The sequence below is a fragment of the Mesorhizobium sp. Cs1299R1N3 genome, assembly GCF_037179625.1.
Taxonomy (GTDB): Bacteria; Pseudomonadota; Alphaproteobacteria; order Rhizobiales; family Rhizobiaceae; genus Mesorhizobium; species Mesorhizobium salmacidum.
Genome location: NZ_JAPYKQ010000009.1, coordinates 108,620 through 163,588 on the forward strand (window position 1 = coordinate 108,620; position 54,969 = coordinate 163,588).

Below are 54,969 nucleotides of genomic sequence, written 5' to 3' on the forward strand. Positions count from 1 at the left end.
AGGCCGTCATTGAAATGACGGCGAGGCGGCGCTAGAGCAGGGGCAAAGGATTTTTCGCCCATGAGCAAACCCCAAAACCCCGTCCAGATGGCCGTGATCGGCGCCGCGCACGGCATCAAGGGCGAGCTCAGGGTGAAAACCTTCACCGGCGATCCAATGGCGCTGGCCGACTACGGGCCGCTCTACGCCAGGGACGGCCGTGCCTTCCAGATCACCGACATAAGGCCTGCCAACACCGTTGTCGTGGTGCGGTTCAAGGGCATCAACGACCGCAACGCGGCCGAGGCGCTTGCCGGTACGGAGCTGTTCGTCGACCGCTCGATGTTGCCCGACGATGGCGAGGAAGACGAATTCTACCATGCCGACCTGATCGGGCTGGAAATCCGGGATGATACTGGTGCTGCCATCGGCAAGGTCGTCGCGGTGCACAATTTCGGTGGCGGCGACATTCTCGATGTGACGCTCGCCGGGCGCAAGGGTGTGCTTATCCCGTTCACGCAGGCCGCCGTGCCTGCCGTGTCGATCGCCGAGGGTTTTGTCCGCGTCGACCCGGTGGCGGCCGGTCTGGTCGAGGACGAGGATGGCGAGGCGCCGCGCGAGGACGATTTCGACCCCAAGGGCAGGCCGCGCGGACCGCGCGACGCCGGGGGCAACCGGTGAGTTTTGCCGCGTCGGTGCTGACGCTCTATCCCGAGATGTTTCCGGGCGCGCTCGGCGTGTCGCTGGCCGGACGGGCGCTGGAGGCCGGCACATGGTCGCTTGATGCGATCCAGATACGCGATTTCGCCATCGACAAGCATCGCACCGTCGACGACACGCCGGCCGGCGGCGGCGCCGGCATGGTGATGCGCGCCGATGTGCTGGCCAGGGCGGTCGATCATGCTTCGCCTCCCGGTGATTTGCGGCCACGGCTGTTGATGAGCCCGCGCGGCAAACCACTGACGCAGGCGCGCGTGCGCGGGCTCGCCGCCGGGCCGGGCGCCGTCATCCTGTGTGGCCGCTTCGAAGGTATCGACCAGCGGGTGATCGAAGCGCGCGCCCTGGAGGAAGTCTCGATCGGCGATTTCATCCTGTCGGGTGGCGAGCCGGCGGCCCTCGTGCTGCTCGACGCCGTGGTGCGGCTGTTGCCCGGTGTCATGGGCAATGCCGTGTCCGGCGAGGAAGAGAGTTTCGAGAACGGCCTGCTCGAACATCCGCATTATACCAGGCCGCAGGAATTCGAGGGCCGGGAGATTCCCGAAGTGCTGATCTCGGGTAATCACAAGAAGATCGCCGCCTGGCGGCGTGAGCAGTCAGAGCGGCTGACGAAGGAGAGGCGGCCCGATCTTCTGGGCGCTCAGCCTTTGGTGAAATAGTAGAAGGCGAGAAACAGGCCGACGGCGACGACGAAGCCGCGCACCACGTTCTGCGGCACGCGCTTGGCGATCCAGACGCCGGCATAGCCGCCCAGCGCGCCGGCCGGGATCATGATGATCGCCTGCGGCCAGGCGACGACGCCGCCAGAGACGAAGACGACGATGGCGACAGCGGCGATGACCACCGCGAGCATGTTCTTCAATGCGTTCAGCCGGTGGTAGTCGCCGGCCTGGGTCAGGCCGAGGGTGGCCAGCATCATCACGCCCATGCCGGCGCCGAAGAAGCCGCCATAGATGGCGGTGACGAATTGCGCCAGCGAACCGGCGAGAGAACCCACGGCCGCTTCATGTCCAGGTTTCGGCGCCGGCTTCAGCCAGGGTCCGGCGGCAAACAGCGCCGTCGCGCCCAAAAGCAGCCACGGCACCAGGGCGCGAAAGGATGGATTGTCGAGCGCCAGCAGGATCAGCGCGCCGGCCAGCGCGCCGCCGGCCGAGATCAGGCAGAGCAGCAGCGCGCCGCGCCAGAAGTGCCTGATGTCGTCCCAATAAGCGAGCGTCGAGGTGATGTAGCCGGGAAATTGCGTCACCGAGGAGGTGGCGTTGGCGAGGATCGGCGGCACGCCGACCAATGTCATGGCGCCGAAGGTGATGAAGGTGCCGCCGCCGGCGACCGCGTTGGCGGCGCCTGACAGAAAGCCCGCCAGGAAGAGCAGGATGGCGTCGAAGACAGACATGGAGGGCCGCCGTAAGGGTGTGTGCTATTTCTGCCTTAGGGAGCTTGCCGGACCCGCGCAACCCGGCACGGCAGGATTAAGATGGTGCCATGCCTGGAGCCATGCCGGTAAAAAATGCGTGGCCAAGGCGTGACAAAGCGCCGAAATAGCTGTATGTGCCCGCCCGTACCGGCAAGAACGATCTGCCGGACCCGTCAACAATGACGGTGTAGTCGCCCCTGCCCGATGTTTTGAAGACAAATGTCTTGGAGGCAAAGGACATAGCCGAGCGGTCGAATGGAACTGCAAGGCGAGCGTAGGGCGCTCTGACTGTCGGAAGAACAAGAAGTGGATTTTTAGATGGATCTCATCCGTCAGCTCGAGGCCGAACAGGCCGCCAAGATCGAAGCCAAGCGCAAGCTTCCCGAATTCCAGCCCGGCGACACCGTGCGCGTCCAGGTCCGCGTGACCGAAGGCACCCGCACCCGCGTCCAGGCCTATGAGGGCGTCGTCATCGCCCGCGCCGGTTCCGGCTTCCAGGAAAATTTCACCGTCCGCAAGATCTCCTACGGCGAAGGCGTCGAGCGCGTGTTCCCAGTCTACTCGCCGATGGTCGAAGGCGTTGAGATCGTGCGCCGCGGCAAGGTGCGCCGCGCCAAGCTCTATTACCTGCGCGATCGTCGCGGCAAGTCGGCTCGTATCTCGGAAAACACCGGCGTGCGCGCCCGCAAGCTCAACGATGAGGAGCGCGACGCGCTGAACGCCGAGAAGGCCCGCATCGAGGCCGAGAAGGTCGCCGCCGCCCAGGCGCTGGCCGCCGAGACGGCAGCCAAGGAAGCCGCCGAGAAGAAGGCGGCCGCCGAGGCCGAAGCAGCCAAGGCCGCTGAAGCGACCCCCGCCGAATAAGGTTCGACGAAGGATTTTGAAAAGGCGGCTTCGGCCGCCTTTTTTCGTTTCACCAGACTGTGAGCGCTTTCAGTTCCGGGAATACGGAACGGTAGTTGACGTCCAATTATATAGTGTACTAAATAATCGTGCACAATATGATTGGAGACTACGATATGGCACTCTACACCACACAGGCTCACGTGACCGGCGGTCGGGCCGGTCATGGCGAGACCAGCGACGGCCTGCTCAAGGTCGACCTGGCGATGCCCAAGGAGCTCGGCGGACCGGGCGGCGCCACCAATCCCGAACAGCTTTTCGCCATCGGCTATGCCGCCTGCTTCGAAAGCGCCGTCCGCTTCGTCGCGCGCAAGCAGAAGCTGCCGCTCGAGGATGCCGTGATAACCTCGACCGTCAGCCTGCTTCCCAACGGCGAGGGCTTCAGGCTCGGCGTCGCGTTGGCAGTGGAGACAAAAGGCCTTGATCAGGCGGCGGCGGAAGCGCTTGTATCGGCGGCGCATCAGGTTTGCCCCTATTCGAACGCCATCAAGGGCAATGTCGAGGTGGCGCTTTCGGTAAAGGCGGCATGACGACAAAGGTCGAAACGAAAGACAGCGAGGCCCCGGCGGAGGCCGCCGGGGCGATCCCGGTGCCACGGCTCGATCAGCAGCTCTGCTTCGCGCTCTATTCGGCGAGCGGACTGATGACCAAGCTTTACCGGCCGTTGCTCGATCCGCTCGGCCTGACCTATCCGCAATATCTGGCGATGCTGGCGCTGTGGGAACGCGCGCCGAGCACGGTGGGCGACCTTGGCGAAGCGCTGGGCCTGGATTCGGCGACGCTGACGCCGCTGCTCAAGCGAATGGAGGCGGGCGGCCTTGTCACTCGCCGGCGCGATGCCGCGGACGAGCGCCGGGTGCTGGTCGAGCCGACAGCCAAGGGCCAGGCCCTGCGCGCCCGCATGAAGGACGTCTCGGCCGCACTTGCCTGCAGCGTCCCGCTCGGACCAGGCGAAGCGAAGGCCCTGCACGGCACACTCACCCATCTTGTCGCGGGCCTGCGTAGCGCTGTGGCCGACGACCGGTCGACGGACGCGGAAGCGTCGGTCCCCGACACGGGAAAATCCTAGCCGTCAACGCAGCCGTCCATTGCCGTGGCACGGATCGTTCCGGAATCTCCGGATTGAAGGCATCCAAATCCGTTTTGGGCTATCCCGACGCAGCGGACCGTCTTGCATGGCGCTTGCGGAAAGCTAAAGTCGGCGCCGGATTTTCCTGCAAGCCCGGTCGATATCCGGGTGCTTTCAATTTCCGGGGAGTGTTGTCATGACCAAATCAAAATTGCTGCTGGCCGGCCTGCTGGCTCTAGTCCTGGCGCCCATTGCCGCCTTCGCGCAGGCGCTGCCCGATCTCGGCGGCAAAAAGGTGGTGGTGGTGACGGAGAATGCCTATCCGCCGCTGCAATTCATCGATGCCAAGACCGGCAAACAGATCGGCTGGGAATATGACGCGATGAACGAGATCGCCAAGCGGCTCAATTTCAAGGTCGAGTACCAGAACACCTCCTGGGACGCGATGATCCAGGCGGTTTCGGATAACCAGTACAACATCGGCATGACCGGGATCACCATCAAGGACGACCGCAAGCAGAAGGTGGATTTCTCCGACCCCTATATGCGCTCGGAACAGTTCATGCTGGTGCGCGGCGATGAAAGCCGCTTCACCGACGCCAAGACCTTCGGCGCCTTCAAGGACGGACTGATCGGCGCGCAGGCGGGCACCACGCCGTTCTATACCGCCGTCTACAGCGTGCTGGACGGCAATGAGCAGAACCCACGCATCAAACTGTTCGAAACATTTGGCGCCACGGTGCAGGCGCTGAAATCCGGCGATGTCGATGTCGTGCTGACCGACGGCACCGCGGGCAAGGGCTATGTCGATGCTTCGGAGGGCAAGCTGAAGCTGATCGGCGGCCCGCTCGGCACCGAGGATTTCGGCTTCATCTTCCCCAAGGGCTCGGACCTGGTGAAGCCGGTCAACGCGGCGATCGCGGCGCTCAAGGCGGATGGAACGCTCGATGCGCTCAACAAGAAATGGTTCCTTGATTACAAGATGGGGCAGTGATTTCCATTGCCGCGCACATTTGATGAGGCGCAAGAACTCGCGCGGCGTCTGCGCTTGAACACCCCCCTCTGCCCTGCCGGGCATCTCCCCCGCAAGGGGGGAGATTGGCTGGTTTATCCGCCTTCGCTAATCGTTGAGAATGGAGAAAGAGCGCCGCCGAAAAGGCTGCCGATCTCCCCCCTAGAGGGGGAGATGTCCGGCAGGACAGAGGGGGGCGCCTGGGTGCGTCCCCCTCGCAGTTCTTGCGTCGCCGACCTGTCCTAATGGCAGCCCCCTCCATCTCCAAACCCGACTTTCCCTGGTGGCTCGCCGTTGCCGCGGTGCTGGCGTTGGTGGCCGCACTCGCCATCGCGGCCAGCGATCTCTACGCGCAGGTCTTCGCTACTGTCGCAAAGGGCATCGGCATCACCGTCTTCGTCACCGTGGTTGCTTTCGCCATGGCGTCGATCATCGGCCTCGGCATTGCGCTCATGGGCCTGTCGGGCTCGACCTGGCTGCGGCAGATCGCGCGCTTCTATGTCGAGATCATTCGCGGCGTGCCGATCCTGGTGCTGCTGTTCTGGATCGCGTTTGCCGGCGCGCCGGCGTTCGTCGCGGCCTGGAACGCGCTGACCGCACCGCTGCAGAGCGCCGGCATTCTCGGCGAGCTGCTGGTGCGCGACGTGTCGTTGCTGTGGCGCGCCATCATGGCGCTGACCATCGGCTATTCGGCCTTCATCTCGGAGGTTTTCCGGGCCGGCATCCAGTCGGTCGAGAAAGGCCAGATCGAGGCGGCGAAGGCCTTGGGGCTGAGCCGCGCGCAGCGCTTCCGGCTGGTCGTGTTCCCGCAAGCGATCCGCACCATCCTGCCGCCGCTCGGCAATGATTTCGTCGCCCTGGTCAAGGATTCCTCGCTGGTCTCGGTGCTTGGCGTCGCCGACATCACGCAGATGGGCAAGGTCTACGCCGCCGGCTCATTCCGCTTCTTCGAGACCTATTCGATAACAGCCTATATCTATCTCATCCTCACCGTCGGCCTGTCGCTGTCGCTCAGGGCGCTGGAACGGCGTTTGCGCCGCCAGCACGAGGAATAGTTTTTCGGCCAGGACAGCGTTAGGCTCGGGTGCTCACCGGAGGAGCGTGCCCATGAACATCGACAAGGCCAATGCGGCGCTGGATTCGGTCTACACGGCCGATACGCCCGAAACGCTGGCGCAAGCCTATGCCGCATGGGCCGCGACCTATGACAGCGAAACCGCCTCGCTCGGTTACCTCCTGCCGTTCCTGATCACCGCCTGGGTGGCGCGCCACGTGCCGGCGGGCGAGGGGCCGCTGCTCGACGCCGGCTGCGGCACCGGCCTGTCGGGACCTTCCTTGAAAGCGCTCGGTTACACCGACATTGCCGGGCTGGATCTCTCGGACGACATGCTCAAGATAGCCGGCAGCCGCAATGCCTACAGCGAGCTGAGGCAGGCGATGCTTGGCGGCCCGCTGCCGTGGCCGGACGGCCATTTCCGCGCCTTCTTCTCCACCGGTGTGTTCACCATCAGCCACGCGCCGGCGTCTGGCCTGCACGAGCTGGTGCGCATCACGAAGAAGGGCGGCCACGCCATCTTCACCGTGCGCGACCAGGTTTTCGAGAGCGGCGGGTTCCAGGCGGTGTTCGATGAATTGGAGCAGGGAGGAAAGTGGCGGACGGTTGAGGCGAGCCCGTGGTTTCGCTGCTATGCGATTGCCGAGCCGGACGCGCTGGTGAGGACCTTTGTGTTCGAGGTGATCTGAGCGCTGGCGACACGCCGCAATTGCCGAAAACCCAAAACATTGCTATCTACCCGGCCATGGAAGAGCTTTTTGGCGATCCGGCCTACAAGGGATTCGTGCTGCAGGACAGAAAACGCCTGCCGTCGCGCTTCTCCGCGCGCGTGTCCGGCGCCCTGACCAGCCGACTTCGCTGATCCCTGACGGCCGGCCGCAAGCTTGCGGCATCAGTTCTTTCCCATTCTCATATCGACGGATTTACGCACATGAGCGCACCGCGCACCCTCTACGACAAGATTTTTGACGACCATGTCGTCGACCGCCAGGACGACGGCACCTGCCTGCTCTATATCGACCGCCACCTCGTCCATGAAGTGACCAGCCCTCAGGCCTTCGAAGGGCTGCGCATGAGCGGCAGAAAAGTCCGTCACCCGGAAAAGACGCTGGCCGTTGTCGATCACAATGTCTCCACCTCGCCCGAGCGCAAGTTCGGCATCAAGAACGAGGAAAGCCGCATCCAGGTTGAGGCGCTGGCCAAGAACGCCAGGGATTTCGGCGTCGAGTATTATTCCGAGAACGATATCCGCCAGGGCATCGTCCACATCATCGGACCTGAGCAGGGCTTTACGCTGCCGGGCATGACCATCGTCTGCGGCGACAGCCACACCTCCACCCATGGTGCTTTCGGCGCGCTGGCGCATGGCATCGGCACGTCCGAGGTCGAGCATGTGCTGGCGACGCAGACGCTGATCCAGCGCAAGGCCAAGAACATGCTGGTCCGCGTCGATGGCGTGCTGCCGGAAGGCGTCACGGCCAAGGACATCATCCTCGCCATCATCGGCGAGATCGGCACCGCCGGCGGCACCGGCTATGTTATCGAATATGCCGGCGAGGCGATCCGTGCGCTGTCGATGGAAGGCCGCATGACGATCTGCAACATGTCGATCGAAGGCGGCGCGCGCGCCGGCCTGATCGCGGCGGACGAGACCACCTTCGCCTATGTCAAGGACAAGCCGCGCGCGCCCAAGGGCGCTGCCTGGGACGCGGCGCTCGAATACTGGAAGACACTGCGGACCGACGAAGGCGCGCATTTCGACAAGGTGATCGTGCTCGACGCGGCCAAGCTGCCGCCGATCGTCTCCTGGGGCTCCTCGCCCGAGGACGTCGTCTCCGTGCAGGGCATCGTTCCCAACCCGGAAGACATCACCGATGAGAACAAGCGCACCTCCAAGCTGCGCGCGCTCGACTATATGGGCCTGACGCCGGGGACGAAGATCACCGACATCACGCTCGACCGCGTCTTCATCGGCTCCTGCACCAATGGCCGCATCGAGGATCTGCGCGCCGTCGCCAAGGTGGTCGAAGGCAAGACGGTCAGCCCGCATGTCGATGCCATGATCGTGCCGGGCTCCGGCCTGGTGAAGGAGCAAGCGGAAGCCGAGGGGCTGGACAAGATCTTCCTCGCCGCCGGTTTTGACTGGCGCGAGCCGGGCTGCTCCATGTGCCTGGCCATGAACGACGACCGGCTGAAGCCGCATGAACGCTGCGCCTCGACCTCGAACCGCAATTTCGAGGGCCGGCAGGGCTTCAAGGGCCGCACCCATCTGGTGTCGCCGGCGATGGCGGCGGCGGCGGCGATCGCCGGCCACTTCGTCGACATTCGCGACTGGAAATAAGCAGGTTAGGCTTTGACCCGAGCCTTGCGCGGCCCGGGTCAGGCCTTGCCGTCACGCCGGATGAGCTCGTGGAATTCCTCGCGGCGACCAGGTTCGTCCGCCGCGACCACGAGCGCCAGCTGCTGCTCTTCGAAGAGCTTGAACCATTCGTCCCATTCGACAAGCTCATAGCCGCCGGCATTGACGGGCCGTTCCGGCTGGTCCTGGTCCTGATAGGCGTTCTGGCCGAAGACCAGCCTCAGCATGGGCTGCGTCCCTGCCTCGGGCGATATGTCGACGATTGCCGGAAAGCCGGCACGCCCGGCAGCCCATGAACGGATTGCATCGTGGTCGGTCAATGTGATCGTGTCGGCCATGGCCTGCTCCTGGATTGTGAATTCAGGAACGCTGCCGACCGCACCGGGTTCCCCGCCGACATATCGCGCCAACACCCTGGCTTAACGGCTTGTTTGGGCTTGCCCCCTAAGGTCTTCCGTGACGTCAAGCGAAGGGAAGTCACGGTCCTTTGGACACTGGCCTGTTCATAGCGTTGCTCAATCCGACGATCGCGCTGGCGCTCGGCGCGGCGTTTCTCGTGCTGTGGTTCTATCAGCGCCATCGCCCCTATCTGGCCGTGCTGGCGCTCAGCTACTGCGTCTCGGCGCCCGGCTTCCTGTTCCAGTATTTCACCTTGCCGATCGGCATGGTGCTGACCAAGCTGGTGTCGAACATCTGCTTCACCATCGCCGCCTGCTGCCTGTCCGGCGCCATCATCGCCCGCTACGGCAGGAAGGTGCCCGGTGTGGCGATCGCCGTGCTGGCGGGCGGCGGCCTTGCGGCGTTCGCGTGGTTTCTCTTCGTCACCCCGGATCTCACCTGGCGCATCCTGGCGATGAATTTTGGTTTCGGCGGCGTCAGCCTGCTCGTCGCCGCCGAATTGCGCCCGGTGCGCAACAATGGCCCGACAGAAAAGATCCTGTTCGTGCTGTCGCTGCTGTCCAGCGTCAATTTCTTCGTGCGCACCCTGGCGGTAGTCATCGCGCACGGGCCCTTCGCCAGCTATGACGGCTTCTACGGCTCGTCCTATTGGACGACGGCGCTGTTGTCGCACGCACTGCTGTCGCTGCTGATCGCGCTATGCCTCTTCACCGCGGCCGCGCTCGACGTGATGAAGGCGCTGAAGACGGAAACCCATACCGACCCGCTTTCGGGGCTGCTCAACCGCCGAGGTTTCGAGGAGCGCGCCGCCATGCTGCTGCAGCATTGCGCCATGGCCAAATTCCCGGTGGCGCTGGTGCTGGCCGACCTCGACCATTTCAAGGCCCTCAACGATACGCACGGGCATGCCGCCGGTGACCGCGTGATTGCTGATTTCGCCGCCAAGCTGCGCTCGGCCACGGGAGCACGAGGTGCCGCGGGGCGCATAGGCGGCGAGGAATTCGCCGTGCTCCTGCCACTGACCGACCTCGCCGCCGCCCGGCTGTTCGCCGAGGCGGTGCGCACACTCTATTCGGCCGGCGGCGTCGACGGGCTTCCCGCCGGCACGAAGGTCACCGCCAGCTTCGGCGTGGCGGCCCGCAGCGGCGACGAGACGCTGGAACCCTTGTTGCGCCGGGCCGACGAGGCGCTTTACAAGGCCAAGAAAAACGGCCGCGACAGCGTGCGCCTCTCCTACGAGCGGCCGGAGACAGTGTTCGTGCCGGAGCCGCTCAGGGCCAGCTGACCGCCGCATCCGCGCTCGGCGTTAACGTCTTTTTCGCCCGTCGATGTTTAGCTGTCGGCAGGGGTTTGAGGATCCATGAGCGGCGCCAACTTCATCCTGTTGATCAACCTGGCGGTTGCCGGCCTGCTGGCGGCATCCTTCATGGCTGTCTCGTTCCACGATACCGGCCGCGTGCCGGCGCGCTGGCTGGCGTCAGGTTATGTCCTGGGCATGGCCTATTCGGCGATCGAATTCTGCATTCCCGTCTTCAGCGATGCGCGGCTTCCCGTGGTTATCGCCTTTGCCGTTTTCCTTGGCGCCACCATTGCCTTCAATGGCGGACTTGCCCGCAAATATGGCGTGGCGCCGCCATGGACGCCGATGCTGTTCTTTCTGGCCGTCACCACCATCGCGGTCTATTTCGTGCAGGATCTGCCGCGCCAGTCGCTCACCCGCATGATGGCCTACCAGCTTCCCTACGCAGCCATGCAGTTCGCCGGCCTCGGCATCGTCTGGTCGTCGAGGCAAAGCCGCGGTCGGCTCGACCTGATCCTGATGGCGTTGCTTGCCGCCAGCGGCCTGCAGTTTGCCTCAAAACCGTTCATCGCGCATGCGCTCGGCGGCTGGGGCGCCAATCCGCAGACCTATCTGCAAAGCAGTTACGCACTGGTGTCGCAGTCGCTGGGCACTGTCTTTGCCTTGGCGCTGGCGCTGCTGATGCTGGCCATTCTCGTTCGCGATGTGCTTGCCGAAGTGACGTCGAAGTCGGAGGTCGACACGCTGTCGGGCCTGCTCAACCGTGGCGGTTTCACGCGTCACGCGGAGCTGGCCGTGCACGACGCCACGCGCCTGGGCGCGCCGGTGGCAATGGTCATTGCCGATCTCGATCATTTCAAAAGCGTCAACGACAGTTTCGGCCATGCCTCCGGCGATCGGGTGATCGAGACCTTCGCCGGCCTGCTGCGAGAGGCGGCCGAGGGTCATCACGTGGTTGGCCGCATCGGTGGCGAGGAGTTCGCCATTATCCTGACAGGAGCCAACCTTGCAGCCGCCCGGCTGTTGGCGGAAGGCATCCGCCACGCATTCGGCGCGTTGCCCGTCAACGGGTTGCCGCCCGACACCCGCTGCACGTCGAGCTTCGGCATTGCCGAGCTTCACATGGGCGAGGGTTTCTCCGACCTGATGCGGCGTGCGGATGAAGCGCTCTACCTGGCAAAGAATGCCGGGCGCGACTGCGTGCGTGTCTCCACCGGGCCAGCCGATGGGCTGGCCGTGGTAAAAATCGCCCAGGCCCGTATCAGCGGCAGGGGCTGAGCTCCGGCATCTCGCCGTCGGAAAGGCCGTACATATAGGAGCGGCCCTTGACGAACACCGGCGGGCGATAGCAGTCGCCGTCGCCCGATATGTCGTCGGATTCATTCTGGTAGATCACCTTGGGCTGGCCGGCGCTGGTGTAGTCGGACAGTTGTTTGGCCAGCTTGCCTTCGCCTACGATGATGCGCTTGTAGCCGGCGGCGCTGTCGATGACGAGATTGCCGAACGAATCGGCGTAGACGCGGTCGTGATGACGCAAGCCGGCCTCGGCCGGCGCGGCCACCGCAACGGCAAGTGCCGCCAGCGCGACCGCGAGGCCTGTTCGGACTAGTTTGGCCCGGACCAGTTTGGCCCGCACTGAGTTGGCCCGCACTGAGTTGGAATGCATGTCGCTCTCCCTTTGTCGGCGCGAGAGAGATCGCGCCCCGATCTGATCCGAATCGGAAATTAACTCTTTCTTAACCTTTGTTAAGGGGAGGAGCGGCTCGATGGCCGTTTCTTAATGAACATGGTTAATTTTTGCGGTTCGCCGCCGATGTCCCCAACCGGTCGACATGGCCGGTCGGGCGAACTTGATCTTGCCGCGCCGCGTGGCTAGCGTGCCCCGGGGCATGAGGGGGCAGCACATGATGTTTGGCCGAACGGTTCGGGTGTCGTTCATTATTCCGCTGCTTCTCGCGGCCGGTGCCTGTGTGCCGGAAGACGGCGCGCCCAAGGCCGCGGGCACGGTTACACCCGTGGTGCCGCCTGCCGCCCAGCAACTGCCCGCGCCACCGGCAACCAAGATCACCACGGACCTCACCGCGCCACGCCTCACCACGGGCATGGCCACCTATAGGTGCGGCAATGGCGGCATGATCACCATCCAAAATCTCGGCACGTCGCTGCGCGTGGTCGGGCAGGAAGGCGCCAGCGAGGAGTTCGCGGCATCGCCGGCAAACCAGAGCAGCCGCTACCAAGCGGTGACGCATGACGCAATCGTGATCGACGGGCGCGAGGCGCTGGTGATGAAGAGGGGGTCGACGCCGCAGACCTGCACCCGCTGATGCAAATCCCGGCACGGCAGCGCCTCGGGCCAGACATGCTGCACTGCAACGATATCGAGCCGGCTTCGGGTGTTCAGCCGCTAATCGATTGAAGCCGCATCCGGCCTTTTAGTCAGACTAAATTACGTTTTCGAAACGGTTTTCTGGCTTTGACGCGGTGCAAAAAGAGCATTAGAAACCGGCTGTCCGAAGTCGCAACCGGAAGCGGCAATGCCGCATTTCCACCTGAGGCGGGAGACGCCGAACTGGGGCAGCCATGAGCAAATCACCAGCCACCCAAGCCAGACGCGAAAGGCCGCTTTCGCCGCACCTGACGGTCTACCGGCCGCCGATCACAATGACGATGTCGATCATCCATCGCATCACCGGGGGCGCGCTCTATTTCGGCACGCTGCTGGTCGTGGTCTGGCTGATGGCGGCGGCAAGTTCGCAGGGTGCTTTCGACTGGGTGAACTGGGCGTTCGGCACATGGCTCGGCCGGCTCATCCTGTTCGGCTACACCTGGGCGCTCATGCATCACATGCTGGGCGGTGTCCGCCATCTGATTTGGGATACCGGCGCCGGACTTGAAAAACACACGGCCTCGAAGATTGCCTGGGCGACGCTTGCCGGCTCGGTCCTGCTCACACTCTTGATCTGGATCGCCGGCTATATGGCGCGGGGAGCTTTGTGATGAGTGCGAAAAACACCGACATGCGCACCCCGCTCGCCAAGGTGCGCGGCCTGGGCTCGGCCCGCGAAGGCACGGGACATTTCTGGCGCCAGCGGCTGACGGCGATCGCCAACATTCCGCTGATCCTGTTTTTCACCGGGTTCCTGATCGCGCTCAACGGCGCCGGCTATGCGCAGGTGCGGGCAGCGCTCGCCAACCCGTTCGTGGCGTTGGTGATGGCCCTGGTGCTTATCTCGCCGCTCTATCATATGCGGATCGGCATGCAGGTGATCATCGAGGACTATGTGCATGGCGAAGGCATGAGGCTGGCGCTGATCGCCCTCAACACATTCTTCACCATAGCGGTCGGCGTTGCTTCGCTCTTCGCCCTGCTGAAACTGGCATTCGGAGGCTGAAGTCTTGGCCCAGGACACGAAATCAGCCAACGCGGCAGGCTACACCTTTGTCGACCACAAGTTCGACGTGGTCATCGTCGGCGCCGGGGGCGCGGGCCTGCGCGCCACGCTCGGCATGGCCGAGCAGGGCCTGCGCACCGCCTGCATCACCAAAGTGTTCCCGACGCGCTCGCATACGGTCGCCGCGCAAGGCGGCATCGCCGCCTCGCTCTCCAATATGGGTCCGGATTCCTGGCAGTGGCACATGTACGACACCGTCAAGGGGTCGGACTGGCTGGGCGATGTCGATGCCATGGAATACATGGTGCGCGAGGCGCCGGCCGCGGTCTACGAGCTCGAACATTACGGCGTGCCTTTCTCGCGCACCGAAGAGGGCAAGATCTACCAGCGGCCGTTCGGCGGCCACATGATGAACTATGGCGACGGCCCGCCCGTGCAGCGCACCTGCGCCGCGGCCGACCGCACCGGCCACGCCATCCTGCATACGCTCTACGGCCAGTCGCTGAAGAACAACGCGCAGTTCTTCATCGAGTATTTCGCGCTCGACCTGATCATGGAGCCGGACGGCACCTGCACCGGCGTCGTGGCGTGGAATCTCGATGACGGCACCATCCACCGCTTCTCGGCCAAGATGGTGGTGCTGGCGACCGGCGGTTATGGGCGCGCTTATTTCTCCGCCACCTCGGCGCATACCTGCACCGGCGACGGCGGCGGCATGGCCGCACGGGCCGGGCTTCCCCTGCAGGACATGGAGTTCGTCCAGTTCCATCCGACCGGCATTTACGGCGCCGGATGCCTGATCACCGAGGGCGCGCGCGGCGAGGGCGGCTACCTCGTCAACTCCGAGGGCGAGCGCTTCATGGAGCGCTACGCACCATCGGCCAAGGACCTCGCCTCGCGCGACGTCGTCTCGCGCTGCATGACGCTGGAAATCCGCGAAGGCCGCGGCGTCGGCAAGAACAAGGACCACATCTTCCTGCACCTCGATCATCTCGATCCGGCGGTTTTGCACGAACGGCTTCCAGGCATTTCGGAGTCGGCAAAAATCTTCGCTGGCGTCGACCTGACCAAGGAGCCGATCCCGGTGCTGCCGACGGTGCACTACAATATGGGCGGCGTGCCGACCAATTACTGGGGCGAGGTGCTCAACCCGACCGCCGAAAACCCCGACCGGATCTCGCCCGGTCTGATGGCGGTCGGCGAGGCGGGCTGCGCTTCCGTGCACGGCGCCAATCGGCTGGGCTCGAACTCGCTGATCGATCTGGTGGTGTTCGGCCGCGCCGCGGCGATCCGCGCCGGCCAGGTCATCGACCGCAAGGCGGCGATCCCGTCGCCCAACCAGGGTTCGGTCGACAAGATCATGGATCGCTTCGACCGGCTGCGCCACGCCAACGGCTCGACGCCAACGGCGGTTCTGCGCGAAAAGATGCAGAAGGCGATGCAGGAGGACGCGGCCGTGTTCCGCACGCAGGAATCGCTCGAAAACGGCTGCAAGCGCATTTCGCAAATCTGGACCGAGCTCAAGGACATAAAGGTGTTCGACCGCTCGATGATCTGGAATTCGGACCTGGTCGAGACGCTGGAGCTGGAAAACCTGATGGCCAACGCCATCACCACCGTCCATGGCGCCGAGGCGCGCAAGGAGAGCCGTGGCGCGCACGCGCGGGAAGATTTTTCCGCCCGCGACGACGCCAACTGGCGCAAGCACACGCTCGCCCATCTCGGCGAGAACGGTGCGGTGACGCTGACCTACCGGCCGGTGCACACCGAGCCGCTGGTGGCGGAGAAAGACGGCGGCATCAGTCTCGCCAAGATCGCGCCGAAGGCCAGGGTGTACTGACCATGGCGACGGCGGCGGGATATTCCGGCACGCCCCTTCCGGCCAAGCTCGGCCTGAAGGATGGCATGATTGCCGCCTTCATCGCGCTGCCAAGCGAACTCGAGGGCCTCACTGAGGCCGTCGATTTTGCCGAGGTCGACCGACTGGCCGAATGGTCCGACGTTTCGGGCGCAACCCTGAAATACGACGCTGTCCACGCCTTCACCCGGCAGCGCGCCGAGATCGAGGATCGCCTCGGCGATGTCGAAGCGGCGATCAAGCGCGACGGCATGATCTGGGTCTCCTGGCCAAAGAAGGCTTCCAAAATGGACACCGATGTCACCGAAGGCGTTGTCCGCGCTGAAGCGCTCAAGCTCGACCTTGTCGACGTCAAGGTCGCCGCCGTGAATGAAATCTGGTCCGGGCTGAAGCTCGTCATCCGAAAGGACCTGAGGTAATGGTCGAACTCACCCTCCCGAAGAACTCGAAGATCCAACAGGGCAAGACCTGGCCGAAGCCGGAGGGTGCCACCAATCTGCGCGAATATCGCATCTATCGCTGGTCGCCGGACGATGACGAGAACCCGCGCATAGACACCTATTTCGTCGATATGGACGATTGCGGGCCGATGGTGCTCGACGCGCTGCTGTGGATCAAGAACAAGATCGACCCGACGCTGACCTTGCGCCGTTCCTGCCGTGAGGGCATTTGCGGCTCCTGCGCCATGAACATCGACGGTTCGAACACGCTTGCCTGCACCAAGGGCTGCGACGACGTTTCAGGCGCGATCAAGGTCTATCCGCTGCCGCATATGCCCGTGATCAAGGACCTGGTGCCCGACCTTACCAATTTCTACGCCCAGCACGCCTCGATCGAGCCATGGCTGAAAACGGTGTCGCCAACGCCGGCCAAGGAATGGCTGCAGAGCCATGAGGACCGCGAGAAGCTCGACGGGCTTTACGAGTGCATCCTGTGCGCCTGCTGCTCCACCTCGTGCCCGAGCTACTGGTGGAACGGCGACCGCTATCTCGGCCCGGCGACGCTGCTGCAGGCCTATCGCTGGCTGATCGACAGTCGTGACGAGGCCAAGGGCGAACGGCTCGACAATCTCGAAGACCCGTTCCGGCTCTATCGCTGCCACACCATCATGAATTGCGCGCAGACCTGCCCCAAAGGGCTGAATCCCGCGAAGGCGATCGCCGAGATCAAGAAGATGATGGTGGAGCGGCGCGTCTGACGGCGATCGTTTTTCTCTTTTGTGCGCCTTCGGCGACACGACTGCCGAGATCAAGAAGATGATGGTGGAGAGAACGGTCTGAAGCCGACGTTACCCGCTGATTTCTCCCTGGACGCCGTCGCAGCAATTCGGGCACGACTCGATCTGGTGCGAACGCAAGGTGTAAGAATCCTGTTCGCCATCGAAAGTGGCAGTCGCGCCTGGGGGTTTCCGTCGCCCGACAGCGACTATGATTGCCGCTTTGTCTATATCAGGGCGGTCCCGGATCACCTGGTCCTGCAGCAGCCGCGCGACGTGATCGAATTCCCGATTGAAGGCGAGATTGACGCCGGTGGCTGGGATCTGCGTAAAGCCTTGCTCCTGGCGCTAGGCGGCAATGCGGTCATCGTCGAATGGGCGAAGTCGCCTATCGTCTATGAAGAGGTCGCGGGATTTCGCGCGCGTCTTCTCGACCTGCTGGCCGAGATCGTCGATCCGGGAAAGGTATCGCACCACTATCTCGGCCTGGCGCGCTCGCACGTCGCCAAGATCGGCAGTTTTTCCGGTGAGGTGAAGCTGAAGAAGCTGTTTTACCTGATCCGCCCCCTTGTGGCTCTCGACTGGATGGAACAGCGCCGCTTTGCCAGCCTGCCGCCGATGAACCTTGGCGAATGCCTCGACGAGACGGACGTGCCGGCTCCTGCAAGCGAGGAAATCCGTCGCCTGATCGAGCGGAAAAGCCAGACACGGGAAATGGGATCCGGTCTGATCCCAGCCGCAATCGCACGCTATCTCGAAGCGCGCTATGGTCACCACCAGATGAACCTTGCCGCCACGGTCAGGGACGAGGCCCGCCAGGCGCGCAAACAGGCACTTGCAATCGATTTTTACCGCCGGGAGGCTGGACTTCAATGAGCGATGACCTTCCCATTCTCTCTCCCGTCGAAACGCGTGTGCTTGGCTGCCTGATCGAGAAGAAGGAGCTGACGCCGGACGTCTATCCGCTGACGCTCAACGCGGCACTTGCCGCCGCTAACCAGAAGACGGCGCGCGAACCTGTCATGGCGCTGGAGCAGACAGAGGTGCACCGGGCCCTGAAGCTGCTCGAGCAGAAGGGTCTCGTGCGGCAGATGTTCGGCTCGCGCGTGGAGCGTTATGAGCATCAGATGGCGCAGCGCTTCTCGCTGACCACGCCGCAGACCGCGTTGCTCGGCCTGCTCCTGCTGCGCGGACCGCAGACGGCGCATGAGCTGCTGGCGCGCGCTGAGCGCATGGCGCGGTTTGCGTCGATCGAAGACCTGCGCGGTGAACTCGACATGCTGATCGGCCGCCGGCCACCGCTGGTCCAGGAAATCCCGCGCGGGCCGGGCCAGCGCGAGGACCGCTACGTGCATCTCCTCGCTGGCCCGGTGGACGTTGCCGCTCTATCGGCTCAGCGTAGTGCGCCGACTATCCCCGCCTCCGACCTGGAAGCGAGGGTGGAGGCGCTGGAGCAGGAAGTCGCAGCGCTTCGTGCCCGGCTTGATGCGCTGGGCGGTTGAGGCCGCCAATACCAAATGTTGGCGGGCAGCGCCCCCTCTGTCCTGCCGGACATCTCCCCCAAGAGGGGGGATATTGGATGCCGCGACCGTTTTCGCCAATCTCCGCTGCAGAAACGCCGGCCCTGGGGCCGGCGTTTGTCATTTCAGACCAGGCTCATCAGCCAAGCCTGGCGTCGAGCGAAACCTTGATCGCGCCGAGCGCCTGGGAAACCGGGCATTCGGCCTTGGCCTTCTCGGCCAATTCCTTGAATTTCGCGGCATCGATGCCGGGTACCTTGCCGACCAGCGTGATCGCGCTGCCGGTGATGCCTGTGCCTGGAACCAGCGTCACCACGGCCTTGGCGTCGAGTTCGGCCGCCGGCGTGCCGTTCTCGGCCAGGAAATGCGAGAGCTGCATGGCGTAGCAGCCGGCGTGCGCGGCGGCGATCAGTTCTTCCGGATTGGTGCCGGACTTGCCGCTTTCGTCCTCGAAGCGCGCCTTGAACGAATAGGGCGTGCCCTTCAGGGTTCCGCTCTGGGTGTCGAGCGTGCCCTTGCCCTCTTTAAGATTGCCTTTCCAGACGGCGTTTGCGGTGCGGTCCATGGAGTCCTCCTGGGTTGATTTCGGTAAGCCTGTCGATCAGCGTCCGGTCAACTATAGCGCGGGCAGACGTGAAGGCCACTGCGCTCTTTCGACAAGGTGCCGGCTGCGGTGTTTGCATTTTATTTCCGAAAAAATGTGCGTGCAAAAATGTCGAATTGCATCTGCCTCGGCCGTCCTGCGGGCGGCCACGGATTTCGTGGCGGATGGAGGTTCACATGAACAATCTATTTTCTGCTCACTGGACAAGCACCGGCCGCCAGGCAGGTGAACAAGAAATCGACTGGTTGCGGCAGCCGGCGTCCGGCTTTGGCCGGCTGCTTGTGGCGGTCGCCATCATCGGGGTCGGGGTGTGCTTCCTCGATCATGCGGCGGACAAAGGCCCGGCTGACAAGTTGATCGCCTCATCCTATGGTTCGTCACGATAAGGGAGATGGACATGCAGTACGTTTGCCTGGTCTACGGCGAAGAGAAAGATCTCCATGCCATGACGACAGAGCGGTTGGCCAAGCTCGACGCCGATTCGATGGCCCATGACCGGTCATTGGACCAGCGCGGTATGCTGATTATCGCGCAGGCGCTGCAATCGGTGAAAACCTCGAAAACCGTCCGCAGACGCAAGGGCAAGAGACTTGTCACCGACGGCCCGTTCGCGGAAACCAAGGAGCAGTTGCTTGGTTTCGTCATGATCGAAGCGAAGGATCTCGACGAGGCGCTGGACATCGCCGGCGAGATTCCGCTGGCCGAAATCGGCACCGTCGAGGTGCGCGCGATCTACAACGTGCCGGGGTCATAATCCCTGTCATGCGTTGCGGTCACCTGGAACCCGAGGGCGTTCGATTGAGCGAACGTCCTGTTTTGCCGGGCTCAGCTCTTGCGTGTTGAAGCGAGCCACGAGTTCTCCTATCGTCGCCCAGGACTTTGGGGGATCTGGACATGCCTTTCCTGATTGCTGTCCTTGGTGTGCTCGGAGCGGCGGCGCTTTGGTGGTACCGGATGAAGGCCATGAACGACGCCGCGCGCGAGGTCGCCGACGTCGTCGGGCGCGTGCAAGGCAACATCCGGCGCAAGAAGCTGCGCAAGCAGGCCGCACTCTCGCCGCTGACGGCGATCGATGATCCGGTGGTGGCCGCCGCGACGCTCATTGCATCCATTGTCTCCGAGAATGGCCCTATCCTGCCGCAGCGCGAGGCTGTCATCCGGTCGGTGATTTCCGAGATCGCCGACAAGAAGAAGACGGATGAGGCGGTGATCTATGCCAAGTGGGCGGCCTCGCAGATCGACGATGCCACTGTCGTCATCGACAAGCTGGCGCCGTTCCTGCGCGAGCGTCTCGACGTCGCGGAACGAAACGATCTGCTGCAGATGGTGAACCGGGTCGCCCAGGGCGGCGAGCAGCGCCTGCAGATATCCGACCAGAGGATATTGCGTCTGCGCCAGAAGCTCGGCTTCGAGGTCAACTAGCCCGCGACAGGCGATCAGATCGCCTCGCCTTTCAATAGCCGCGGCGTGCCGGCCGAAAGCCCCGACGCCTGGCGGATGAAGAACTCCTTCAGCCGTGGCATGCGTTCGACGAGGCCGAGGCCGATGTCGCGAACGGTGCGCAGCGGGGTGATGTCGTTGGAAAACAACCTGTTCAGCACATCGGTCGTGATGCCCATCTGCACCGTGTCGAAGCGGCGCCATTGCTGGTAGCGTTCCAGCACGTCGAGCGCGCCGATGTCCTGGCCGAGCCGGTCGGCTTCGACGATCACCTCGGCAAGTGCTGCCACATCCTTGAAGCCGAGATTGAGGCCCTGGCCGGCGATCGGATGGATGCCATGGGCGGCATCGCCGGCAAGCGCGATGCGCGGCGCGACGAAGGCGCGCGCGATGGTCAGCCCAAGCGGCCAGGCGCGCGGCTTGTCGGCGACGCGGATATCACCGAGCTTGAGGCCGAAGCGCTGTTCGAGTTCATGTTCGAAGACGAGATCGTCGCCTTCCACGAGTGCTTTCGCGTCTTCCGCCCGTTCGACCCAGACGATCGACGAACGGTTGGTGCCATCCTCGTCGGGTTTCAGCGGCAGCGTGGCGAAGGGGCCGGCGGGAAGGAAATGTTCTTCGGCGCGGCCGTTGTGCGGCCGCTCGTGAGCGACGGTGCAGACGATGCCAGACTGGCCATATTCCCACTTGACCGTCTTGATGCCAGCCATGTCGCGCAGTTTCGAATTGACACCGTCGGCGGCAACCAGCAGCCGCGCCGTCAACGTGGCGCCGTCGGCCAGATGCACCGTGATGCCGGCGCCATTGGCCTCAAACCCTTGCACCGCGACGCCTTCGATGATGTCGATACCGAGCCTTTCGGCCTTGGCCCGCAAGGCGCCGTTCAACGCCCTGTTGGCGACCATGTGCGCGAAGGGTTCGCCCGGCGCCACCTCGCCGCCGAAGGTCAAGAAGACCGGGCGCACCGGATCGGCGCTGCGTGAATCGGTGATGATCATCTCGGTGATCGCCTGCGCCCGCGGTGCGATCTCGGCCCAGACGCCGAGCTGGTCGAGCATGCGGCAGGCGGCCGCGGCGATGGCCGAGGCGCGGCCATCCCTTCGCCAGGAACCGGCGGGCGCCGCATCGACCAGCGCCACGGCAAGGTGCGGGCGGGCCTGCTTCAGCGAGACCGCGGCGGCCAGGCCGACATAGCCGGCGCCGGCGACGAGGACATCGAGCCCGGATCTGGTCTTTGCGTCCGCCTTGCGTTCCATTGTCCTGGCTCCTTGCCCGCCGACCGGGGCCCGCGCCCTTGACGGCTCGTTCTTCCTGTCGGAAACCGCCATAGCAATTTTGCGGCGAGGTCACAAAACATGACGGCGGCGATCGACGAGCTTCTGCGCATTCTCGACCTCGAGAGGCTGGAACACAATCTGTATCGTGGTCGCAGCCCCCAGGTGGAGTGGCAGCGCGTGTTCGGCGGCCAGACCATCGCACAGGCGCTGGTGGCGGCGCAGCGGACGGTCGAGCCGGACCGTTTCGTGCATTCGCTGCACGGCTATTTCATGCGGCCGGGCGACATCAAGGTGCCGATCATCTACGAGGTCGACCGCATCCGCGACGGCGGCTCCTTCACCACGCGGCGCGTGCTGGCGATCCAGCACGGACAGGCGATCTTTTCGCTGGAAGCTTCGTTCCAGGTCGACGAGAAGGGGCTCGAGCACCAGTTCGCGCTGCCCGACGACGTGCCGCCGCCGGAAGGTCTGAAGACGCAGCGCCAGCTACTCGAAACCGCCGACCGGGTGCCGGAGGCGGTGCGACGCTTCTGGGCGCGCGAGCGGCCGCTGGAACTGCGACCCGTCAATCTCCAGCACTATGAAAGCCGCGACAAGCTGCCGCCCCGGCAGAATGTCTGGATCCGTCTTGCCGGCCCGGTTCCCGACGATCGCGCACTGCAGTCGGTGCTGCTCGCCTATCTCTCCGACATGACGCTGCTCGACACCTCGACCTTCGCGCATGGGCGCGGCCTGTTCGATCCAGACATCCAGGCCGCCAGCCTCGACCATTCGATGTGGTTCCACCGGCCGCATTCGCTCGACGGCTGGCTGCTCTATGCGCAGGACAGTCCCTCGAGCTCGGGATCGCGCGGTTTCAGCCGCGGCACGCTCTATGCCCGTGACGGCACGCTGATCGCCTCGATGGCCCAGGAAGGCCTGATCCGGCTCAAGCGTTGAGCATCGCGAGTCTTGTTTGAGCAAGATTCTTTCCGAAAGCCGGTTCCATAGTTTGTAGTCATGCCCAAAGCCGGCAAAGTAGGCAATTTCGCAAAAATGCCTATTTTTTAATCAGATGGTACGCCGCACACGCAGGCACCTGCCGGCCCCGGCCGCTCCAATCCCTTTGCTTACAATGGGTTAACACCCTGCTTCGGCAGTTGGCACGGAGCTTGAATCCTTGAGGGCACTCTCCGGCTCTTTGGGATCGGTGAAGGTGTGCAAACGCGGGGGACCGCAACAGCAAAGGGTGAAACCTTATGAAAATCGTGATGGCAATCATCAAGCCGTTCAAGCTGGACGAGGTACGCGAAGCGCTTACCGCCGTCGGCATCCAGGGCCTGACCGTCACCGAAGTCAAAGGCTACGGGCGTCAGAAGGGACATACTGAAATCTATCGCGGGGCGGAATACGCGGTCTCCTTCCTGCCGAAGATCAAGATCGAAGTCGCGGTCGCGGCAGACATGGTCGACAAGGCCGTCGAAGCCATCACCGCCGCGGCCAAGACCGGCCAGATCGGCGACGGCAAGATCTTCGTCTTCGGCATCGACCAGGCGGTGCGCATCCGTACCGGCGAAACAGACACCGACGCGCTCTGAGCGGCGAACACGTATTCCAATGGAGAGTTCAATGAATATTCCTTCCACCTTGAAGACGACGGGAAGGGCAGCCCTGCTGGGCTCGCTCGCTCTTGCAGCGTTGGGCAGCGTCGCCGCCTTCGCGCAGGAAGCCGCACCCGCTGCCGCGGCTGCCGCGCCGGCGGCCACTCCAGCCCCGGTGCTCGATACCGGCAACACCGCCTGGATGCTGACCTCGACGGCGCTGGTGCTGATGATGACCATCCCGGGCCTGGCGCTGTTTTACGGCGGCATGGTGCGCAAGAAGAACGTGCTCGCCACCATCATGCAAAGCTTCGCCATCACCTGCCTGGTGACGGTGCTGTGGTTCATGTTCGGCTATTCGCTGGCCTTTTCCGACGGCGGCGGCATGAATGCCTATCTCGGCGGCACTTCAAAATTCTTCCACCACGGCATCACCACGGCCAGCCTGTGGCTGCCGGGTGTGGCCAACATCCCTGAATTCGTCTTCTCGATGTTCCAGATGACCTTCGCGATCATCACGCCGGCGCTGATTGCCGGCGCCTTCGCCGAGCGCTTCAAGTTCTCGGCACTGCTGATCTTCATGGCGCTGTGGCTGCTGATCGTCTACGTGCCGATCGCGCATTGGGTCTGGGGCGGCGGCTTCCTCGGTACGGCTGGCGTTCTCGACTTCGCCGGCGGCACGGTCGTCCACATCAATGCCGGTGTCGCGGGCCTCGTCTGCGCGCTGGTGCTCGGCAAGCGCGAAGGCTATGGCACCACCAACATGGCGCCGCATAACCTGGTCTATTCGGTCATCGGCGCATCTCTGCTGTGGGTCGGCTGGTTCGGCTTCAACGCCGGTTCGGAACTGGCGGCCGACGGCCTTGCCGGTGCCGCCATGCTCAACACCCAGGTTGCCACCGCCGCTGCGGCATTGGCCTGGATGTTCGCCGAATGGATCATCGCCAAGAAGCCTTCCGTGCTCGGCATCATCTCGGGCGCCGTCGCCGGCCTCGTCGCGGTGACGCCGGCTTCCGGTTTCGTCAACCCGACCGGCGCCTTCATCGTCGGTATCGTGGCTGGCGTCGTCTGCTACCTCTCGGCGGTCAAGGTGAAGCACATGTTCGGCTATGACGACTCGCTCGATGCCTTCGGCGTGCATGGCGTCGGCGGCGTGGTCGGCGCCCTGCTGACCGGCGTGCTTGCCGACCCGGCGATCAACAGCCTCTCGTCGGGCGCTTCGCTCGGCAAGCAGATCTACGGTGTCGCCGTCACCATTATTTGGACGGCGGTCGCCACCTTCGTCATCCTCTACGTCGTCAAGGCGCTGGTCGGCCTGCGTCCGTCGACCCAGGAAGAGGTCGAAGGCCTCGACATCTCCCAGCATGGCGAAGTGGTGCCGTAAGGCATCCTTGCCAAGGGACCGGCGGAAACCTCCTCCCGCCGGTCCCTTATCTCCACGCAATTCCGGACGGAAAACCGCGAAAGCACTTTTCCTGGAATTGTTTGAAAAGTATCCCGTCGTGACGTTCCCACAAGGAGCTCACGCCTTGAGGCCCGGATCGCTCCGGGCCTCTTTTTTGGCAATTCCTTCTGGTCAAGATCAACTTCGCGCAATCACGTTCGCGTGAAGCAGAGTTTCGAGGAAACATCGACCAGCCTGTCTCCGAACTGTGGAGGCGACCGTCGTTCTGACGCTCGCGTTTTGAAACACAGGGAAGGAATTTTCTCATGAACCTCAAGAATATCTGCCTCGGGGCACTCGCGCTTTCCATGGTCAGCGGCTTTGCATTTGCCGGCGCACTGGACGAGCCGGACAACATGGCGCCGTTCTTCACCGATTCCAGCATGAAAACCATGAAGCCGATGGCGGAATTCAAGACAGCTTTCATGGCCATGCCGAAGGAGAAGCAGGACGCCATGATGAAGGAATGCCAGGATGCGGCGATGAGCAAGCCGCACGCCGAGTTCTGCGCCAATGTGAAGATGCTCGGCGGCGCCAACAAGTAACACGCGGCCCGACCCGACGAATGGATGGCGGGCCAGGGCGCCCGCCATTTTCATGTGGTGCGGACACTGGAGGTATCGATGTCAAAAGGACGGTCGCCGCAGCCTTATAGTTAATGCGCCCTTAACCTTCCCACGCCTAGTCTGGCATCCGAATCTGCCGGAGTGCGTCATGCGCTCGGGCCAGGCAATCACTGACGGGGAAGAGCATGCGTTCAGGGGCTTCAGCACCGCTCGCGCTGACCGATACGGGGCACGGCATCCAGGCATTCGCGCGGCGCCAGGTCGGCCGTCTGGTCGGCGCTGGCCTGTTCGCGTTCACCGCCTTCGCCGTCGCAAGCCTCGCGACCTGGAACGTCGCCGACCCGAGCTTCTCACACGCCACCGCCAACATCGTCACCAACGCCATGGGTTATGCCGGCGCCGTCTTCTCCGACCTTGCCATGCAGTTCTTCGGCCTTGCCGCGGTCGCCGCGCTGGTTCCTGCCGTCATCTGGGGCTATCTCCTGTTTTCGGCGCGCGGCGTCGACAGGCTGCCCAAGCGCGGGCTGTTCTGGTTCGGTTTCGCGCTGCTCGCCGCCGCGATCGCGGGCTGCATCGTTCCGCCCAAGACCTGGCCGCTGCCCACCGGCCTCGGCGGCGTCTTCGGCGACATGGTGCTCAAGATTCCCGGTGTCCTCATCGGCGGATATCCGACCGGGCTGATCGCCAGCGTGCTCGCCATATTGCTGGCGGCACCCGCGCTCTGGCTGTTCGCCTATGGCGCGGCGCTGATCGGGCGCAAGAACGGCTTCGCCGTGATGGAAGAACCGGCCGCCGCGGACCCGCGCGAGGACGAGCTTCTGTTCGACAATGACGAGGACGAGGGCGACGAAGGCATACTGGCGCTCGGCGCGATCACTCATTGGTGGCTTTCGTTCCGCGCCTGGATGCATCGTCGCGCTGTGCGCCGCAGGCAGGAGCGGGACGAGTTCGAACCCGAGATGGAGCCGCGCGCCAGCGCCTGGCGCCGCGCCGCCGAGCGAGTCGAGTCGGCCGAATTCGCCGAATCCCGCATGAGCCAGGACGGCCGCGCCCGTGTCGAGCCGGAATTCTTCGCCGCCATGGTCAACGACCGCGGTGTTTCCGTCGATCCGGCCGACGACGATGTCTTCGGCCGCGACGACGAGGACATGGATTTTGACGACGAGCCCGTCGCCCAGCGGCGTGCCCCGACGGCCAAGGTCCAGCAGTTCCGTTCCGATGCCGCCACCCGGGTCGAGGCGCCGGCGGCGCGACCCGTGCCGGGCGCCCGCGTCCAGCGCGAGGCGCAGACCTCGCTGATTGGCTCGGACACGTTCGAAATGCCGTCGCTGCATTTCCTGTCCGAACCGAAGAATGTCGCGCGCGACCCAAGTCTTTCCAAGGACGCGCTGGAACAGAACGCGCGCCTGCTCGAAGGCGTGCTGGAGGATTTCGGCGTCAAGGGCGAAATCATTGCCGTTCGCCCGGGTCCGGTGGTCACCCTCTACGAGCTCGAACCGGCGCCGGGCATCAAGTCGTCGCGGGTCATCGGCCTCTCCGACGACATCGCACGCTCGATGAGCGCGATTGCCTGCCGCGTCGCCGTCGTGCCGGGCCGCAACGCCATCGGCATCGAACTGCCAAACGCCAAGCGCGAGACCGTTTATCTCAGGGAGATCATGGCCAGCCGCGACTTCGAGACCACCAAGGCCAAGCTGGCGCTGGCGCTGGGCAAAACCATCAATGGCGAGGCCGTCATCGTCGACATCGCCAAGATGCCGCACGTGCTGGTCGCCGGCACCACCGGTTCGGGCAAGTCGGTCGCCATCAACACCATGATCCTCTCGCTGCTCTACCGGCTCACCCCGCAGGAATGCCGGCTGATCATGATCGACCCGAAAATGCTCGAACTCTCCGTCTATGACGGCATTCCGCATCTTTTGACGCCAGTCGTGACCGACCCGAAGAAGGCTGTGGTGGCGCTGAAATGGACCGTGCGCGAGATGGAGGACCGCTACCGAAAGATGTCCAAGGTCGGCGTGCGCAACATCGATGGTTTCAACGCGCGCGTGCAGCAGGCCGAGAAGAAGGGCGAGAAGATCTCGCGCACCGTGCAGACCGGCTTCGACCGCCAGACCGGCGAGGCGATCTACGAGACCGAGAATCTCGATCTCGAGCCGATGCCTTACATCGTCGTCATCATCGACGAAATGGCCGACCTGATGATGGTCGCCGGCAAGGACATCGAAGGCGCCGTCCAGCGCTTGGCGCAGATGGCGCGCGCCGCCGGCATCCATGTCATCATGGCGACGCAACGTCCTTCGGTCGACGTCATCACCGGCACCATCAAGGCCAATTTCCCGACCCGAATCTCCTTCCAGGTGACGTCGAAGATCGACAGCCGCACCATTTTGGGAGAGCAGGGCGCCGAGCAGCTGCTCGGCATGGGCGACATGCTCTACATGGCCGGCGGCGGCCGCATCCAGCGCGTGCACGGGCCGTTCGTCTCCGATGACGAAGTCGAGAAGATCGTCGGGCACCTGAAGCTGCAGGGCGTGCCGGAATATCTCGACGCCATCACCGAAGATGACGGCGAGGACGACGACGAGCCGTCCGGCAAGGGCGGTTCCGGCGGCGGAGGCGGTGGCAATTTCGAGGATTCCGATGATCCCTACGATCAGGCGGTGTCGGTGGTGCTGCGCGACGGCAAGGCCTCGACCAGCTACATCCAGCGGCGTCTGGGCATCGGCTACAACCGTGCCGCCTCGATCATCGAGAAGATGGAAAAGGAAGGCATCGTCGGTCCGGCCAACCATGCCGGAAAACGCGAAATCCTGGTGCCGACCGAGGACGACAAATTCTGACAGTGGAGAGTTCGCCGCAACTTCGAACCTTCTGGTGCGTTCAACCGGCTGAGCAGCGATCGCCTCGCCAAACTTCAGCCCAACTGGGGGTTCACGACAGCGACCAAATCAGGAATCAGACGAGAGTGACCGATATGAAAAACGATCTTTCAGCGCTGAGCGATCTTGCCCCGACACGTCGCCAGTTGCTTGGCCTCGGCCTGGTGTTCGCGGGTGCCGCCGCGCTCAACGTGGTGCCCGGATTCGAGCTCCTCGCCTCGGCGCAGGCGGCCGTGCCCGCGGCGGCGCAAAAGATCGCCGACCATTTCTCGGCGGTCAAATCGATGAGCGGCGAATTCGTCCAGTTCGGCCCCAAGGGCGAGCAGACCGGCGGCAAATTCTTCCTGGAACGGCCGGGCAAGATCCGCTTCAACTATGACGGGGCTTCGAATTTCCGGGTGATTTCCGACGGCAGATCGGTTGCCATCCTCAACAAGAGACTGAACACGTCGGATCTTTATCCGCTATCGAAGACGCCGCTGAAGCTGCTGCTCGACGACCGCATCGACCTCTCCGGCAACCGCGTCAAGAGCGTCAAGGAAGAAGACGACCTCACCACCATCCAGCTCTCCGACAAGTCGGTTTTCGGCAATGCGCGAATCACCATGATGTTCGACCCGAAAACCTATGATCTGCGGCAGTGGACGATTACCGACGCGCAGGGCAAGGACACGACGGTGATGATCTTCAACACCAAGGAAGGCGTCAGTTTCGCGCCCGACACCTTCGCCATCGACTATACGGCCAATCGCGAGCTGAACACCAAGACACGGTAGTCTTCGTCGCCTCGCTTGTTTTTCCGGCGTGTGGCTGGCAGTAGTTCGGCGATCTATCGCCGGACCTTGCCGCATGCCCTTTTCGATCGCCACCTGGAACATCAACTCCGTGCGCCTGCGCATGCCGATCATCGAACGCCTGCTCGATGAGTACGCGCCCGATGTGCTCTGCCTGCAGGAAACCAAGGTCCCGGACGAGCTCTTTCCCGAAAAGGCCTTTCGTAAGGTCGGCTATCCCTACATCGCCTTCCATGGCCAGAAGGGCTATCACGGCGTGGCGACGGTGGCGCGGCGGCCGATCGAGGTGGTCGAAAGGCGCCGCTTCTGCGATATCGAGGACAGCCGGCATCTGTCGGTGACCGTGCGGGCCGGCGGCAAGACGATCCTGGTGCACAATTTCTACGTTCCGGCGGGTGGCGACGAACCGGATCCCGAGATCAACAGGAAGTTCAGGCACAAGCTCGATTTCGTCGCCGAGATGAACGCCATCCGGGCCGAACACGGCGAGGTGTCGGCCTCGGTGCTGGTCGGAGACCTCAACATCGCGCCGCTGGAGCATGACGTCTGGTCGCACAAGCAATTGCTCAACGTGGTCAGCCACACGCCGGTCGAGACCGAAAACTTCGAGGCGATGCGGCTGGCCGGCGGCTGGGTCGACCTGATGCGGCTCAACGTGCCATCGGAACAGAAGCTCTACACCTGGTGGAGCTATCGGGCGCAGGATTGGGAGGCGTCCAATCGTGGCCGGCGGCTCGACCATGTCTGGTCGTCGCCAAACCTGGTGCCTGATTTTGCCGGCTACGAAATCCTGAGGGCGGCGCGCGGTTGGGACCGGCCGTCGGACCATGTGCCGGTGATTGCGCGGTTCAATCTGGATTAACGGAGTCGTCGATAAAAGGCGTTCGTCGCGATCCTTCGCGCCAAGCATCGAGTTCTCTCGCGGCAACGGCCTCAACCCGAAAAGCGCGGGGCCAGTTCCTCGATGCGGCGGATCATGTCGTGGAATTCCTCGGAGATGCGCTGGTGGAGTTTGACCGCCAATTCCGGATACTCCTCCAGGATGCGCCGGAACATCTTGCGGCTCAGCCTTATCACTTCCGAATCGATTTCGGCCGAGGCGCTGGTCAGCCGGTTGGTGTCGGCGATCAGCGCCAGTTCGCTGAGCATCGTGCCGGGACCGACTTTGCCGATCGGGATGCGCTCGCCATTCTGCTCGCGATAGAGCACGATACGCCCGCTGACCACGACATAGGCCGAGTCGGCCACGTCGTCCTCGCGATAAAGCTTGTGGTCCGCCTGCACGAGAGTGGTCTCGGCTCCGAAGGCGAGCAGGCGCAGCTGTTCCTGCGTGAAGCCCTCGAAAAGCCTCACGGCGGACAGGATGCGGATGTCGTCATCCAGCGCCATCTAGCTTTGTCCCCGAACGGTCAGTCCAATCCCTCCTCTGCGGTACGGTCCCTGAATCCCCCTAGGATCGTACCCGAAAGCGGCCCCGTCCAGACCGCCAATTGGATAGTGAAATGTTTAAGGAACCAGCTTGTAGCCGCCGCTTTCTGTCACAAGAATTTCAGCATTGGAAGGATCGCGCTCGATCTTCTGGCGCAGACGGTAGACATGGGTTTCCAGCGTGTGCGTGGTGACGCCGGAATTGTATCCCCATACTTCCTCCAGTAGCACGTCACGCGTCACCACCTTCTGGTCGGCGCGATAGAGATATTTGATGATCGAGGCCTCCTTTTCCGTCAGCCGCACCTTGCCGCCGCGCGGGTCGATGAGCAGTTTCTGGCTGGGCTTGAAGGTATAGGGGCCGACCGAGAAGGTCGCGTCCTCGCTCTGCTCATGCTGGCGCAGCTGCGCCCGGATACGGGCAAGCAGCACCGCGAAGCGGAATGGCTTGGTCACATAGTCGTTGGCGCCGGCCTCGAGACCCAGAATTGTGTCCGAATCGGTGTCGTGGCCGGTCAGCATGATGATGGGCGCCTTGTAGCCGCCCTTGCGCAGGATCTTCACCGCCTCGCGGCCGTCCATGTCGGGCAAGCCGACATCCATGATGAGCAGATCGATCAGCCCGCCGCGCGCAGCGGTGACGCCTTTTGCCGCAGTGGATTCCTGCAGCACGTCGAATTCCTCGTAGAGGGACAATTGCTCGACCAGTGTGCCGCGCAGGTCGTCATCGTCATCGACGATCAGGATGGTACGTGAGGTCATGGATCAATCCGTTGTTTTGAAAAGTGAATTCAGTTGACCGCTGCGTATTTATGCGGAAGCTTGCCGGCACAATAGCCGATCACAGTGATTTGTTCCGTGGCACGATCATACAAGAAAAAACGCGATCGCAATGCAGCCGGCGCAATTTTGGCAAAACGGCTGCGCGTGATGACCGTGCGGGCGCGGCCCGGCCACCCAAGCCAGGGCCTGCTGCAGGCCGGCAAAACGGTGTTTGCGTGCGCGCTGGGGCGTGGCGGCATCTCGTCCGGCAAGCGGGAAGGCGACGGCGCAACGCCGCTCGCTTCGATGCGCATCCTGGCGGGCTATTTTCGGGGGGATCAGTTTGCCGCCGGCCGCAGGACGCGGCTGGCGATGGCGCCGATCGGGCCGGACCTCGGCTGGTGCGAGGTCCCAGACGACCGCAATTACAACAGGCCGGTCAAGATGCCCTATGGCGCCAGCCACGAACGCATGCGGCGCGACGACCGGCTCTATGACGCCTGCCTGGTGCTCGACTGGAACATCGCGCCGCGCCGCCGCGGGCGCGGCAGCGCCATCTTCTTCCACCTGGCGCGTCCCGGCTTCACGCCGACGGAAGGTTGCGTGGCGGTCACCGCGCGCACGATGGCGCGGCTTTTGCCGCTGCTGTCGGACCGGACGGTGGTGAGGGTGGTGAGATAGGGGAATAGGGGAATAGGGGAATAGGGGAATAGGGGAATAGGAAGTCTTCAGGAGCAGCAGACACGCCCAAGCCGCATCATCAATGCTACTCCCCTATCCCTTCCTGTTTCGCTGCCAGCCGATGTCTAGAAGGCCCAGCCGGCCGGTCTCGCGGTCCATGGCGCGGGTGATGTCCTTGCGGGCGGCGCCGATATCGCGCAACTGGCGATCGGATAGATCCTCGACGTTCTGGTAGCCAAGATTGACCGCGACCCTGGCCTGCCGCAGCCAATCGCGGACAGCCGACAGCCAGCCCGGCCGGGCGATGTATGCAGGGTGAAGAACGATGTGAGACATGACGGGATCCGTATTCTCCGGACATCAAATCCGGTTTGATGGTGTTTTGATGTTGCAATCATGCCGGATTGAAAAACAAACGGGAAACGAGTAGTTCTTTTCTCATCATCAAGTTTTATTTGAGGATTGAGGCTCCATGGACCGCTTCGATCGGGCCGCGCGCTGATGGCAGCCCTTTTGCCTGGAACACGGGCGCTCAGGACGCTGGAGGCGGCGGCCCGGCACCTCAATTTCACCCGAGCCGCCGACGAGCTCGGCCTGACGCCCGCCGCCGTCAGCCACCAGATCAAGGAAATCGAGGATCAGCTCGGCATCGTGCTGTTCACCCGCACCAGCCGCACCATCCGTCTGACGGAAGCGGGCACGGTGCTGTACGAGGCGGCGACCGACACGCTCGACCTGCTTGGCCGGGCCGTGATGCGGGCGCGCAAATTGGCGCGCGGCACAGAATTCCTGAAGGTGACGCTGGACGCGCAGTTCGCGGCGAAATGGCTGATGCGGCGTGTCGAGAATTTCCGCAAGCAGCGGCCGGGCATCGAACTCAGGTTCGACATTGCCTATGGCTTGCGCGATTTCGATCTCGACGACGTCGATGTCGGCATCCGCTTCGGCGCCGGCAAATATCCAGGACTCTGCGCGCATCGCCTGTTCGACAACATCATCATTCCGGTGTGCAGTCCGGGCCTCCTGGCATCTGGGCCGCCCCTGCGCGAGCCGCGCGACCTGTTCAACCACACGCTTGCCCATATTGAATGGGCCCGCCAGGGCGTGACCTGGCCGAACTGGCGCATGTGGATGGCGGCGGCCGGCATCAACGATTTCGACGACAGCCGCACCGTCGTCTTCGGCACGTCCACGGATGCTGTCCAGGCGGCGCTGGACGGCAATGCCGTCGCGCTCGCCGATTTCGCCATGGTGGCGAACGACCTGTCCGAGGGCCGGCTTGTGCGGCCCTTCGAACTCAGCATCAGGGTTGCGCCGGAATTCGCCTATTTCCTGGTCTATCCCCAGGCCATGGCAGACGATCCCCGTATCGTCGCGTTCCGCGAATGGATCCTCGAGGAAGTTGCCAGGACGCGGACGGCGGACAAGGTCTAATCTCTTGTCTTATGCAATTCCCTAGGGAAAGCGCTACACGCTTTTCCCAGGAAAACCGCGACGGACTTTTCCTGGAATTGCTCCGCGCTCAGGACCGGGCGTTGTGGCCGAAGATCATCCTTGTGTATTTCTTCCATTTCCATTTCAGCTTCTTGTACAGAAGCGGGTGCTTTTTGCCGGCGACGGAAGTCTGGAAAGCGCCGTTTTCGCTGCCTTGCTCGACAATTGGCCGCTCGAACCACAGCATCTCAATGCCCAGTTTTTCGTCCATCTGCTCGATCTGGTGGTCGATCACGGTGTATATTTTGTGCTGATCGATCCAGGCACAACGGGCTTCGGCGACCGGACGGGTGATGAGATAGGAATCCGCGCACCTGGCATGCAGCGCCGGGTAGAGCCTCTGACCCCTGCGCAATTTCCAGCTTGGCGTGTAGTAGTTGCTGCCGTTGCCGAGATAGATGACGGCCTTGCGCATCGGGCTGCCGAGTTCGGCCAGCCCTTGCCGGAATTTGGCGACGAAGTCGCGCGCGAGGAAGACGTCGTCCTCGAACACCAGGCAATAGGGCAGGTCGGTTTCGAGGAAGTCGCGCCAGATGCCGACATGCTTCAGCGCCAGCGAGACCTGCGCCGGGTGGACAAAATCGGGAGCGACCAATTCAGCACGAATCTTCGGGGTGAGATCTGGCTTGTCCCAGTCCGTGTAAAAGTAGACGGGCACGCCGCGCCGCTCAAACTCGCGGACAATGTGGCGGCGGCGTTCGTCATAGCCATGCTTGACGTGGCAGATCCGGGTGAACACCAGGTCGCGGGGAAATCCGGATTCATCCGTCGTCGTCAAAGCGTTATCTCAGCTCGCCGCGGCGCCGAACCAGCCGATCACCGCGCCGATGATCAGCAGCACGCCCAGCCAATGACCGCCGTCGATGAGGGTCAGGTCCCAGCCGAAATTCTCATAGCGATGGTTGACCGACAGCGTCGTGGCGACGAAACCCAGCCAAAGCACGAAGCCGAAGATCAGGCCGGCGAGCCAGGTCGGCTCACCACCCGTCATCGCGCCGACGACCAGGGCCATGATGTAGGCCATCAGCAGCTCGGCGATGAAGGAGATGACGAAGGGCAGCGGCGATTTCTTCATCGTCGCCGGATCGAGCTTGACGGCCTTCAGCCAGGGCTTGCTCAACGCCATGTACCAGGCGGCGCCGAACAGCCATGCGACGACGGCGGCGGCAACCACCGCGATCCAGTTCACTGCTGAAAAATCCATGAGTTCCCCCTCCTGTGCGGTTTTATGGAAACGCCTGTTCGGCGATGGCGTCAAGCAGTCGCCACACGGTCGTGCGCTTGACTTCTGCATCCTCGAGCGCCCTTGTCACCGGCACCTGGTAGACGCCAAGCGGCTCCAGCCCCGATCGCGGCAGATAGGACCGACCGGGATCGCCGACGAGGACCTCGGCGCCACGCCGCTTGAGCGCCGAAAACCACGGCATCAGCCGGTCGGCGAAGGGTTTGTCGTAGAAGACGTCGCCAGCCAGGATCACATCCCAATCCGCATCGGTGCCGATACAGTCCGTGTCGAGGAATTTGTTCACGACGCCATTGGCGTCGCTGTTGAGCCGGATCGCTGTGGCGCAGAACGGGTCTATGTCGGCAGCGGTTACCTCGGCGGCCCCCGCCCTGGCGGCGGCGATGGCGACGAGCCCGGAGCCCGAGGCGAAGTCGAGCACGCGCTTGCCTCGCACCATATCGGGATTGTCGATGACATAGCGGGCGAGGCCCTGGCCGCCGGCCCAGGCGAAAGCCCAGAAGGGTGGCGGCAGGCCGATCTCGACCAGTTCGTCCTCGGTCCGCTGCCAAAGATCATGCGCCTCATCGGCGAGGTGGAGAAGAATCTCCGGTACATGCGGCGGCGCCATCAGCGTCGTATTGTCGAGGATGAACTGTCTGGCGCTGTCAGAGGTGAGTGCCGTCACGGCGCCGGCGTCAGCCCGCCCATGCGGCAGACTTCCTTCCATTCGGCCGGGGTCACCGGCTGCACGGAAAGCCGTCCGAGCCGCACCAGCGCCATCTCGGCCAGTTTTGGATTGGCCTTGACCTCTTCCAGCGTCGGCGGGTTCGGCATATCCCTGACGGCGCGGATGTCGACACACTCCCAGCGCGGATCATCGGATGTGGTGTCGGGATGGGCCAGCGCGCAGACCTCGGCGATGCCGACCACGTTCAGCCCGTCGTTGGAATGGTAGAAGAAGCCGAGATCGCCGATCTGCATGGCCTTCATGTTGTTGCGGGCGGCGTAGTTGCGCACGCCGTCCCATTGCGTGCCGGCCTTGCCCTTGGCCTTCAACGCCTCGAAGGAGAAAACCGAGGGTTCGGATTTGAACAGCCAGTAGTTCATTTTTCTCTCCTCCTTGCGGCCCGGTCGCGGGCGACCGGATTTAACTAGCCGCCGGCTTATTGAACGTCCAGTTCCACTGGCGGATTTCGACGCTTTCGAACAGGCCGGCCCTGGCATAGGGGTCAGCGGCCGACAAGGCGTGTGCGCCTGTCAGATCGGGCGCCTCGACGACAACAAGGCTGCCGTTTGGCTTGCCGTCGGCGTCGAGGAACGGACCGGCAAAGGCCAGCTTCTTGTCGCTGTTCAGCCCTTCGAGGAAGGCGACATGCTCGGGCCGCGTGTCGAGGCGCACCTGCAGGCTTCCGGGCTTGTCCTTGCAAATCAGAGCAAACAGCATGGTCTTTTTCCTGGGCGGTTGGATCAGGGATCAATCGTTGGTTTCGGTCTTCAGCGGCCGGGTCATCAGGGCCGTCACGGCCTGGCCGATGGTGATCCTGCCGTCCAGTATGGCGGCCACGGCGGCGATGATCGGCGCATCGATGTTGCGCTCGGCGGCGATGCGGGCGGCGATCGCCGCGGTCGGCACGCCCTCGGCCAGCGGCAGTCCGGAAAGCGCCCTGCCTTGCCCGAGCGCCAGCCCGTAGGCGAAATTGCGCGATTGCGTCGACGAACAGGTGAGCAGCAGGTCGCCAAGGCCGGAAAGCCCCATCAGGGTCTCGGGCCTGGCGCCAAAGGCGGCACCGATGCGGCGCAGCTCGACGAAGCCGCGCGTGACCATGGCGGCCTGGGCACTGGCGCCGAGCCCGGCCCCGGTGACAGCGCCGGCGGCGATGGCGAAGACGTTCTTCAAGGCGCCGCCGATTTCGACGCCGATTAGGTCGTCGCTCGAATAGCAGCGCAGGTTTTCAGCCGAGAAACGGGCGGCAAGGTCGGCCGCTAGCGCCTCGTCGCCGGCAGCCACCACCACCGCCGTCGGCAAGCCACGGGCGACGTCGCTGGCGAAGCTTGGCCCCGACAGGGCGGCGACCGGGTTTCGCGGCAGGATTTCCGCAGCGATTGCCGACAGCAAGGCGCCTGTGTCGCGCTCGATGCCCTTGGCGCAAAGCACGAGTGGAATGCCAGCGGGCATATGATCCTTAGCGGCCGCCAGCGTCGCCCGCAACGCTTGCGCAGGCGTCACCGCCAGCACGCAATCGGCCCCGGCAAGCGCTGCCTCGATGTCGCTCGTCGCCTCTATACCGGGCGCGATGGCAATGCCCGGGAGATAGCGCGGGTTCTCGCCACGACCGATCGAGGCCACGGTTTCAGGGTCACGTGCGAACAGCCGTACCGAGTGGCCGGCGCGCAGCATGGCCAGCGCCAGCGCCGTGCCCCAAGCGCCGCCGCCGAGCACGGCGACACGCCAGCCGCTTTTGCCGGGGCCTTCGCTCTTCATGGCTTTATCGGTCATGCCTTGGCTCCGCGCCGGCCGGAGCCGACCATTGGCGTCGAGACGCTATCCAGCGGCCAGCGCGAGCGCGGCACAAAATCGAAGCCGTTCTCCTGCGCCATGCCTTCGCGCAGGCGCTCGATGCCGGCCCAGGCGATCATCGCGGCATTGTCGGTGCACAATTTCAGCGGCGGCGCGACGAAGGTGAAACCATTCTCGGTACATAGCCGCTCCAGCGTCGCCTTGATGGCACGGTTGGCGGCGACGCCGCCGGAGACGACCAGCGCCGGGTTTTTGGTGCCAGGGAATGTCTTGCGAAAGCGTGCCAGGGCGCGAGAGACGCGGTCGGCGAGCGCATCGGCGACCGCCGCCTGGAACGAGGCGCAGATGTCGGCGACATCCTGGTCGCTCAAGGGCTCGATCGCGGTTGCCGCCTGGCGCACGGCCGTCTTCAAACCGGAAAACGAGAAATCGGGCTGTGCCGAGCCTTTCATCGGCCGCGGAAAGGCAAAGCGCGAGGCATTGCCCGACAGCGCCGCCTTCTCGACATTGGGACCGCCGGGATAGGGCAGGCCGAGCATCTTGGCGGTCTTGTCGAAGGCTTCGCCGAGCGCGTCGTCGATGGTGGTGGCCCAGCGCTGGTAGTCGCCGACGCCGCGCACGGCGAGGATCTGCGTGTGGCCGCCGGAAACCAGCAGCAAGAGATAGGGGAATTCCAGACCGTCGGTCAGCCGCGCCGTCAAGGCGTGGCCTTCGAGGTGATTGACGGCGATCAGCGGCTTGCCGGCCGCCGCCGCGATAGCCTTGGCCGTCATCAGGCCGACGATCAGCCCGCCAACGAGGCCCGGCCCGGCGGTCGCGGCGATCGCGTCGATATCGGCAAGCGCCACGCCCGAATCGGCGAGTGCGGCCTCGACGATGCCGTCCAGCGCCTCGACATGCGCGCGCGCGGCGATCTCCGGCACGACACCGCCGAAGGCGGCATGCTCCTCGATCTGGGAGAGCACGATATTGGACAGGATTTTCGGCGCGGCGTCGCCCTCCAGCGCCACGACGCTGGCGGCGGTCTCGTCGCAACTCGTCTCAATGCCCAGAACGCGGATCAATTCGTCGCTATCCCAAGAGATTGTTTATATGGCTATTCCCCATTAGGAAAAGGCCGGCAAGACCTCGATTTCGCTCGGGGGTTATCACGGACCGCGCGCCATGCAAACTTTGAAAATCGGAACACGGAAAATCGGAACACGCGGCAGCCCGCTGGCGCTCGCCCAGGCGCATGAGACGCGTGTGCGGCTGATGAAAGCGCATGGCCTTCCCGAGCAGGCGTTTGAAGTGGTGCCCATCTCGACCAGCGGCGACCGTATTCAGGACCGGCCACTGTCGGAGGCCGGCGGCAAGGGCCTGTTCACCAAGGAAATCGAGGAAGCGCTGCTCGACGGTCGTATAGACATCGCCGTGCATTCGTCGAAGGACATGCCGACGACGCTTCCTGACGGACTGGAGCTCTCCACTTTCCTGCCGCGCGAAGACGCGCGCGACGCTTTCATAGGCAAGGCGGTCAAGCGGATCGTCGATCTGCCGCATGGCGCCAAGCTCGGATCGTCGTCGCTCCGTCGCCAGGCGCTGATCCGGCGCATGCGGCCGGATTTCGAGGTGGTGATGTTCCGCGGCAATGTGCAGACGAGGCTGCGCAAGCTGGATGAAGGCATCGCCGAGGGCACCATCCTCGCCTATGCCGGGTTGAAGCGGCTCGGGCTCGAAGGCGTGATCACCGACCTGATGTCGCTGGAGGATTTTCCGCCGGCGCCGGGACAAGGCGCGATCGGCATCGAAACACGCGTCGGCGACCGTGATATCGAGAACATGCTTGCGGCGATCCATCACGCGCCGACCGGCCAGGCCTTGGCCTGCGAGCGCGCGTTTCTCGCCGCGCTCGACGGCTCGTGCCGCACACCGATCGCCGGCCATGCGACGGTATCAGGCGGGAAACTGTCCTTTGCCGGGCTGATCATCTCGCCCGACGGCACGGAGTGGCATGACGTCCGGCTGGAAGGCGAGGCCGCCGACGCAGCGGAAATTGGGGCTGATGCCGCACGGACAGTTCGCGCCAGGGCTGGCGAAAAGTTCTTCGACGGTTGGCTCTGAAAATGCTTCGCGTCCTGGTCACCAGACCGGAGCCGGGTGCGTCGCGCACGGCGCGAAAGCTGGAGGAGATGGGTTTTGAGCCTCTTCTGCTGCCATTGACGGAGACGATGGCACTGCCGGTCGATGCCAAGGCGGTTCCGGACGACGTGGCCGCCGTGGCCGTCACCAGCGCCAATGCCGTGCGCCATACCCCCAGAGATCTGATGGCGATGCTGTCCAACCTGCCTTGCCATGCTGTCGGCAAGAGGACAGCCGAGGCCGCGCGCGACGCGGGCTTTCTCTCGGTCAGCGAGGGGCCTGGCGATGCCGAGGCGCTGGCCGACTGCATGGGAATCGCGTTTTCCGGTAAAGCGATCGTCTATCTCTGCGGGCGCGTGCGGTTTCCGGCCTTCGAACAGAAGCTGGAAGCTGCTCACGTCCAGGTCCATGCCGTCGAGACTTATGACACGATTGCGGTGAGCTATTCGGACGAAGCGATTCTTCCGCTGATATCAGGCCAATCCGTCGACGCGGTGCTGCTCTATTCGGCCAAGGCCGCTGCCGCGATGCAGGTCCTGGCCAGCCGGCCTGCCCTGCAAAAGGTCTTTGAAAAGACGCGGGTTTTTGTCCTTTCCGTGCGCATCGCCGCCGCCTTCGGCGACAGCGCCGGCAAGGCAGTCCGCGTCGCCGCACGATCCGACGAGGAGGCGCTACTGGCACTTTTGCGGGCACGGCCCTGATCCGCGTCATCACACCGCCCCTTTTCACCGCTTGGTGATGTGCTAGACCCTTTCTGAACCATCACGCGCCGCCGGGCGTTGAGACGAAGCGAATTTTGCGGAGCCCATGCATGGTCAAGACGCCGAAGATGCGACACTCGAAAGGCCGCCGCGATCCGGTGACCATCGACCTCGATCCGGGCGCCGTCTCACGCATCGTCGACGAGGATGCCGCCAAGGATATCGCCCAGACGGACGAGGCGAAGGCCGAGGAAGCAGCGAATGCCTCGCAGCCAGAGCCCCCGGAAGAGCCGGTGCATGCCGATCAGGCAGATCTCGAACCCTGGGAGCATGGCGATGCCGCCGCCGGGCAGTCTGGCACGGATTCGCCACCGCATGCCGAGGCCAAGACCGCCGAGCCGGAAATGCCTTATCCCGGTTCGGATACTCCCGCCAACCGCGCCAAGGCTTCCGACTATAATTTTGAGGATGCAACCGCCAAAACCGCCGAGACCAAGGCGGCTTCCGGAAAAGCCGACGCAAGGAGCGAACCGATGACAGTGCAGCCGAAGCGGGGCGGCCTCAACGGCGTCGCCGCCGGCGTCATCGGCGGCGTCATCGCGCTGGTCGGTGCCGGCGGCCTGCAATTTGCCGGCCTGCTCGGCGCGCCGGGATCCGCTCCCGGTGCCTCGCTCGCTGGTGTCAATGGTGAGATCGCCTCGCTGAAGAGCGAAATCGCGGACATGAGGGAAGCCGGCAACAACAATGGTGCGTCGGCCAAGGTCGATGGACTGTTGTCGGGGCTCGACCAGGTCAAGAGCGATGTCGCGGCGCTGAAATCGGCGGTCGAACAGGGCGGCGCCGGCGACAATGCCGGGCTTGCAGCACTTGGCGACAAGATCAAGCAGATCGAAACCACGGTGGCGGCCCTCGGCAAGGCCGGCAGCACGGCACCGGTCGATCTTGGTCCGCTCAACGAAAAAATGGCGGGTCTCGATGCTCTGGTGAAGTCGACGGGCGAGGCGGCGAAGGCGCAGGAAGGTCGGCTCGCCGCGCTCGAACAGTCGGTGTCGCAGCTTTCCGGCAAGGTCGATGCACAGGCATCGCAGCCGAAGGTCGCGCTCGCCATCGCGGCTTCGGCGCTGAAGGCCGCGCTCGATCGTGGCGCGCCGTTTTCGGCCGAACTCGATACGCTGGCCGCGATTTCGCCTGATGCGCCGCAGCTCGCGACATTGCGCCCCTATGCCGAAAAAGGCGTGCCGACCCGCACCGAGATCGCTTCGCAGATGGATGCGGCCGCCAATGCCATGGTGGCAGCGGCCACGCCGGTCGACCAGAATGCCGGCTTCCTGCAGAACTTGATGTCGAGCGCCGAATCGCTGGTCAAGGTCCGGCCGATCGGTGCCGTTGAAGGCGCCGGCGCACCGGAAACCGTGGCGCGCATGGAGGTTGCGGTCACTCAGGGCGACTATGGCAAGGCACTCAGCGAATATGAAACATTGCCGCAAGCCGTGAAGGCCGCGGGCGCCGACTTTGCCGGCAAACTGAAAGCCCGCATCGAGGTCGAAACCCAGGTCGACGCGCTGATCTCCGGCGCGATGAAGGCATGAGGGCAACACGATGATCCGCCTGCTCGCCTTCCTCATCGTCGTCTTCGCGCTCGGGCTGGGCTTTGCCTGGCTGGCGGACAGGCCCGGCGACATGGTCGTCACCTTCAACGGCTACCAATACCAGGTGAGCCTGATGGTGGCGGCGGTGGCCGTCGTCGCCGTCGTTGCGGCGGTGATGATCGTCTGGTGGCTCATCAAGTCGCTGTGGAACAGCCCCTACACCATCTCGCGCTATTTTCGCGTGCGCCGCCGTGACCGTGGCTATCAGGCGCTGTCGACCGGCATGATCGCCGCCGGCGCCGGCGACGGGGCGCTGGCCCGCAAGAAGACCAAGGAAGCGGCCAAGCTGATCCGCTCCGACCAGGAGCCGCTGATCCATCTGCTCGAGGCGCAGGCATCACTGCTCGAAGGCGATCATGAAGGCGCGCGCCAAAAATTCGAGAGCATGCTCGACGACCCCGAAATGCGGCTGCTTGGCCTGCGCGGGCTTTACCTGGAGGCCGAGCGGCTGGGCGACCGCAACGCAGCCCGGCACTATGCCGGCCGCGCCGCCGCGGTGGCGCCGCAACTGGCCTGGGCGGCCGAATCGACGCTGGAGGAGCTGACCGCGCGCGGTGACTGGGACGGTGCGCTGAAACTGGTCGATGCGCAGAAGTCGACGCGGCAGATCGAACGCGACGCCGCCAACCGCCGCCGCGCCGTGCTGTTGACCGCCAAGGCGCAATCGCTCGCCGACAGCGATCCCGCGGCTGCCAGGACAGCGGCGATCGAGGCTAACAGACTGCGGCCGGATTTCGCCCCCGCCGCCGTTGCCGCCGCCGCGGCGCTGTTCAAGCAGAACGACGTACGCAAGGGCTCGAAGATCCTCGAAGCAGCATGGAAGGCCGAGCCGCATCCCGAAATCGCGGAGCTCTATACCCATGCAAGGCCGGGTGACGCCGTGTTTGATCGGCTCAACCGGGCAAAGAAGCTGCAGGAGATGAAGAAGAACCACGCCGAATCGTCGATGACGGTGGCGCGTGCCGCGCTCGACGCGCAGGATTTGCCGGCCGCCAGGCGCGAGGCCGAAGCCGCGATCCGCATGGATCGCCGCGAGGGTGCCTATCTGCTTCTTGCCGATATCGAGGAGGCCGAGACCGGCGACCAGGGCAAGGTGCGGCAGCTTCTCTCCAAGGCGGTGCGGGCGCCGCGCGATCCGGCCTGGGTGGCCGACGGCGTCGTCTCCGAGCGCTGGGCGCCGGTATCGCCGGTTACCGGCCGTCTCGACGCCTTCGAATGGCGCGCGCCGATGGAGCGGCTTGGCCAGCTGATCGACAGCCGCGATGAGCCGGATGCCCCGGTAGTGGCCATCGAGGCGCCGGCTAGGCCGGAAAAGCCGGTCGGCGTGATCGATCATGCCGCCTCGGGCAACGAGGCGACGGGCAAGGACGCCGAAAGCCGCGAGGATCATGTCACCCCGGTCACGGCCGCCGCCTTTGCCGCGGTGCCGGCCGATGCCGAAGCCGTCGAGCCGGCGGAAGAACTGGCGCGCCTGCCGGACGATCCAGGCGTCGATCCGGACGACGAGGCGGAAAAATCGCCACGCCGGTTCCGGCTGTTTTGATTTGGGCCGGCCATCGGGCCGTTTGGGAATGAATTGATGTTCGAGCGCGTTCTGTCGTTTCTCAGGGATTTGCCGGCCGGCTCCGCCAGCCATACCAGCACGGACGACCCGCGCGTCGCGGCTTCGGCGCTGCTCTACCATGTGATGAATGCCGACGGCGTTCGCCAGGATGTCGAGTGGGAGCGGTTCAAGGCGGTGCTGGCGCAGAGCTATTCGATCAACGGTGCCGAACTCGAAGCGCTGGCCGCCGCAGGCGAGCGCGCCGACAACGAGGCGATCGACCTCTACGCCTTCACCAGCGTGCTCAAGCGCCATCTCGACGCGGAGGGGCGCAAGGCCTTCATCGGCCTGATGTGGGAGATCGTCTATGCCGATGGCGAGCTGCACGAGCTCGAGGACAATACGGTGTGGCGGGTCGCCGAGCTGATCGGCGTCGAGCGCCACGACCGGGTCGAGGCGCGCCGCAAGGCCGCGGCCGAGGTGCCGGGCGCCCGTGGGACGTCAAGCGACGAATAGACGGGATCTCGTCCAACGATGCCGCCCAGAACGAGCCCGAGGCCAAAAATCCTGATCGTGCTGCATCAGGAGAATTCGAGCCCCGGGCGCGTCGGCCACATGCTGCTGGAAGAAGGCTTCGATCTCGATATCCGCCGCCCGCCGCTCGGCGACGCCTTGCCGGAAACACTGGATGGTCATGCCGGCGCGGTGGTGTTCGGCGGGCCGATGAGCGCCAATGACGAGGACGAATTCGTCCGCCGCGAGACCAACTGGCTGGAAATCCCGCTCAGGGAAAACCGGCCACTGCTCGGCATCTGCCTTGGCGCGCAGATGCTGGCCAATCATCTCGGCGGCAAGGTCGAGGGCCATGGTGAAGGGCTGGTCGAGATCGGCTGGTATCCGCTGAAGGCGACCGAGGCCGGCAAGAAACTGATGCACTGGCCCGAAATGGTCTACCAGTTCCATCGCGAGGGCTTTTCGCTGCCGAGCGACGCGATGCTGCTGGCCACGAACGAGACCTATCCCAACCAGGCTTTCCGCTACGGCGACAATGCCTGGGGCATCCAGTTCCATGGCGAACTGACCCGGGTGATGATGCAGCGCTGGGTGGTGCGCGGCGCCCACCGCTTCGAGCTGCCCGGCGCCCAGCCCGGCCGCGACCATCTCGGCGGCCGGCTGATCTGGGACATGCATTTGAGGCGCTGGCTCGACGAGTTCTTGCGCATGATTTTTGGCGGACCGGTGGCGCGGTAGAGCCGAACCAGTGCTCTGAACGGCCAAATCCGGCCGACTTCCGACCGGCGGCTTTCGGCGCGTGAAAACTAGAGCAATTCCAGGAAAAGTGCGTAGCGGTTTTCCGTCCGGAATTGCGTGAAAACAAAGAGTTAGAGCGGTTCGGCGATTCCAACAAACACTGAACCGCTCTAGTCCGAAAAGCTCACGCTCACGCCGCGCTGCCGAAAATAAGCCTGCATCAACTTGCGGCCCGAGCGGTTGCTCTGCGCCAATTTGGCAGGATCGAACACCGCATGTTTTATCCCCTCTCGTGCCAGCGCTGCCTTGAGCGTCGCGATATGTGCGTCGATGTCGGCATTGTCCGCCCGAAGCGACGCATAGATACTTTCGGTTGCCTCGGCCACAGTCGGTTCGCTCACAGGTGTTGTCCTTTGGTTGGTTGGGCGGGCGGCTTAGAGCGGTTTAGCGATCGGCAGTATCGCTGAACCGCTCTAGCTCTTTGTTTTTACGCGATTCCGGACGGAAAACCGCTGCGCACTTTTCCTGGAATTGCTCTAGCACAGATTCGCGGCCCCGCCGATACCGATGAAGCCTTCAGTTTCGTCCTTTGAGGTGCCGCACCTTGCGCAGCGCCGGGAATAGATAGGCCCACAAGCCAGCAACCGCGACGGCGCCGACGCCGCCGATGACGACCGCCGGCACCGTGCCGATCAGCGCCGCCATGGTGCCGGCACGGAACTCACCCAATTCGTTGGAGGCACCGACGAAGACCTGGTTGACGGCGTTGACGCGGCCGCGCACCTCGTCGGGCGTCCACAGCTGGATCAGCGTTTCCCTGATATAGACGCTGAACATGTCGGTGGCGCCGAGGAAGACGAGCGCCGCGATCGACAGCCAGGTGAGGGTCGACAGGCCAAACAGCACGGTGAAAGCGCCGAACGCCGCCGCGGAGCCGAGCATGATGATGCCGGCGTGGTTGCGGAGCGGGTGGCCGGCGAGCCATACCGCGACGCAGATGGCGCCGACACTGGGCGCCGAGCGCAGCAGGCCGAGGCCCCATGGGCCGAGTTGGAGAATGTCGCGCGCATAGACCGGCAGCAGTGCCGAGGCGCCGGACAAAAGCACTGCGAACAGATCGAGCGAGATGGCGCCGAGCACGATCTTCTCGCTCCAGATGTAGCGGAAGCCGGCAAATAGTGTCTCCATTGTCGGCTTATCGGTGGCGCTTTGCTGGGCGGGTTTGGGAATGGTGAAGATCAGCAGACCGGCCACCAGCATCAGCACAGAGGCGACGGCGTATGCGGCTTCGGCCGAGATGCCATAGAGCAGGCCGCCGGCGACTGGACCGACAATCGTCGCCGTCTGCCAGGCGGAGGAGTTCCAGGCAATCGCGTTGCCGAAATCTTCCGGCGGCACCAGATTGGCGAACAGCGACGACGAGGCCGGTCCGTAAAAGGCGCGCGCCATGCCGAATAGCGCCAGAACGACGAAGATCGGCAGCGGACTGACGAGGCCGCGCAGCGTGAAGTACAGGAGAACGAGCGCACAGGCTGCCTCGACCACCGTTGCCAGCGCCATGATCAGGCGGCGGCCGAAGCGGTCGGCGACGACGCCTGTGACCAGCACCAGAAGCAGCGATGGCAGGAACTGGACGATGCCGACAATGCCGAGGTCGAACGGATCGCGCGTCAGATCATAGATCTGCCAGCCGACGGCGACGGAGACGATCATGGTCGCGAAGGTGGTGAGAAAGCGCGCCGTCCAATAGCTGAGGAAGGCTTTGTGCCGGAAAGCGGCGTAACGCTGCTCCGGTAAAGTTTGTTCAGGTATCATGAAGATAGGGCCCCGGTTGCTTTGGCATCGGCTGGCGGGGCACTTCCCGGATGGGCGCTGTTCCGGCCAATGGAACTTGGTAAAATTCGGCGCGGATATGCGTCAAAAACAGGCTTGGAGCAAGAGACTTTCGATCCGCGTCGTCGGTCGCACGCGGAAGTTACTGCCGTAGCGCGGCCGAAATCGCGTTCAATCCGCCTCTCAATTCGGCCTCCGTCGGCCAGCCGAAGCCGACGCGGAAGAAGCGCTTTTCCATCTCGAACCAGTGGCCGGGCCCGACATAGGTGCCGTGGTCTTCCAGCAGCCTGTTATAGAACCGGTCGAGGTCGAAGCCGGGCTCGACATTGAGGCGCGGGAAACCGACGACACCGCCCTCAGGCCGCACCCAGTCGACCAGCGGCTCGCGGTCGATCCAGGCCTGGACGATGTCGCGGCGCGTGGCCATTTCGGGAAGCAGCTTTGCCAGAAACGCGTCCCGGCGATCCAGCATGCCACGCGCAATGCCTTCGTCGATGACGCTGCCGCAGATGCCGATCTGCTCCTTGGCGGCGAGGAATTTTTCCTGGAGGGCTGCATCCCTGGTGATCAGCCAGCCGATGCGGATGCCGGGAATGCCGAAGGCTTTTGACAGCGACGAGACGCTGATGGCCTTTTTGCTCAGGGAGGCCGCCAATGGCAGGCGCTTGCCATAGGAAAGATCGCGGTAGGTTTCGTCGACCAGCAAATGGCAGCCACTGGCCTCGGCGAGCGCAACCAGCGCGTCGAGATCGGCGCGGCTCATCATGGTCCCGGTCGGGTTGTGCGGGCAAGTAACGCTGATCAGCCTGGTGTTCGGCCGCATCGCTGCCTTGATGCGCTCGACGTCGATGGCAAAGCCTTCCTCGAATGCCAGATCGACGAAGCTGATGGCGCAGCCGATCGCCCTCGGGGTTTCAATGTTGGTGGCGTAGTTGGGCCTGATGACGACGAGGTGATCGCTTACCGACAGCAGCGAGGTCGAGATGATGAACAGCGCGCCGGCGGCACCCGCTGTGACCAGCACATCGTCGGGCGCGATGCCGGCATCCTGCGCGGCGATCAGGTCGCGCAACGCCTTGTCGCCGCGGTGCTCGCCGTAAAAGAGCGTCAGGTCGGGCAGCGAGAGGCCGATGTCGGAGAGCTTCTGGTCGGCAATCGAGCTTTCGGAGAGATTGTAGCGGATACGCTCATAGCCGTACTCCTCCGGGGCTTCTCTCTCGATCACCATCCTGGTGTAGTTCATCGCGTCCCCCCGGAGCGGTTCACCGTTTCACGGAAACGGCAAGCAGCTCCATCCCCTTTGTCTAGACGCAATTCCGGACGGAAAACCGTTTCACACTTTTCCTGGAATTGCTCAAAGCTTGTCTGGTTAATCCAAGCCACAAAAGCATGAAGCCTGCCAAGGCGGAATCGCCGGCAGGCTTCAGACAAAACATTGGCTCAGATGAAACCGCTCAGGCCGAAACCTTGGCCTTCCTGCCCTTCGACTTGGCAGGCGCCGGCGCGACGGCCTTGCGGCCGAGCCCGATCGACTTCGCCAGTTCCGAGCGCGAAGCGGCGTAGTTGGGTGCGACCATCGGATAGTCCGACGGCAAGCCCCATTTGGCGCGGTAGGCGTCCGGCGTCAGGCCGAAATGCACGCCGATATGACGCTTCAGCGATTTGAACTTCTTGCCGTCCTCGAGGCAGATGATGAAATCCGGCGTCACCGACTTCTTCGGGTTGACGGCCGGGACAAGCGGTGCCGCCACCGGAGCGACCGGCTGGCCGAGCCCGCTGATCGAGGCGCTGACGCTGGCGATCAGCTCGGGAAGGCCGGACGCAGGCAGGCGATTCTTCTCGACATAGGCCGATACGATATGGGCTGTCAGTTCGAGAAGGTCGAGGGTCTTGCTGGCGTGGCTGTTTTCGTCGGTCAATCTATTTTCCTCCATCCATGGCGCATGACCTCGAAAATGGGGCCGTTTTCAAAAAGGATGATGCGCAAAATTAAAGTGCGTCGTCTTTGTGCGTCGCGCGCGACGCGATGTAGTGGGGCTGACTTCCTAGTCGGCAAATCTGCACAAAGCAATCTATCGGCGCGACATCACACGCCATTTTGAACAACTATACTAAACTGTAATAATATCAGACGATCAAGGCCTTGTCGCGCCACAGACGAAATCCGCCTTCGAAAGCGCGTGTGTTGTCACCGCGCCTGGAGTCGGGGGGCAATTCGTCGAGCTTGTCGACATTGCCGCCGCCGATGACGACATAGTCTGGCTGCAGGGCGGCGCGCAGCCGGTTGACGACGTCGAAGACATAGCCGCGCCACTTCTTCTTGCCGCGCTTTACCAGGCCGCGTTCGCCGACATAGTCCTCGAAACTCTGGCCTTTTCTGTAGGGGAGATGGGCAAGTTCCATCGGCTGGCCGACATTGTCGAGGACCATCGCCGCACCGAGGCCGGTTCCGAGGCCCAGGAACAGCATGCGCCCGCCCTCATAGCTGCCGAGGGCCTGCATCAGCGCATCATTGACCACCTTGACCGGCTTGCCGAACTCAGCGGCGAAATCGAAGCCGGCCCAGCCCCTGCCGAGATTCATGGGATCGAGCACCGGCTTGTTGTGGCGCACAGGGCCCGGATAGCCCATCGAGATGACGTCATAGGACAGGCCCTCGGCGAGCTTCTTCACCTTGCCGATCATCTGCCGTGGCGTCAGGTCAGGCCCGGAATCCGCCCGGCGCTCGGTGCCACCGTCGCTGGTCAGGATCTTGACGTGCGACCCGCCAATATCGATCGAAAGGACGACCTGCCCGGTGTCCGACGCAGCCTTCTCAGCCACCTTGGCCATCCTGTCCTCTCCGTTCATGCCACCGGATCAATCCAGCCATTGGGCGGCCCGAAGCCGGCCATGGCGTCCGCCGGTCCCCACGTCTTCGGCTCGTAAAGATGCGGCGGCGTGGTGTCGCCGAGCACCGGACCGACGATGCGCCAAGCCAGTTCGGCGGCGTCCTGGCGGGTGAAGAGCTGGCCATTGCCGTTCATGGCGTCGCCGATCAGCCGTTCATAGGGCGGCATGTCGCCCTTCGAATCGTCGAGCGCGGTCAGTTCCACCTGCTCGCCGGTCATGTCGTCGCCGGGCGCCTTGCGCTGGGCGCCGATGGCGATCGTCACCTGCGGGTCGATGCGAAAACGGACGTAATTCTGGTCGGTGGGCTTGATCGGATCGAAGACGTCGAGCGGCGGCCGCTTCAGCCGCACCACCACCTCGGTGACATGCACCGGCATGTTCTTGCCGGCGCGGATGAAGAACGGCACGTCCTGCCAGCGCCAGGTGTCAACGAAGAAGCGGACCGCCGCGAAGGTCTCGACCGGCGAGTTCGGCGCCACACCGGGCTCGGCGAGATAGCCGGTGAACTGGCCCCGCACGACATCGTCTTTCGTCAATGTCCGGATGGCGCGCAGCACCTGCACCTTCTCGTCGATCAGGTCGTCGGCTGAGCGGCCGACCGGCGGCTCCATGGCCAGGAGCAGCAGGATGTTGAGCAGATGGTTCTCGATGACGTCGCGGATAGCGCCGACATCGTCATAAAAGCGGCCACGCCCTTCGACGCCGAAGTCCTCGGCCATGGTGATCTGCACGCTCTCGACGTAATTGCGGTTCCAGATCGGCTCGAGCAGGGCGTTGGCGAAGCGGAAATAGAGCAGGTTCTGGATCGCTTCCTTGCCGAGATAGTGGTCGATGCGGAAGATCGACTGTTCGTCGAACACCAGGTGCAGCACGCGGTTCAGCCAGCGCGCCGACTGCAGATCGTGGCCGAAGGGCTTTTCCACCATCAGCCGCGCGCCATGCGCGGTGCCCGACTGCTCCAGGCCTTGCACGACAGTCTCGAACATGGACGGCGGCACCGCCATGTAGTGCAGCGGCCGCTGGGCGCTGCCGAGTGCCTTCTTCAGCTTCTCGAAGGTGGCCGGATCGCGATAGTCGCCGCTGACATAGCGCAGCAGCGACGCCAGCTTGGCGAACACCTTCTCGTCGATAGCACCGAGCGCGCTGACGATGCCGTCGCGAGCCCGGTCCTGCAATTGCCTCAAATCCCAGGCATCGAAGGCGACGCCGATCACCGGTTCGGTAAGCGTGCCCTTGGCGACCATCTGGTAAAGCGCTGGAAATATCTTCTTGTGGGCGAGGTCGCCGGTCGCTCCGAAGAGCACCAGCGTGTCGGACCGTTCCTGGCTCATGCCTGCGTCTCCCCTGCCGCCGTCACTTGCCGTCCTTCGGTTTTTCGATGTGACCGCCGAAGGCATAACGCATGGCGGACAACAGCTTGTCGGCGAATTCGGATTCGCCTTGCGAGGAGAAGCGATCGAACAGGGCCGAGGACAGCACCGGCGCCGGCACGCCGGTGTCGATCGCCGCCTTCAGCGTCCAGCGGCCCTCGCCGGAATCCGAGACCCGGCCGCCGAATTGCGCCAGACCCGGATCGCTCTTCAGCGCGCCGGCGGTGAGATCGAGCAGCCAGGAGCCGATGACGCTGCCATGCCGCCACACCTCGGCCACCTGCGGCAGATCGACGTCGAACTGGTAGTATTGCGGGTTTTCCAGCGGGCTGGTCTCGGCGTCCGCCATACGCTGCCGCTTGCCGGCATTGGCCGATTTCAGGATGTTCATGCCTTCGGCATAGGCGGCCATGACGCCATATTCGATGCCGTTGTGCACCATCTTGACGAAGTGGCCGGCGCCGCTCGGTCCGCAATGCAGGTAGCCATAGGGCGCGGTGCCGGCGGTCTTGTCCGGGGTGGGCGCGCCGGCATCGGCGCCAGGCGCCAGCGTGGCAAAGACCGAATCGAGGTGCTGCACCGCCACGTCGGGGCCGCCGATCATCAGGCAGTAGCCGCGTTCCAGGCCCCAGACACCGCCGCTGGTGCCGACATCGACAAGGTGGATGCCCTTGGCGGCCAGTTTCGCGGCCTGGTCGACAGCGTCGTGATAGTAGGAATTTCCGCCGTCGATGACGATGTCGCCAGGCTCCATCAGCGCCGCGACCTGATCGATGATCTTGCCGGTGATCGCCGCCGGCAGCATCAGCCAGACGCAGCGCGGCTTGGCGAGCTTGCCGACGAATTCCGCCATCGAGGCTGCTCCGGACGCGCCGTCGCTCACCAGCGCCGTGACGCTGGCCGGATTGATGTCGTAGACGACGCATTCGTGGCCGTCGCGCATCAAGCGCCGCACCATGTTGGCGCCCATCCGCCCCAGTCCCATCATTCCGATCTGCATGGTTTCGTCCTGTTTCCTAGAGATTTGCTGGGTTTGTCGAGGAAGGATCTACTGGCTGTCCTGAGCGCCTGACATGACGGAGAAGTCGACATTCTCCCAATCGCCGGTTCCGGGCCAGAAAAAAGTGAAGATCAGCGTGCTTCCGCTGGGGAGGCTGGCCGTGGGCAGATCGACAAGGTGAATGCCGAAAGCGTTCTCCCCCGTCTGGCTGTCGTGGGCGGTTGCCCAACTGTCGGTGCTCCAGTGGACAGTGGCTTCTGTCAGCAATTCGATACGCAGCGTCTTGCCGGCCGGCAGCGCGCGGATCTTGTTGTTGAAGCGCCATGTCCTGAATGGCGAAACGGTGTTGTCCTCGATGTAGCGCCTCACGCCTTGCGGCGGCATGTCGAAGACGGCGCCGTCGCGCAGCGAGCGCAACAGCTTGATATGTTCGGAATGCGCCCAGACCAGCGGCATGGCGCTGCCTGATGGCTTGCCATACAACAGTTCGCGCTCGGGAATATCGGCGCCGTCCCAGACCTGTTCGGGCAGCAGGCCGCCGGGTCCGGCCGACCGTTCCAGCGCATCGAGCAGGCTGGCCGCCTTGTCCTTGCGCCCAGCCGCCAGCTCGTAATGGGCGCGTTCGCCGGCGAGCAGCGGCCACGGCCGGCCTTGGCCGGTGCCGTCGAAGGGCGAGCCATCCTCGTGTTCACCATAGCCGTCGCTGTTGTAGCGGTACCAGAGCGATCCTTGCGGCAGCTCGCAGCGCAACTGCGCGTCGATGGCCTTGACGGTGTCGACGATGCGCGGATCGTCGGCGGCCCTCAGGCCAAAGCGCACCAGGGCCAGTACGTCCGGGCTGACGATTTCTTCGACCGGCCGTTCCGTGTCGCCGGGCGGCCGGTTCTTGATCGGGACATAGCCATCCTTCGGCGAGCCGGCATCGGCGCTGTCGGGCGGCGCGATGCGGACGTAGTAGCCGCCGACGCCCACGGCCCTGCAGATGGCGGTACCGGTGATATAGGTCCAGCGCTCGACCTGGTCGTTCCAGCAGTCGGCGGTCTCGCGCAGATAGCTTGCCGCATCCCGCTTGCCGCAGGTATCGAGCAGGTCGGCGCCGGCAAGCAGTGCCGCAATCTCGACGGCCAGCGTGAACGGGCTGTAGCCGGCGTCTTCTTCCCAGCGATCCTCGCCGGTCACGGGACCATTGCGCACGACATAGGACGCCGCGCGCTCGATCATCGGCAGGAAGGCCCTGAGCCTGGCAGTCGGCAGGTGGCCAGCGCGATGCAGGGCATCGGCCAGCAGCATGGGGAAGGCGCATTCGTCCATCTGGATGCCGGGCCAATAGGCGGAGCCGTCGAGCCAGGCGTTCTGCGGCCAATGGCCGTCCGGCTGTTGGATGGAGCGGAGGTATTCCAGGATCTGCAGCGCCGAAGCGGCATCGCCGGCGGCGAGATAGCCGCCCGCCGTTTCGACCAGGTCGCGCGGCCAGACCAGGTGATAGCCGCCGAGATCGTCATCACCTTTGTCGAACCCCCACGGGATCGACAGGCTGGCCACCGCCGCGCCCGGCATGGCCGATGACCGGTGGGTGGCCAGCATCGCGGTGGAGACGCGGTAGCTGTTTACTCCCGGCACCCCGGGCGTCCGGTCGCGGTCCAGTGGCAGCAGCCCCGCCTGCCATTTGCGCCATTTTTCGACATAGGATTTCGCCGCCGGTTCAAAACCCCGTTTCAGGCTGGCGAAGGCGCTTTCGGCGGCTTCGTCTGGAGTCGCGCCAAAACCCAACGCCAACACGGATTTTGTGTTGACGGCGGTGAAACCGATCTCGCCGGTCAGCGCTACATTGCCGTCCTCGGCGCGCCGCCAAGCCGGATCGAGCTTGCCGGCATGGTTCAATTGCTGCCAACCGTCGGAGAAGCCGACATAGCCGGCCGAACAATCCCGCCAGGGCAGCGACGAGGCCAGCGCCAGGCAGGTGCCGCGCCCCGAGGCAAACAGGACAGGCTTTCCTTGGTACTCGCCGACCCAGGCGGTGTTGCCCATGCCGGCATTGACCAGATGCGGCGCCAGAAGCGCGTAGACGCGGTAGTCGGCGACGGAGCCCTTCAGCGGGTTGAAGGTGATCTCCTGCAGCAAGGTCGGGCGCGCCGGATCGGCCAGAATGCGCTTCTCGATCCGGTAGGCGCCGTTATCGGCCGTGTTGGCCAGCCTGTAGGCGGGCACGCCGTCCTCGAACGGCTCGATGCCGTGCGCGGCATCCCGCTTCTCCTCGGAGAAATATCCATCCCTGCCGGTGACGATCAGGCCGAGGTCGCGCGTGCAGGCGCTGTCGACGCGCGGATAGTACACCTCGTTCAGGATGCCGTGGCTGATGGTGAACCAGACGCGACTGGACGGCGAAAGCGCCGATCCGACGCCGCTCTTGGCGCTAGAGGTCCAGCGCGCGGGAATTCCCGGTGCGCCCGGCGGCACAGTCGGCGTCATGCTTGTTCGCTCTCCTGGCCCGTATGCCTAGCCATCAACCGGAGCCATTTCAATCAGCGCACCGCAAGTTGATCGCCGGCGTACATCGGATTGCGGTTGACAGCCCGCCGGCCTTCTGCACTTTTGTCTGACAATAGATAAAAAACAGGATCGCAACCGCGAAATCATCGACAACCACACTGATCAGCAACTCTCGGGAGGAGTATCACATGAAGAAGCTATTGGTTCTCAGCATGCTTGCGGCAGTGCTCGCAGCCGGTACGGCTTTGGCCGACACCAGCGGCAAGAAGATCGCGTTCTCCAACAATTACGCCGGCAATTCGTGGCGGCAGGCGATGCTCGACAGCTATGGCATCGTCACCAAGGAGGCGGTCGACGACAAGATCGTCGGCGCAGCCGATGTCTTCACCACCGCCGACAAGGAGGTGCCGACCCAGGCCGCTCAGGTGCAGAACCTGATCCTGCAGGGCTATGACGCCATCGTCATCAACGCCGCCTCGCCGGATGCGCTCAACGGCGCCATCAAGCAGGCCTGCGACGCCGGCATCACCGTCGTTTCCTTCGACGGCACCGTGACCGAGCCCTGCGCCTACCGCGTCGTCGTCGACTTCAAGGACATGGGCAAGCAGGAAGTCGAGCATATGGCCAAGTTCCAGCCCAAGGGCGGCAATCTGCTTGAAATCCGAGGCCTGGCCGGCACTTCGATCGACGACGCCATCCATGCCGGTATCCTCGAGGGCGTTGCCGCCCATCCCGAGTTCAAGATCGTCGGCTCGGTCACCGGCGACTGGGACCAGACCACGGCGCAGAAGGCGGTCGCGACCATCCTGCCGTCGCTGCCCGACATCGTCGGCATCGTCGACCAGGGCGGCGACGGCTATGGCGCCGCGCAAGCCTTCGCCGCCGCCAACAAGCCGCGCCCGACCATCATCATGGGCAACCGGCAGGACGAATTGAAGTGGTGGAAGGAACAGAAGGACAAGGACGGCTACCAGACCTGGTCGGCTTCGATCGCGCCTGGCGTGTCGACGCTAGCCTTCTGGGTGGCACAGCAGGTGCTCGATGGCCGCAAGGACATCCCGCACGATTTGCTGGTGCCGTATCTCGCCTTCACCCAGGACGATTTCGAGGCGGCCCTGCCGAAGATCAAGGAGGGCGGTGTCGCCACCCACGAATACACGCAGGAAGATGCCATCGCGGCGATCAAAGCCAATATCAAGTGAAAGTCGCACACGCGTTGCCGCGGGCATCAC

The 54,969-nt window shown here is 64.0% G+C and carries 62 protein-coding genes; 39 read left to right on the forward strand and 23 right to left on the reverse strand.

Features of this window, described 5'->3' with window-relative positions; translation table 11 throughout:
- Positions 1-60 precede the first annotated feature (60 nt).
- The gene (gene rimM, locus O7B34_RS19990; protein ID WP_337147692.1) at positions 61-660 is read left to right on the forward strand and encodes a ribosome maturation factor RimM; all 600 of its coding nucleotides are present in this window, start codon (positions 61-63) and stop codon (positions 658-660) included.
- Positions 657-1,355, forward strand: coding sequence for a tRNA (guanosine(37)-N1)-methyltransferase TrmD (gene trmD / locus O7B34_RS19995; protein ID WP_337147693.1), 699 nt, complete (start codon positions 657-659; stop codon positions 1,353-1,355). Before rimM ends, trmD begins: the two co-directional genes overlap by 4 nt.
- On the opposite strand, the gene O7B34_RS20000 is transcribed toward trmD, so the two are convergent.
- The gene (locus O7B34_RS20000) at positions 1,337-2,089 is read right to left on the reverse strand and encodes a sulfite exporter TauE/SafE family protein (RefSeq protein ID WP_337142489.1); all 753 of its coding nucleotides are present in this window, start codon (positions 2,087-2,089) and stop codon (positions 1,337-1,339) included. The genes trmD and O7B34_RS20000 overlap by 19 nt on opposite strands.
- Positions 2,090-2,428: 339 nt before the next feature.
- Between O7B34_RS20000 and rplS the strand changes: the two genes are divergently transcribed.
- From rplS to leuC, 8 genes are all read left to right on the forward strand, one after another.
- Positions 2,429-2,974 (forward strand): 50S ribosomal protein L19, encoded by a 546-nt coding sequence (gene rplS / locus O7B34_RS20005; RefSeq protein WP_027055127.1) that lies wholly within the window; start codon positions 2,429-2,431, stop codon positions 2,972-2,974.
- A gap of 155 nt (positions 2,975-3,129) precedes the next feature.
- Positions 3,130-3,543 (forward strand): organic hydroperoxide resistance protein, encoded by a 414-nt coding sequence (locus O7B34_RS20010; protein ID WP_337147694.1) that lies wholly within the window; start codon positions 3,130-3,132, stop codon positions 3,541-3,543.
- Positions 3,540-4,082, forward strand: a complete 543-nt coding sequence (locus O7B34_RS20015) for a MarR family winged helix-turn-helix transcriptional regulator (protein ID WP_337147695.1) — start codon at positions 3,540-3,542, stop codon at positions 4,080-4,082. Before O7B34_RS20010 ends, O7B34_RS20015 begins: the two co-directional genes overlap by 4 nt.
- 196 nt (positions 4,083-4,278) lie before the next feature.
- On the forward strand, positions 4,279-5,076 hold the full coding sequence (locus O7B34_RS20020) for a transporter substrate-binding domain-containing protein (protein WP_027145541.1): 798 nt from the start codon (positions 4,279-4,281) through the stop codon (positions 5,074-5,076).
- A gap of 263 nt (positions 5,077-5,339) precedes the next feature.
- The gene (locus O7B34_RS20025; RefSeq protein WP_027145540.1) at positions 5,340-6,149 is read left to right on the forward strand and encodes an amino acid ABC transporter permease; all 810 of its coding nucleotides are present in this window, start codon (positions 5,340-5,342) and stop codon (positions 6,147-6,149) included.
- A gap of 52 nt (positions 6,150-6,201) precedes the next feature.
- A complete protein-coding gene (locus O7B34_RS20030) occupies positions 6,202-6,837 on the forward strand; it encodes a class I SAM-dependent DNA methyltransferase (RefSeq protein WP_337147696.1) in 636 nt (211 codons plus the stop codon).
- A 20-nt stretch (positions 6,838-6,857) separates the two neighbouring features.
- Positions 6,858-7,010, forward strand: coding sequence for a hypothetical protein (locus O7B34_RS20035; RefSeq protein WP_198028824.1), 153 nt, complete (start codon positions 6,858-6,860; stop codon positions 7,008-7,010).
- Between the two features lie 69 nt (positions 7,011-7,079).
- Positions 7,080-8,489 (forward strand): 3-isopropylmalate dehydratase large subunit, encoded by a 1,410-nt coding sequence (leuC, locus tag O7B34_RS20040; RefSeq protein ID WP_027145538.1) that lies wholly within the window; start codon positions 7,080-7,082, stop codon positions 8,487-8,489.
- A gap of 38 nt (positions 8,490-8,527) precedes the next feature.
- Here the strand turns inward: leuC and O7B34_RS20045 are convergent, their stop codons facing one another.
- Entirely contained in the window at positions 8,528-8,845 is a 318-nt protein-coding gene (locus O7B34_RS20045; RefSeq protein WP_027145537.1) for a hypothetical protein, read from the reverse strand.
- 149 nt (positions 8,846-8,994) lie between these two features.
- Between O7B34_RS20045 and O7B34_RS20050 the strand changes: the two genes are divergently transcribed.
- Both O7B34_RS20050 and O7B34_RS20055 read left to right on the forward strand, forming a co-directional pair.
- Positions 8,995-10,191, forward strand: a complete 1,197-nt coding sequence (locus O7B34_RS20050; protein ID WP_337147697.1) for a GGDEF domain-containing protein — start codon at positions 8,995-8,997, stop codon at positions 10,189-10,191.
- A 75-nt stretch (positions 10,192-10,266) separates the two neighbouring features.
- A complete protein-coding gene (locus O7B34_RS20055) occupies positions 10,267-11,484 on the forward strand; it encodes a GGDEF domain-containing protein (protein WP_337147699.1) in 1,218 nt (405 codons plus the stop codon).
- On the opposite strand, the gene O7B34_RS20060 is transcribed toward O7B34_RS20055, so the two are convergent.
- Entirely contained in the window at positions 11,468-11,872 is a 405-nt protein-coding gene (locus tag O7B34_RS20060; RefSeq protein WP_442920980.1) for a hypothetical protein, read from the reverse strand. The two genes, O7B34_RS20055 and O7B34_RS20060, sit on opposite strands and share 17 nt — an antisense overlap.
- Positions 11,873-12,110: 238 nt before the next feature.
- Between O7B34_RS20060 and O7B34_RS20065 the strand changes: the two genes are divergently transcribed.
- The 8 genes from O7B34_RS20065 (at position 12,111) to O7B34_RS20100 (ending at position 18,174) form a co-directional block, all read left to right on the forward strand.
- Positions 12,111-12,530: a hypothetical protein gene (locus O7B34_RS20065; RefSeq protein ID WP_337147701.1), complete on the forward strand. Its 420-nt coding sequence runs from the start codon at positions 12,111-12,113 to the stop codon at positions 12,528-12,530.
- 256 nt (positions 12,531-12,786) lie between these two features.
- Positions 12,787-13,203: a succinate dehydrogenase, cytochrome b556 subunit gene (gene sdhC / locus O7B34_RS20070; protein WP_337147702.1), complete on the forward strand. Its 417-nt coding sequence runs from the start codon at positions 12,787-12,789 to the stop codon at positions 13,201-13,203.
- Positions 13,203-13,598 (forward strand): succinate dehydrogenase, hydrophobic membrane anchor protein, encoded by a 396-nt coding sequence (gene sdhD / locus O7B34_RS20075; RefSeq protein ID WP_337142480.1) that lies wholly within the window; start codon positions 13,203-13,205, stop codon positions 13,596-13,598. The genes sdhC and sdhD overlap by 1 nt, the downstream gene beginning before the upstream one ends.
- Before the next feature lie 4 nt (positions 13,599-13,602).
- Entirely contained in the window at positions 13,603-15,438 is a 1,836-nt protein-coding gene (gene sdhA, locus O7B34_RS20080) for a succinate dehydrogenase flavoprotein subunit (protein ID WP_337147703.1), read from the forward strand.
- Positions 15,439-15,440: 2 nt separating this feature from the next.
- Positions 15,441-15,875 (forward strand): DUF3052 family protein, encoded by a 435-nt coding sequence (locus O7B34_RS20085; protein WP_337147704.1) that lies wholly within the window; start codon positions 15,441-15,443, stop codon positions 15,873-15,875.
- Complete coding sequence (locus tag O7B34_RS20090) at positions 15,875-16,654, forward strand: succinate dehydrogenase iron-sulfur subunit (protein ID WP_337147705.1); 780 nt, start codon at positions 15,875-15,877, stop codon at positions 16,652-16,654. Before O7B34_RS20085 ends, O7B34_RS20090 begins: the two co-directional genes overlap by 1 nt.
- Positions 16,655-16,801: 147 nt before the next feature.
- Positions 16,802-17,548 (forward strand): nucleotidyltransferase domain-containing protein, encoded by a 747-nt coding sequence (locus O7B34_RS20095; RefSeq protein WP_337147706.1) that lies wholly within the window; start codon positions 16,802-16,804, stop codon positions 17,546-17,548.
- Positions 17,545-18,174 (forward strand): YceH family protein, encoded by a 630-nt coding sequence (locus tag O7B34_RS20100; RefSeq protein ID WP_337147707.1) that lies wholly within the window; start codon positions 17,545-17,547, stop codon positions 18,172-18,174. Before O7B34_RS20095 ends, O7B34_RS20100 begins: the two co-directional genes overlap by 4 nt.
- Before the next feature lie 157 nt (positions 18,175-18,331).
- Here O7B34_RS20100 and O7B34_RS20105 read toward each other — a convergent pair whose 3' ends face one another.
- Entirely contained in the window at positions 18,332-18,757 is a 426-nt protein-coding gene (locus O7B34_RS20105) for an OsmC family protein (protein WP_027145525.1), read from the reverse strand.
- A gap of 215 nt (positions 18,758-18,972) precedes the next feature.
- Here O7B34_RS20105 and O7B34_RS20110 point away from each other — a divergent pair, with 215 nt between their 5' ends.
- The 3 genes from O7B34_RS20110 to O7B34_RS20120 all read left to right on the forward strand — a co-directional run bounded on the left by O7B34_RS20110 (position 18,973) and on the right by O7B34_RS20120 (position 20,218).
- On the forward strand, positions 18,973-19,182 hold the full coding sequence (locus O7B34_RS20110; RefSeq protein ID WP_337147708.1) for a hypothetical protein: 210 nt from the start codon (positions 18,973-18,975) through the stop codon (positions 19,180-19,182).
- An 11-nt stretch (positions 19,183-19,193) separates the two neighbouring features.
- Entirely contained in the window at positions 19,194-19,550 is a 357-nt protein-coding gene (locus tag O7B34_RS20115; RefSeq protein WP_337107606.1) for a YciI family protein, read from the forward strand.
- A 140-nt stretch (positions 19,551-19,690) separates the two neighbouring features.
- Positions 19,691-20,218 (forward strand): hypothetical protein, encoded by a 528-nt coding sequence (locus O7B34_RS20120; RefSeq protein WP_337142475.1) that lies wholly within the window; start codon positions 19,691-19,693, stop codon positions 20,216-20,218.
- Positions 20,219-20,232: 14 nt separating this feature from the next.
- On the opposite strand, the gene O7B34_RS20125 is transcribed toward O7B34_RS20120, so the two are convergent.
- Entirely contained in the window at positions 20,233-21,492 is a 1,260-nt protein-coding gene (locus O7B34_RS20125; protein ID WP_337147709.1) for a ubiquinone biosynthesis hydroxylase, read from the reverse strand.
- A 99-nt stretch (positions 21,493-21,591) separates the two neighbouring features.
- Between O7B34_RS20125 and tesB the strand changes: the two genes are divergently transcribed.
- The 7 genes from tesB (at position 21,592) to O7B34_RS20160 (ending at position 29,641) form a co-directional block, all read left to right on the forward strand.
- Positions 21,592-22,452, forward strand: a complete 861-nt coding sequence (gene tesB, locus O7B34_RS20130) for an acyl-CoA thioesterase II (protein ID WP_023771879.1) — start codon at positions 21,592-21,594, stop codon at positions 22,450-22,452.
- 299 nt (positions 22,453-22,751) lie between these two features.
- Positions 22,752-23,090: a P-II family nitrogen regulator gene (locus O7B34_RS20135; protein ID WP_127280023.1), complete on the forward strand. Its 339-nt coding sequence runs from the start codon at positions 22,752-22,754 to the stop codon at positions 23,088-23,090.
- 31 nt (positions 23,091-23,121) lie between these two features.
- The gene (locus O7B34_RS20140) at positions 23,122-24,477 is read left to right on the forward strand and encodes an ammonium transporter (protein ID WP_027145518.1); all 1,356 of its coding nucleotides are present in this window, start codon (positions 23,122-23,124) and stop codon (positions 24,475-24,477) included.
- A 326-nt stretch (positions 24,478-24,803) separates the two neighbouring features.
- On the forward strand, positions 24,804-25,082 hold the full coding sequence (locus O7B34_RS20145; RefSeq protein ID WP_337130567.1) for a hypothetical protein: 279 nt from the start codon (positions 24,804-24,806) through the stop codon (positions 25,080-25,082).
- Between the two features lie 206 nt (positions 25,083-25,288).
- Complete coding sequence (locus O7B34_RS20150) at positions 25,289-27,946, forward strand: DNA translocase FtsK (protein ID WP_337107603.1); 2,658 nt, start codon at positions 25,289-25,291, stop codon at positions 27,944-27,946.
- A 134-nt stretch (positions 27,947-28,080) separates the two neighbouring features.
- Positions 28,081-28,761, forward strand: a complete 681-nt coding sequence (locus O7B34_RS20155) for an outer membrane lipoprotein carrier protein LolA (protein WP_337142502.1) — start codon at positions 28,081-28,083, stop codon at positions 28,759-28,761.
- Positions 28,762-28,834: 73 nt separating this feature from the next.
- Complete coding sequence (locus O7B34_RS20160) at positions 28,835-29,641, forward strand: exodeoxyribonuclease III (protein WP_337142469.1); 807 nt, start codon at positions 28,835-28,837, stop codon at positions 29,639-29,641.
- Between the two features lie 71 nt (positions 29,642-29,712).
- Here O7B34_RS20160 and O7B34_RS20165 read toward each other — a convergent pair whose 3' ends face one another.
- Together O7B34_RS20165 and O7B34_RS20170 are read right to left on the reverse strand one after the other, a co-directional pair.
- On the reverse strand, positions 29,713-30,168 hold the full coding sequence (locus tag O7B34_RS20165) for a Crp/Fnr family transcriptional regulator (RefSeq protein ID WP_337107601.1): 456 nt from the start codon (positions 30,166-30,168) through the stop codon (positions 29,713-29,715).
- A gap of 117 nt (positions 30,169-30,285) precedes the next feature.
- Positions 30,286-30,969, reverse strand: coding sequence for a response regulator transcription factor (locus O7B34_RS20170; RefSeq protein ID WP_027145512.1), 684 nt, complete (start codon positions 30,967-30,969; stop codon positions 30,286-30,288).
- Positions 30,970-31,053: 84 nt separating this feature from the next.
- On the opposite strand from O7B34_RS20170, the gene O7B34_RS20175 reads away from it, so the two are divergent.
- Positions 31,054-31,650, forward strand: coding sequence for a L,D-transpeptidase family protein (locus tag O7B34_RS20175; protein ID WP_140718558.1), 597 nt, complete (start codon positions 31,054-31,056; stop codon positions 31,648-31,650).
- 93 nt (positions 31,651-31,743) lie between these two features.
- On the opposite strand, the gene O7B34_RS20180 is transcribed toward O7B34_RS20175, so the two are convergent.
- Positions 31,744-31,986 (reverse strand): hypothetical protein, encoded by a 243-nt coding sequence (locus tag O7B34_RS20180; RefSeq protein WP_337147710.1) that lies wholly within the window; start codon positions 31,984-31,986, stop codon positions 31,744-31,746.
- Between the two features lie 165 nt (positions 31,987-32,151).
- Between O7B34_RS20180 and gcvA the strand changes: the two genes are divergently transcribed.
- Positions 32,152-33,084 carry a transcriptional regulator GcvA gene (gene gcvA / locus O7B34_RS20185; protein WP_140510213.1) on the forward strand — a complete coding sequence of 311 codons (933 nt, stop codon included), beginning with the start codon at positions 32,152-32,154 and terminating at the stop codon, positions 33,082-33,084.
- 88 nt (positions 33,085-33,172) lie between these two features.
- On the opposite strand, the gene O7B34_RS20190 is transcribed toward gcvA, so the two are convergent.
- Genes O7B34_RS20190 through tsaD form a run of 7 tightly spaced genes read right to left on the reverse strand, consistent with a single transcriptional unit; the run spans position 33,173 to position 37,948 of the window.
- A complete protein-coding gene (locus tag O7B34_RS20190) occupies positions 33,173-33,922 on the reverse strand; it encodes a glycosyltransferase family 25 protein (RefSeq protein WP_337147711.1) in 750 nt (249 codons plus the stop codon).
- A 9-nt stretch (positions 33,923-33,931) separates the two neighbouring features.
- Positions 33,932-34,348: a DUF1761 domain-containing protein gene (locus tag O7B34_RS20195; protein ID WP_140510216.1), complete on the reverse strand. Its 417-nt coding sequence runs from the start codon at positions 34,346-34,348 to the stop codon at positions 33,932-33,934.
- Positions 34,349-34,370: 22 nt separating this feature from the next.
- Positions 34,371-35,054: a class I SAM-dependent methyltransferase gene (locus O7B34_RS20200; RefSeq protein WP_337147792.1), complete on the reverse strand. Its 684-nt coding sequence runs from the start codon at positions 35,052-35,054 to the stop codon at positions 34,371-34,373.
- Positions 35,051-35,476 (reverse strand): EVE domain-containing protein, encoded by a 426-nt coding sequence (locus O7B34_RS20205; RefSeq protein WP_337107595.1) that lies wholly within the window; start codon positions 35,474-35,476, stop codon positions 35,051-35,053. Before O7B34_RS20205 ends, O7B34_RS20200 begins: the two co-directional genes overlap by 4 nt.
- Positions 35,477-35,516: 40 nt before the next feature.
- Positions 35,517-35,813, reverse strand: a complete 297-nt coding sequence (locus tag O7B34_RS20210; protein WP_337147712.1) for a YciI-like protein — start codon at positions 35,811-35,813, stop codon at positions 35,517-35,519.
- A 30-nt stretch (positions 35,814-35,843) separates the two neighbouring features.
- Complete coding sequence (locus O7B34_RS20215) at positions 35,844-36,866, reverse strand: NAD(P)H-dependent glycerol-3-phosphate dehydrogenase (protein WP_337147713.1); 1,023 nt, start codon at positions 36,864-36,866, stop codon at positions 35,844-35,846.
- Positions 36,863-37,948 (reverse strand): tRNA (adenosine(37)-N6)-threonylcarbamoyltransferase complex transferase subunit TsaD, encoded by a 1,086-nt coding sequence (tsaD, locus tag O7B34_RS20220; RefSeq protein WP_337147793.1) that lies wholly within the window; start codon positions 37,946-37,948, stop codon positions 36,863-36,865. The genes O7B34_RS20215 and tsaD overlap by 4 nt, the downstream gene beginning before the upstream one ends.
- A gap of 103 nt (positions 37,949-38,051) precedes the next feature.
- Here tsaD and hemC point away from each other — a divergent pair, with 103 nt between their 5' ends.
- The 6 genes from hemC to O7B34_RS20250 all read left to right on the forward strand — a co-directional run bounded on the left by hemC (position 38,052) and on the right by O7B34_RS20250 (position 44,152).
- Complete coding sequence (hemC, locus tag O7B34_RS20225; protein ID WP_337147715.1) at positions 38,052-38,990, forward strand: hydroxymethylbilane synthase; 939 nt, start codon at positions 38,052-38,054, stop codon at positions 38,988-38,990.
- Positions 38,991-38,992: 2 nt separating this feature from the next.
- Positions 38,993-39,709: a uroporphyrinogen-III synthase gene (locus O7B34_RS20230; protein ID WP_337147716.1), complete on the forward strand. Its 717-nt coding sequence runs from the start codon at positions 38,993-38,995 to the stop codon at positions 39,707-39,709.
- 110 nt (positions 39,710-39,819) lie between these two features.
- Entirely contained in the window at positions 39,820-41,298 is a 1,479-nt protein-coding gene (locus O7B34_RS20235) for a phage tail protein (protein WP_337147717.1), read from the forward strand.
- Between the two features lie 10 nt (positions 41,299-41,308).
- Positions 41,309-42,901, forward strand: a complete 1,593-nt coding sequence (locus O7B34_RS20240) for a heme biosynthesis protein HemY (RefSeq protein WP_337147718.1) — start codon at positions 41,309-41,311, stop codon at positions 42,899-42,901.
- Between the two features lie 36 nt (positions 42,902-42,937).
- On the forward strand, positions 42,938-43,417 hold the full coding sequence (locus tag O7B34_RS20245; protein ID WP_027144595.1) for a tellurite resistance TerB family protein: 480 nt from the start codon (positions 42,938-42,940) through the stop codon (positions 43,415-43,417).
- 18 nt (positions 43,418-43,435) lie between these two features.
- Positions 43,436-44,152, forward strand: a complete 717-nt coding sequence (locus tag O7B34_RS20250) for a glutamine amidotransferase (protein WP_337147720.1) — start codon at positions 43,436-43,438, stop codon at positions 44,150-44,152.
- A 170-nt stretch (positions 44,153-44,322) separates the two neighbouring features.
- Here O7B34_RS20250 and O7B34_RS20255 read toward each other — a convergent pair whose 3' ends face one another.
- The 8 genes from O7B34_RS20255 to O7B34_RS20290 all read right to left on the reverse strand — a co-directional run bounded on the left by O7B34_RS20255 (position 44,323) and on the right by O7B34_RS20290 (position 53,716).
- Positions 44,323-44,553, reverse strand: a complete 231-nt coding sequence (locus tag O7B34_RS20255; protein WP_337147722.1) for a hypothetical protein — start codon at positions 44,551-44,553, stop codon at positions 44,323-44,325.
- 175 nt (positions 44,554-44,728) lie between these two features.
- Positions 44,729-45,967: an MFS transporter gene (locus O7B34_RS20260; RefSeq protein ID WP_337147724.1), complete on the reverse strand. Its 1,239-nt coding sequence runs from the start codon at positions 45,965-45,967 to the stop codon at positions 44,729-44,731.
- Between the two features lie 160 nt (positions 45,968-46,127).
- Positions 46,128-47,228 (reverse strand): aminotransferase class I/II-fold pyridoxal phosphate-dependent enzyme, encoded by a 1,101-nt coding sequence (locus O7B34_RS20265; protein ID WP_337147726.1) that lies wholly within the window; start codon positions 47,226-47,228, stop codon positions 46,128-46,130.
- 211 nt (positions 47,229-47,439) lie between these two features.
- Positions 47,440-47,904, reverse strand: a complete 465-nt coding sequence (locus O7B34_RS20270; RefSeq protein ID WP_027144591.1) for a MucR family transcriptional regulator — start codon at positions 47,902-47,904, stop codon at positions 47,440-47,442.
- A 208-nt stretch (positions 47,905-48,112) separates the two neighbouring features.
- Complete coding sequence (locus tag O7B34_RS20275) at positions 48,113-48,817, reverse strand: ROK family protein (protein WP_337147728.1); 705 nt, start codon at positions 48,815-48,817, stop codon at positions 48,113-48,115.
- Between the two features lie 14 nt (positions 48,818-48,831).
- Positions 48,832-50,208, reverse strand: a complete 1,377-nt coding sequence (gene zwf / locus O7B34_RS20280) for a glucose-6-phosphate dehydrogenase (RefSeq protein ID WP_337131214.1) — start codon at positions 50,206-50,208, stop codon at positions 48,832-48,834.
- Between the two features lie 22 nt (positions 50,209-50,230).
- Positions 50,231-51,247, reverse strand: a complete 1,017-nt coding sequence (gene gnd, locus O7B34_RS20285; protein ID WP_337147730.1) for a phosphogluconate dehydrogenase (NAD(+)-dependent, decarboxylating) — start codon at positions 51,245-51,247, stop codon at positions 50,231-50,233.
- A 48-nt stretch (positions 51,248-51,295) separates the two neighbouring features.
- A complete protein-coding gene (locus O7B34_RS20290) occupies positions 51,296-53,716 on the reverse strand; it encodes a glucan 1,4-alpha-glucosidase (RefSeq protein WP_337147732.1) in 2,421 nt (806 codons plus the stop codon).
- 209 nt (positions 53,717-53,925) lie between these two features.
- Here O7B34_RS20290 and O7B34_RS20295 point away from each other — a divergent pair, with 209 nt between their 5' ends.
- Complete coding sequence (locus O7B34_RS20295) at positions 53,926-54,939, forward strand: ABC transporter substrate-binding protein (protein ID WP_337147733.1); 1,014 nt, start codon at positions 53,926-53,928, stop codon at positions 54,937-54,939.
- The last annotated feature ends 30 nt before the right edge of the window (positions 54,940-54,969 follow it).

Coding starts and splice junctions, on each gene's coding strand:
- O7B34_RS20245 (WP_027144595.1), top strand. CDS start 42,938: ATGTTCGAGCGCGTTCTGTCGTTTCTCAGGGATTTGCCGGCCGGCTCC.
- O7B34_RS20135 (WP_127280023.1), top strand. CDS start 22,752: ATGAAAATCGTGATGGCAATCATCAAGCCGTTCAAGCTGGACGAGGTA.
- O7B34_RS20060 (WP_442920980.1), bottom strand. CDS start 11,872: ATGCATTCCAACTCAGTGCGGGCCAACTCAGTGCGGGCCAAACTGGTC.
- O7B34_RS20140 (WP_027145518.1), top strand. CDS start 23,122: ATGAATATTCCTTCCACCTTGAAGACGACGGGAAGGGCAGCCCTGCTG.
- O7B34_RS20020 (WP_027145541.1), top strand. CDS start 4,279: ATGACCAAATCAAAATTGCTGCTGGCCGGCCTGCTGGCTCTAGTCCTG.
- O7B34_RS20295 (WP_337147733.1), top strand. CDS start 53,926: ATGAAGAAGCTATTGGTTCTCAGCATGCTTGCGGCAGTGCTCGCAGCC.
- O7B34_RS20215 (WP_337147713.1), bottom strand. CDS start 36,866: ATGACCGATAAAGCCATGAAGAGCGAAGGCCCCGGCAAAAGCGGCTGG.
- gnd (WP_337147730.1), bottom strand. CDS start 51,247: ATGCAGATCGGAATGATGGGACTGGGGCGGATGGGCGCCAACATGGTG.
- O7B34_RS20000 (WP_337142489.1), bottom strand. CDS start 2,089: ATGTCTGTCTTCGACGCCATCCTGCTCTTCCTGGCGGGCTTTCTGTCA.
- rimM (WP_337147692.1), top strand. CDS start 61: ATGAGCAAACCCCAAAACCCCGTCCAGATGGCCGTGATCGGCGCCGCG.
- O7B34_RS20265 (WP_337147726.1), bottom strand. CDS start 47,228: ATGAACTACACCAGGATGGTGATCGAGAGAGAAGCCCCGGAGGAGTAC.
- O7B34_RS20205 (WP_337107595.1), bottom strand. CDS start 35,476: ATGAACTACTGGCTGTTCAAATCCGAACCCTCGGTTTTCTCCTTCGAG.
- O7B34_RS20195 (WP_140510216.1), bottom strand. CDS start 34,348: ATGGATTTTTCAGCAGTGAACTGGATCGCGGTGGTTGCCGCCGCCGTC.
- sdhD (WP_337142480.1), top strand. CDS start 13,203: ATGAGTGCGAAAAACACCGACATGCGCACCCCGCTCGCCAAGGTGCGC.
- O7B34_RS20090 (WP_337147705.1), top strand. CDS start 15,875: ATGGTCGAACTCACCCTCCCGAAGAACTCGAAGATCCAACAGGGCAAG.
- O7B34_RS20230 (WP_337147716.1), top strand. CDS start 38,993: ATGCTTCGCGTCCTGGTCACCAGACCGGAGCCGGGTGCGTCGCGCACG.
- O7B34_RS20150 (WP_337107603.1), top strand. CDS start 25,289: ATGCGTTCAGGGGCTTCAGCACCGCTCGCGCTGACCGATACGGGGCAC.
- O7B34_RS20085 (WP_337147704.1), top strand. CDS start 15,441: ATGGCGACGGCGGCGGGATATTCCGGCACGCCCCTTCCGGCCAAGCTC.
- O7B34_RS20105 (WP_027145525.1), bottom strand. CDS start 18,757: ATGGACCGCACCGCAAACGCCGTCTGGAAAGGCAATCTTAAAGAGGGC.
- O7B34_RS20120 (WP_337142475.1), top strand. CDS start 19,691: ATGCCTTTCCTGATTGCTGTCCTTGGTGTGCTCGGAGCGGCGGCGCTT.
- O7B34_RS20125 (WP_337147709.1), bottom strand. CDS start 21,492: ATGGAACGCAAGGCGGACGCAAAGACCAGATCCGGGCTCGATGTCCTC.
- tesB (WP_023771879.1), top strand. CDS start 21,592: ATGACGGCGGCGATCGACGAGCTTCTGCGCATTCTCGACCTCGAGAGG.
- O7B34_RS20155 (WP_337142502.1), top strand. CDS start 28,081: ATGAAAAACGATCTTTCAGCGCTGAGCGATCTTGCCCCGACACGTCGC.
- O7B34_RS20015 (WP_337147695.1), top strand. CDS start 3,540: ATGACGACAAAGGTCGAAACGAAAGACAGCGAGGCCCCGGCGGAGGCC.
- O7B34_RS20240 (WP_337147718.1), top strand. CDS start 41,309: ATGATCCGCCTGCTCGCCTTCCTCATCGTCGTCTTCGCGCTCGGGCTG.
- O7B34_RS20030 (WP_337147696.1), top strand. CDS start 6,202: ATGAACATCGACAAGGCCAATGCGGCGCTGGATTCGGTCTACACGGCC.
- sdhC (WP_337147702.1), top strand. CDS start 12,787: ATGAGCAAATCACCAGCCACCCAAGCCAGACGCGAAAGGCCGCTTTCG.
- O7B34_RS20235 (WP_337147717.1), top strand. CDS start 39,820: ATGGTCAAGACGCCGAAGATGCGACACTCGAAAGGCCGCCGCGATCCG.
- rplS (WP_027055127.1), top strand. CDS start 2,429: ATGGATCTCATCCGTCAGCTCGAGGCCGAACAGGCCGCCAAGATCGAA.
- O7B34_RS20065 (WP_337147701.1), top strand. CDS start 12,111: ATGATGTTTGGCCGAACGGTTCGGGTGTCGTTCATTATTCCGCTGCTT.
- O7B34_RS20180 (WP_337147710.1), bottom strand. CDS start 31,986: ATGTCTCACATCGTTCTTCACCCTGCATACATCGCCCGGCCGGGCTGG.
- O7B34_RS20290 (WP_337147732.1), bottom strand. CDS start 53,716: ATGACGCCGACTGTGCCGCCGGGCGCACCGGGAATTCCCGCGCGCTGG.
- zwf (WP_337131214.1), bottom strand. CDS start 50,208: ATGAGCCAGGAACGGTCCGACACGCTGGTGCTCTTCGGAGCGACCGGC.
- O7B34_RS20010 (WP_337147694.1), top strand. CDS start 3,130: ATGGCACTCTACACCACACAGGCTCACGTGACCGGCGGTCGGGCCGGT.
- O7B34_RS20025 (WP_027145540.1), top strand. CDS start 5,340: ATGGCAGCCCCCTCCATCTCCAAACCCGACTTTCCCTGGTGGCTCGCC.
- O7B34_RS20115 (WP_337107606.1), top strand. CDS start 19,194: ATGCAGTACGTTTGCCTGGTCTACGGCGAAGAGAAAGATCTCCATGCC.
- O7B34_RS20250 (WP_337147720.1), top strand. CDS start 43,436: ATGCCGCCCAGAACGAGCCCGAGGCCAAAAATCCTGATCGTGCTGCAT.
- O7B34_RS20165 (WP_337107601.1), bottom strand. CDS start 30,168: ATGGCGCTGGATGACGACATCCGCATCCTGTCCGCCGTGAGGCTTTTC.
- O7B34_RS20260 (WP_337147724.1), bottom strand. CDS start 45,967: ATGATACCTGAACAAACTTTACCGGAGCAGCGTTACGCCGCTTTCCGG.
- O7B34_RS20160 (WP_337142469.1), top strand. CDS start 28,835: ATGCCCTTTTCGATCGCCACCTGGAACATCAACTCCGTGCGCCTGCGC.
- gcvA (WP_140510213.1), top strand. CDS start 32,152: ATGGCAGCCCTTTTGCCTGGAACACGGGCGCTCAGGACGCTGGAGGCG.
- leuC (WP_027145538.1), top strand. CDS start 7,080: ATGAGCGCACCGCGCACCCTCTACGACAAGATTTTTGACGACCATGTC.
- O7B34_RS20055 (WP_337147699.1), top strand. CDS start 10,267: ATGAGCGGCGCCAACTTCATCCTGTTGATCAACCTGGCGGTTGCCGGC.
- O7B34_RS20170 (WP_027145512.1), bottom strand. CDS start 30,969: ATGACCTCACGTACCATCCTGATCGTCGATGACGATGACGACCTGCGC.
- O7B34_RS20045 (WP_027145537.1), bottom strand. CDS start 8,845: ATGGCCGACACGATCACATTGACCGACCACGATGCAATCCGTTCATGG.
- O7B34_RS20145 (WP_337130567.1), top strand. CDS start 24,804: ATGAACCTCAAGAATATCTGCCTCGGGGCACTCGCGCTTTCCATGGTC.
- O7B34_RS20100 (WP_337147707.1), top strand. CDS start 17,545: ATGAGCGATGACCTTCCCATTCTCTCTCCCGTCGAAACGCGTGTGCTT.
- hemC (WP_337147715.1), top strand. CDS start 38,052: ATGCAAACTTTGAAAATCGGAACACGGAAAATCGGAACACGCGGCAGC.
- O7B34_RS20210 (WP_337147712.1), bottom strand. CDS start 35,813: ATGCTGTTTGCTCTGATTTGCAAGGACAAGCCCGGAAGCCTGCAGGTG.
- O7B34_RS20275 (WP_337147728.1), bottom strand. CDS start 48,817: ATGGCCAAGGTGGCTGAGAAGGCTGCGTCGGACACCGGGCAGGTCGTC.
- O7B34_RS20110 (WP_337147708.1), top strand. CDS start 18,973: ATGAACAATCTATTTTCTGCTCACTGGACAAGCACCGGCCGCCAGGCA.